The 57671-nt window shown below is 38.8% G+C and carries 50 protein-coding genes and 2 tRNA genes (2 of these 52 cut by a window edge); 14 read left to right on the plus strand and 38 right to left on the minus strand.

From position 1 onward, the window contains the following. The 11 genes from der to MM214_RS05280 form a co-directional block, all read right to left on the minus strand. Positions 1-63, minus strand: partial view of a ribosome biogenesis GTPase Der gene (der, locus tag MM214_RS05230; protein WP_241292823.1) — the beginning only. Its footprint begins 1251 nt before the window's first position; only the first 63 of its 1314 coding nucleotides appear in the window; the start codon lies at positions 61-63; the stop codon falls past the left edge of the window. A 12-nt stretch (positions 64-75) separates the two neighbouring features. Then, positions 76-966, minus strand: a complete 891-nt coding sequence (gene era, locus MM214_RS05235; RefSeq protein WP_241292825.1) for a GTPase Era — start codon at positions 964-966, stop codon at positions 76-78. 157 nt (positions 967-1123) lie between these two features. Continuing rightward, entirely contained in the window at positions 1124-1951 is an 828-nt protein-coding gene (locus MM214_RS05240) for a Cof-type HAD-IIB family hydrolase (protein WP_241292827.1), read from the minus strand. After that, complete coding sequence (locus tag MM214_RS05245) at positions 1951-2229, minus strand: hypothetical protein (RefSeq protein ID WP_241292829.1); 279 nt, start codon at positions 2227-2229, stop codon at positions 1951-1953. The genes MM214_RS05240 and MM214_RS05245 overlap by 1 nt, the downstream gene beginning before the upstream one ends. Before the next feature lie 79 nt (positions 2230-2308). After that, positions 2309-2818, minus strand: coding sequence for a RidA family protein (locus MM214_RS05250; protein ID WP_241292831.1), 510 nt, complete (start codon positions 2816-2818; stop codon positions 2309-2311). Between the two features lie 6 nt (positions 2819-2824). Then, entirely contained in the window at positions 2825-4036 is a 1212-nt protein-coding gene (locus tag MM214_RS05255) for a glycoside hydrolase family 57 protein (protein ID WP_241292833.1), read from the minus strand. Between the two features lie 2 nt (positions 4037-4038). After that, on the minus strand, positions 4039-5319 hold the full coding sequence (locus tag MM214_RS05260; RefSeq protein ID WP_241292835.1) for a glycosyltransferase family 4 protein: 1281 nt from the start codon (positions 5317-5319) through the stop codon (positions 4039-4041). Positions 5320-5329: 10 nt separating this feature from the next. Further along, positions 5330-7246 (minus strand): amylo-alpha-1,6-glucosidase, encoded by a 1917-nt coding sequence (locus MM214_RS05265; RefSeq protein ID WP_241292837.1) that lies wholly within the window; start codon positions 7244-7246, stop codon positions 5330-5332. Between the two features lie 112 nt (positions 7247-7358). Continuing rightward, positions 7359-7499: a hypothetical protein gene (locus MM214_RS05270; protein WP_241292839.1), complete on the minus strand. Its 141-nt coding sequence runs from the start codon at positions 7497-7499 to the stop codon at positions 7359-7361. Positions 7500-7610: 111 nt separating this feature from the next. Then, a tRNA-His gene (locus MM214_RS05275) sits at positions 7611-7686 on the minus strand. A gap of 75 nt (positions 7687-7761) precedes the next feature. After that, a complete protein-coding gene (locus MM214_RS05280; protein WP_241292841.1) occupies positions 7762-9111 on the minus strand; it encodes a dihydroorotase in 1350 nt (449 codons plus the stop codon). Between the two features lie 145 nt (positions 9112-9256). Between MM214_RS05280 and MM214_RS05285 the strand changes: the two genes are divergently transcribed. Further along, positions 9257-10621 carry a DEAD/DEAH box helicase gene (locus MM214_RS05285; protein ID WP_241292843.1) on the plus strand — a complete coding sequence of 455 codons (1365 nt, stop codon included), beginning with the start codon at positions 9257-9259 and terminating at the stop codon, positions 10619-10621. Here MM214_RS05285 and MM214_RS05290 read toward each other — a convergent pair. Continuing rightward, entirely contained in the window at positions 10618-13029 is a 2412-nt protein-coding gene (locus MM214_RS05290; protein ID WP_241292845.1) for a heavy metal translocating P-type ATPase, read from the minus strand. The genes MM214_RS05285 and MM214_RS05290 overlap by 4 nt on opposite strands. Before the next feature lie 93 nt (positions 13030-13122). After that, positions 13123-13635, minus strand: coding sequence for an FKBP-type peptidyl-prolyl cis-trans isomerase (locus MM214_RS05295; RefSeq protein WP_241292847.1), 513 nt, complete (start codon positions 13633-13635; stop codon positions 13123-13125). 544 nt (positions 13636-14179) lie between these two features. Here MM214_RS05295 and uvrA point away from each other — a divergent pair. Both uvrA and prfA read left to right on the plus strand, forming a co-directional pair. Continuing rightward, the gene (gene uvrA / locus MM214_RS05300) at positions 14180-17002 is read left to right on the plus strand and encodes an excinuclease ABC subunit UvrA (RefSeq protein WP_241292849.1); all 2823 of its coding nucleotides are present in this window, start codon (positions 14180-14182) and stop codon (positions 17000-17002) included. Between the two features lie 95 nt (positions 17003-17097). Then, positions 17098-18174: a peptide chain release factor 1 gene (gene prfA, locus MM214_RS05305; RefSeq protein WP_241292851.1), complete on the plus strand. Its 1077-nt coding sequence runs from the start codon at positions 17098-17100 to the stop codon at positions 18172-18174. 213 nt (positions 18175-18387) lie between these two features. Here prfA and MM214_RS05310 read toward each other — a convergent pair whose 3' ends face one another. From MM214_RS05310 to MM214_RS05325, 4 genes are all read right to left on the minus strand, one after another. Further along, complete coding sequence (locus MM214_RS05310; protein ID WP_241292853.1) at positions 18388-18819, minus strand: hypothetical protein; 432 nt, start codon at positions 18817-18819, stop codon at positions 18388-18390. 132 nt (positions 18820-18951) lie between these two features. Further along, a tRNA-Ala gene (locus tag MM214_RS05315) sits at positions 18952-19025 on the minus strand. Between the two features lie 352 nt (positions 19026-19377). Further along, positions 19378-19998, minus strand: coding sequence for a recombination mediator RecR (gene recR, locus MM214_RS05320; protein WP_241292855.1), 621 nt, complete (start codon positions 19996-19998; stop codon positions 19378-19380). Positions 19999-20011: 13 nt separating this feature from the next. Further along, positions 20012-20305: an ATP-dependent Clp protease adaptor ClpS gene (locus MM214_RS05325; RefSeq protein WP_241292857.1), complete on the minus strand. Its 294-nt coding sequence runs from the start codon at positions 20303-20305 to the stop codon at positions 20012-20014. Positions 20306-20358: 53 nt separating this feature from the next. Here MM214_RS05325 and MM214_RS05330 point away from each other — a divergent pair, with 53 nt between their 5' ends. Further along, positions 20359-21801, plus strand: coding sequence for a sodium:solute symporter (locus MM214_RS05330; RefSeq protein ID WP_241292859.1), 1443 nt, complete (start codon positions 20359-20361; stop codon positions 21799-21801). Here MM214_RS05330 and MM214_RS05335 read toward each other — a convergent pair whose 3' ends face one another. Both MM214_RS05335 and MM214_RS05340 read right to left on the minus strand, forming a co-directional pair. Further along, positions 21802-22167, minus strand: coding sequence for a helix-turn-helix domain-containing protein (locus MM214_RS05335; protein WP_241292861.1), 366 nt, complete (start codon positions 22165-22167; stop codon positions 21802-21804). It abuts the gene before it with no gap. 121 nt (positions 22168-22288) lie between these two features. Beyond that, a complete protein-coding gene (locus MM214_RS05340; RefSeq protein ID WP_241292863.1) occupies positions 22289-22624 on the minus strand; it encodes an MGMT family protein in 336 nt (111 codons plus the stop codon). Between the two features lie 83 nt (positions 22625-22707). Here MM214_RS05340 and MM214_RS05345 point away from each other — a divergent pair, with 83 nt between their 5' ends. From MM214_RS05345 to MM214_RS05355, 3 genes are read left to right on the plus strand one after another with little or no spacing between them, the layout of a single operon-like run. Beyond that, entirely contained in the window at positions 22708-23385 is a 678-nt protein-coding gene (locus MM214_RS05345; RefSeq protein WP_241292865.1) for an SDR family NAD(P)-dependent oxidoreductase, read from the plus strand. Between the two features lie 13 nt (positions 23386-23398). Continuing rightward, positions 23399-24085 (plus strand): head GIN domain-containing protein, encoded by a 687-nt coding sequence (locus tag MM214_RS05350; RefSeq protein WP_241292867.1) that lies wholly within the window; start codon positions 23399-23401, stop codon positions 24083-24085. After that, positions 24082-24537 carry a nuclear transport factor 2 family protein gene (locus MM214_RS05355; protein ID WP_241292869.1) on the plus strand — a complete coding sequence of 152 codons (456 nt, stop codon included), beginning with the start codon at positions 24082-24084 and terminating at the stop codon, positions 24535-24537. The genes MM214_RS05350 and MM214_RS05355 overlap by 4 nt, the downstream gene beginning before the upstream one ends. A 68-nt stretch (positions 24538-24605) precedes the next feature. Here the strand turns inward: MM214_RS05355 and MM214_RS05360 are convergent, their stop codons facing one another. After that, positions 24606-25025, minus strand: coding sequence for an META domain-containing protein (locus MM214_RS05360; RefSeq protein ID WP_241292871.1), 420 nt, complete (start codon positions 25023-25025; stop codon positions 24606-24608). Between the two features lie 753 nt (positions 25026-25778). On the opposite strand from MM214_RS05360, the gene thrA reads away from it, so the two are divergent. From thrA to thrC, 3 genes are read left to right on the plus strand one after another with little or no spacing between them, the layout of a single operon-like run. Beyond that, positions 25779-28235, plus strand: coding sequence for a bifunctional aspartate kinase/homoserine dehydrogenase I (thrA, locus tag MM214_RS05365; protein ID WP_241292877.1), 2457 nt, complete (start codon positions 25779-25781; stop codon positions 28233-28235). After that, positions 28232-29161 carry a homoserine kinase gene (locus tag MM214_RS05370; RefSeq protein WP_241292879.1) on the plus strand — a complete coding sequence of 310 codons (930 nt, stop codon included), beginning with the start codon at positions 28232-28234 and terminating at the stop codon, positions 29159-29161. Before thrA ends, MM214_RS05370 begins: the two co-directional genes overlap by 4 nt. A 24-nt stretch (positions 29162-29185) precedes the next feature. Next, on the plus strand, positions 29186-30484 hold the full coding sequence (gene thrC / locus MM214_RS05375) for a threonine synthase (RefSeq protein WP_241292881.1): 1299 nt from the start codon (positions 29186-29188) through the stop codon (positions 30482-30484). 123 nt (positions 30485-30607) lie between these two features. Here the strand turns inward: thrC and MM214_RS05380 are convergent, their stop codons facing one another. From MM214_RS05380 to MM214_RS05400, 5 genes are all read right to left on the minus strand, one after another. Continuing rightward, positions 30608-30934: a helix-turn-helix domain-containing protein gene (locus MM214_RS05380; protein WP_241292883.1), complete on the minus strand. Its 327-nt coding sequence runs from the start codon at positions 30932-30934 to the stop codon at positions 30608-30610. A 4-nt stretch (positions 30935-30938) separates the two neighbouring features. Beyond that, positions 30939-31280: a type II toxin-antitoxin system RelE/ParE family toxin gene (locus MM214_RS05385; protein ID WP_262916587.1), complete on the minus strand. Its 342-nt coding sequence runs from the start codon at positions 31278-31280 to the stop codon at positions 30939-30941. Between the two features lie 113 nt (positions 31281-31393). Continuing rightward, a complete protein-coding gene (locus MM214_RS05390; RefSeq protein ID WP_241292887.1) occupies positions 31394-32716 on the minus strand; it encodes a PepSY-associated TM helix domain-containing protein in 1323 nt (440 codons plus the stop codon). A 141-nt stretch (positions 32717-32857) separates the two neighbouring features. Beyond that, positions 32858-34366: a SusD/RagB family nutrient-binding outer membrane lipoprotein gene (locus tag MM214_RS05395; RefSeq protein WP_241292888.1), complete on the minus strand. Its 1509-nt coding sequence runs from the start codon at positions 34364-34366 to the stop codon at positions 32858-32860. Between the two features lie 111 nt (positions 34367-34477). Next, positions 34478-37570, minus strand: coding sequence for a SusC/RagA family TonB-linked outer membrane protein (locus tag MM214_RS05400; protein ID WP_241292890.1), 3093 nt, complete (start codon positions 37568-37570; stop codon positions 34478-34480). Positions 37571-37718: 148 nt separating this feature from the next. On the opposite strand from MM214_RS05400, the gene MM214_RS05405 reads away from it, so the two are divergent. Then, positions 37719-38666: a helix-turn-helix transcriptional regulator gene (locus MM214_RS05405; RefSeq protein WP_241292892.1), complete on the plus strand. Its 948-nt coding sequence runs from the start codon at positions 37719-37721 to the stop codon at positions 38664-38666. 146 nt (positions 38667-38812) lie between these two features. On the opposite strand, the gene MM214_RS05410 is transcribed toward MM214_RS05405, so the two are convergent. Then, positions 38813-39865, minus strand: coding sequence for a DUF4221 family protein (locus MM214_RS05410; protein WP_241292896.1), 1053 nt, complete (start codon positions 39863-39865; stop codon positions 38813-38815). Between the two features lie 345 nt (positions 39866-40210). On the opposite strand from MM214_RS05410, the gene MM214_RS05415 reads away from it, so the two are divergent. The 3 genes from MM214_RS05415 to MM214_RS19120 all read left to right on the plus strand — a co-directional run bounded on the left by MM214_RS05415 (position 40211) and on the right by MM214_RS19120 (position 42439). Continuing rightward, positions 40211-41248: a BF3164 family lipoprotein gene (locus tag MM214_RS05415; RefSeq protein ID WP_241292898.1), complete on the plus strand. Its 1038-nt coding sequence runs from the start codon at positions 40211-40213 to the stop codon at positions 41246-41248. A 658-nt stretch (positions 41249-41906) separates the two neighbouring features. Next, on the plus strand, positions 41907-42158 hold the full coding sequence (locus MM214_RS05420) for a hypothetical protein (protein WP_241292900.1): 252 nt from the start codon (positions 41907-41909) through the stop codon (positions 42156-42158). Then, entirely contained in the window at positions 42155-42439 is a 285-nt protein-coding gene (locus tag MM214_RS19120) for a type II toxin-antitoxin system YafQ family toxin (RefSeq protein WP_353959774.1), read from the plus strand. Before MM214_RS05420 ends, MM214_RS19120 begins: the two co-directional genes overlap by 4 nt. Before the next feature lie 457 nt (positions 42440-42896). Here MM214_RS19120 and MM214_RS05425 read toward each other — a convergent pair whose 3' ends face one another. The 12 genes from MM214_RS05425 to MM214_RS05480 form a co-directional block, all read right to left on the minus strand. Next, positions 42897-43091 carry a hypothetical protein gene (locus MM214_RS05425; protein ID WP_241292902.1) on the minus strand — a complete coding sequence of 65 codons (195 nt, stop codon included), beginning with the start codon at positions 43089-43091 and terminating at the stop codon, positions 42897-42899. A gap of 65 nt (positions 43092-43156) precedes the next feature. Further along, positions 43157-43786, minus strand: coding sequence for a CPBP family glutamic-type intramembrane protease (locus tag MM214_RS05430; protein ID WP_241292912.1), 630 nt, complete (start codon positions 43784-43786; stop codon positions 43157-43159). A gap of 40 nt (positions 43787-43826) precedes the next feature. Further along, positions 43827-44453 (minus strand): CPBP family glutamic-type intramembrane protease, encoded by a 627-nt coding sequence (locus MM214_RS05435; RefSeq protein ID WP_241292914.1) that lies wholly within the window; start codon positions 44451-44453, stop codon positions 43827-43829. A gap of 56 nt (positions 44454-44509) precedes the next feature. Continuing rightward, positions 44510-44689: a hypothetical protein gene (locus MM214_RS05440; RefSeq protein ID WP_241292916.1), complete on the minus strand. Its 180-nt coding sequence runs from the start codon at positions 44687-44689 to the stop codon at positions 44510-44512. 287 nt (positions 44690-44976) lie between these two features. Next, complete coding sequence (locus MM214_RS05445) at positions 44977-45312, minus strand: DNA-binding protein (RefSeq protein WP_241292917.1); 336 nt, start codon at positions 45310-45312, stop codon at positions 44977-44979. Between the two features lie 67 nt (positions 45313-45379). After that, on the minus strand, positions 45380-47530 hold the full coding sequence (locus MM214_RS05450) for a peptidase domain-containing ABC transporter (RefSeq protein ID WP_241292919.1): 2151 nt from the start codon (positions 47528-47530) through the stop codon (positions 45380-45382). A 12-nt stretch (positions 47531-47542) separates the two neighbouring features. Continuing rightward, positions 47543-48718: an HlyD family secretion protein gene (locus tag MM214_RS05455; protein ID WP_241292921.1), complete on the minus strand. Its 1176-nt coding sequence runs from the start codon at positions 48716-48718 to the stop codon at positions 47543-47545. A 990-nt stretch (positions 48719-49708) separates the two neighbouring features. Then, entirely contained in the window at positions 49709-51106 is a 1398-nt protein-coding gene (lpdA, locus tag MM214_RS05460) for a dihydrolipoyl dehydrogenase (RefSeq protein ID WP_241292923.1), read from the minus strand. A 121-nt stretch (positions 51107-51227) separates the two neighbouring features. Beyond that, a complete protein-coding gene (odhB, locus tag MM214_RS05465) occupies positions 51228-52781 on the minus strand; it encodes a 2-oxoglutarate dehydrogenase complex dihydrolipoyllysine-residue succinyltransferase (RefSeq protein WP_241292925.1) in 1554 nt (517 codons plus the stop codon). Positions 52782-52891: 110 nt separating this feature from the next. Next, a complete protein-coding gene (locus MM214_RS05470; RefSeq protein ID WP_241292927.1) occupies positions 52892-55681 on the minus strand; it encodes a 2-oxoglutarate dehydrogenase E1 component in 2790 nt (929 codons plus the stop codon). Between the two features lie 302 nt (positions 55682-55983). Next, on the minus strand, positions 55984-57345 hold the full coding sequence (locus MM214_RS05475; protein WP_241292929.1) for a RagB/SusD family nutrient uptake outer membrane protein: 1362 nt from the start codon (positions 57343-57345) through the stop codon (positions 55984-55986). A gap of 5 nt (positions 57346-57350) precedes the next feature. Continuing rightward, positions 57351-57671 carry the 3' portion of a SusC/RagA family TonB-linked outer membrane protein gene (locus MM214_RS05480; protein WP_241292931.1) on the minus strand. Its footprint extends 2766 nt past the window's final position, so 321 of the gene's 3087 nt are visible here — the last part of the coding sequence; its start codon lies beyond the right edge, outside the window; the stop codon is at positions 57351-57353.

The raw sequence follows: 57671 nt of genomic DNA on the forward strand, positions 1-57671 counted from the left end.
TCGGTTGAAGAAGGTCGATTTACCTACATTAGGTCGCCCTACAATTGCTACTATATTTGCCATTTTTTTTATTACTTATTGGTCGTAACCAAATTTCTTCAACTTATTTTTATTCTTTCTCCAATCCTCTTCTACCTTCACGTAGGTTTCTAGGAAGATTTTTTTACCAAAGAATTTTTCCATTTCTTCTCTGGCTTGTATTCCGATTCTTTTGAGTGCTTTGCCGCCTTCACCTATGATAATTCCCTTCTGACTGGATCGCTCTACATAGATTATAGCCCTGATGCGAATGATTTTATCTTCTTCATAAAAATCCTCAATCGCTACTTCGGTGCTATAAGGAATTTCTTTTTTGTAATTGAGGAAGATTTTTTCTCTGATGATTTCAGAAGCAAAGAAACGCTCCGGCTTATCTGTGAGTTCCTCCTTGTCGTAGAAAGGTGGATGATAAGGCAGTCTATCTAGAATTTCTTGAAGAATACGCTCGGTGTTGAAGCTTTCGGTCGCAGAGATCGGTATGATCGTTTCTGCCTTGATGCGTTGAGTCCAATAAGCTGTCACTTCATTCAATTGATCTTCTTTGCTAAGATCGATTTTGTTGATGACAAGTAGCACGGGTACACCCGATTGGTTGATCTTTTCTATTACGTCTTCTATTTCTTCTTCTGTTTCGAATAGATCGGTTACGAAAAGGATCACATCTGCATCCTCCAGAGACATATGCACAAAACTCATCATGTTTTTGTGAAGCTCATACTTTGGCTTCAGCATACCTGGTGTATCTGAGAAGACAATCTGATAGCTGTCGTCATTGATGATACCCATGATGCGGTGACGCGTGGTCTGTGCTTTGGAGGAGATGATCGAAAGTCTTTCACCGATAAGCACATTCATCAAGGTAGACTTGCCAACGTTTGGTTTTCCAATGATATTGACAAAGCCTGCTTTGTGTGTTTGTTCGGTCATGACAATAATTTTTTGACAAAGTTAGCTGAAATTTTTCATTGAAGCTGTATCTCTTTGTGAATTAACAAGTACAATAGATGTAATGCCTATTGACTAGAAGGCATAGGCAAACAGAATTATATACTGATTTTAACTTAAAGATCTTACCAAAATCAATTTAGATCCAATTATTTTGTTGCAAAATTTCTTCAATCAATATAGCCACACCATCTTCTTTGTGGTCTAATGTAATTCGATCTGCAATCGCTTTGACTTCAGGTCTTGCATTACCTACAGCTACACCTACACCCACTGCCTTGAGCATATCAATGTCATTATAATTGTCCCCAAATGCCATGACCTCTTCCAACTTTATGTCATGATTCTTTTTAAGCAACAATGCTAATGCAGAAGCTTTAGAGATTGCTTTTGGCGCTATCTCAATGTAGGTGTCCTTGGATCTATACAGGTGAAGCATATCACCCATTGCATCTTGCGCAAGTTGGAAGTACCTATCTATCTCCTCTGCTGGACCCATGCACATAACTTTGTGAGCACCAGAATCAGATGACTTCCATCTATTTAAGACATCTGAGGGCTTAAGCAAGAGTGGATTCACTTTGGTATTCGTTTGCTCTCTCATGGCCCAATAATCCAATTCTGGTTCAAACCAATCTTCACCCTGATACAGACTGATGTGAACTTGAGTACCAGAAGCCATTTGTACCAAGGATTCACATTGGGATAGGGCTATCTTCACATCATCCAATACTTCTTGCGTTTGATCATGTATGACGTAGCCTCCATTGTAGCATATCAATGGTTCGCCTAAGCGGTTCATATCTTTTTGAAGGTGTCTCATTGCGGCGGGCATGCGTGATGAGGCTAAGATTACTGGAAAATCTTTCGGTAATTTATTTATTGCGGCTATTAGTCTTGGAGATAGTCCTCTGTTTTTATCTAATAATGTACCGTCAATATCAGTACAAATGGCTTTGATATTCATTAGGTCATGTCGAATTGATCAAGATCAAAATTATCAAAAAATCCAGAAATCGCTCCAAAACCTATCAAAAAGAACAATAACATGAATATTCCTATGGCTATTGCCATCCAGATTAGCTTTGCCTTTGCCCAGTTAGCTTTGCTTGGATTGCCATTTTTGTCTAATGACCAAACAATCAGCATGATAAAGCCAATTATGGGTATATTTGCAATGAAAACAGTTAAAAACCAATCAGAAGTATTGACTGGTGGGTGTTGAAAGTCTTGATTGTAATTCATAGTTGCTAGGATTAGGTGTTTTTTCAATACAATATGTGATAATGTATTGAAAAAAGCAAACTTAGGGATTGAAAATCAATTACTTAAAAGCAACTGCCTCTATCTCTATGAGCAGATCAGGATTGGCAAGTGCATATACTGCAACTGTACTCCTTGCGACCTTATTGGGGTTGTTTTCGGTTTGAAAATATTCTCCATAAGCATCAAACCATGCTTGCCAATCAATATTCCCATCTCTGTCTGGTGCGAGATATACCCTGAGAAAAACTACATCTTGCATTTCGAAATGAGCTTCTGAAAGTATTTTTTCAATCTTGCTTAGTATGCTAATACTTTGCTGATAAGTATTGCCATATCTGAGATTATCACCTACGCTTGCTTTTTGGTCGATCAGATCAGCAACTATCCCAGAAGTAAAAAAGGAGTCTTTGCCCTTAGGGACAAAAACTCCTTTTAAAATACTTGCATCCGATCTATCAATTCTTTCAATTTCGTTACTTATCACTTCAGAACTAGACTGTCCTACCTTGACATGACAAGAAGAAATGATCAATCCAAGGCAGATGATTATAACGTACTTTGTATTCATAAAACGCTATGAAGATTTGAGTTGCTCTTTATGCTTTTTTTCTAATCTCAAAATAAAGTCACTTAGAACATTCATATAGTTAATGAAAGCATCATAAGGCGAATCATAGGGACTAAAATAGGCATGTATATCTCCATCGGAGAAGAACTTGGTGCACATGTAATAGAAGTGATCAGAGGTCTGAAGATATGCCCAATCTCTTTTGATTTCTTCATCTTCCACCTGGTTTACAAGGCTTTCCATTTGATAAAGTTTTTCAAATGCTTCATCCTGCAGGTCGTTACCAAGCCAAGCAGTAAGATCTCTCTCCTCGTCAGCCCATGAGATTGGCGTAGGTACATGTATGGGTGCAATTACTTTGGCGCTGTCCAGTACCTCACTCGGTGTAGAAAAACCAAAATCACTACCTTCGAATACTGCTCCAGGTAATGCTTTCATGAATTCAAAAATTCCAGATTCTGCCCATTGGTGCTCCCCAAATGTTTCATAGTCCATGAATAAGTTGAGTGTTTCCTCTGTTTTTGGGATGGCATTGATCCAATTCACAAATTTAGGCGTAGTCAATGGATAGTCAGCCCATGTTTTATTACTAAACCTGAAAGCAATGTCATCGCTCAACTGAAAATTCTTGAGCAACACCTTAAGATCAGGTTTGATTGCATTGTGATATACATAATTGGGGCTTTTCCATCCTAATATGTGCTTGGCTCCCTCAGTAAGAATACCTTTGAAGCCCAAGTCAGCCACCATGGCTCCTATCTGATCAGAGTAGATTAACTCTGTATTTCTGAATACTTTTGGTTCGTATCCATTGAAATGCTTCTTGATCTTCTCACGGTGAACATTGATCATTTTGGTGAATTCAGCTTTGCTTTTCAAAGAGCAAAGTGCATGAGCATCAGTCTCGCTCAATAGTTCCACATATCCAGTATCTACAAGCTTCCTGAAGCTGTCCAAAACATCAGGGGCATAGAGTTCAAACTGGTCTAAACACACCCCAGAAATTGAAAAACTCACTTTGAAAGCTCCTTTATATTGATGTATGAGATCAAGGAGTAATGCGTTCATTGGAAGGTAACACTTTTGTGCTACTTTTCGCATGATAGTTTTATTGCTATAATCATCCCAGTAGTAATGGTCATCTCCTATATCAAAAAACCTATATGGCTTAATCCTCAATGGTTGATGGACTTGAAAGTAAAAACAAATGGTTCTCATGATTATTCTTTAGTTATTTTATCATAAACAGTTACAAGCTTGGCAGCAACATGCTCCCATTTGAGGTTCTTCAGTTCCTCACTCCCCAGTTCTTTGAACATCTTGGAGATACTCTGATAATGTAATAAGGCGAATATGGCATCAGCCATGGCATCTACATCCCAAAAATCAATCTTAATGGCATTTTGTAAAACCTCAGCTACTCCCGATTGCTTGGAGATAATCACAGGTGTATTGTGTCTGACAGCTTCTAGTGGGGCAATCCCAAATGGCTCAGATACAGAAGGCATTACGTACACATCTGACATAGCATACATATCGTCTACATCTTGACCTTTGAGAAATCCAGTAAAGTGGAATTTGGTACCCATTTTCAACTCTGCGACTCGCTGGATCATTTTATTGAGCAGATCACCACTTCCTGCCATGACAAATCTTACATTTGGATCCCTTTCGAGAACCTTTTTTGCTGCCTCTACAAAGTATTCAGGGCCTTTTTGAAAGGTAATTCTACCCAAGAATGTGACAATTTTTTCTGGTACTTTTTTCTTCACCTTACTTTCTATGATACTTGCATCCAAGACAGCATTGTGAAGTACGCTAACCTTATCTGGATGTACACCATATTTATTGATGACTATATTTCTGGTAAGGTGACTTACAGCTACCACATGATCAGCTGCATGTAGACCTGCATATTCTATCTCATATACTGGACCACCAGCTGATTCTCCAGACCTGTCAAATTCAGTGGCATGAATATGAGCTACGAGGGGCTTACCACTGATTTGTTTTGCAGCAATACCAGCAGGATAAGCCAACCAATCATGAGCATGTATGACATCATGTTCTTTTGATTTGGCTATCTGTGCCGCAACTAAAGCATAACGGGACACTTCTTGTAGCAAGTCTTTCCCATATTTGCCGCTAAATTCAAATTTGTTGCTGAAAATACTTTCATCTACATCAACTCTATCGTGAATTGCGTAGTCAGTGTATTTCTTAAACTCTTCTGGGCTGAGGTACGGCACCAAAAAACTACTTACCTCTAAGTAGGTCAGGCTTTTCCATATTTGCTTAAATTTCCGCTCTCTGTAGTCGACAGTTACATCACTGGCATTGACAAAGTCTGCAAGAGGTTCTTCATCTCCCCACAATTTTGGGACGACAAAAATGATATCCTGCTTGTGGTGTACCAGGCCTTTTACCAAGCCATAGCAAGCTGTGCCTAATCCTCCGGAAATATGAGGTGGAAACTCCCACCCAAACATTAAAACTTTCATAAAAATTAATTTAAACTTGCTTGACTAAATACATCATCCTTAATAATTCACCCACACTCCATGCTTGAGAGATAGAGCCTTTTGGTCTGTGAGGAGGATCTCCATCATAAATTTCGGCCACTGTTCCGACGCCATACTGAGTCATCACTGAATCAAACTCTTTAATGATTTTTTCTATAAAATGCTTCCCTGACTTGCCATGAAGCTTCAAATAACCTTCTGCAAAGCTACCGAGCAGCCAAGGCCATACGGTACCATTATGATAAGCCCTATCCCTTACATATTGATCCCCAAAATAATATCCTTTGTATCCTGGATCTTCAGGAGACAGTGTCCTCAACCCTCTCGGAGTAAGTAGTTTTGATTTTATAATCTCCAAAATACTATCCATTTGACTTTCTTCCAATGGGGAATAAGGAAGAGAAACTGCAAAAAGCATATTGGGCCTTATTGACCAATCTTTGTAATCTCCTTGTACCACATCTGCTAAATACCCTTTCTTTTTGTCCCAGAAAGTCTGATTAAATGCATCTTTGACTTTCTCTGCTAAGTGCTTCACCTCCTCATCTCCAGTAAGCTCAAAATAAAAGGAAAGGGCATTATACCAAAGTGCATTGATTTCTACGGCACAACCAATCCTAGGAGTGACTGGGCCATCGGAGTTTACCGCATCCATCCATGTGAGGGCGACACCTTCTACACCCCCATAGATAAGACCATTGTCTTGCATGTGTATGTTGTTATCAGTGCCTTGCTTGAAACCACTGATGATTGCTTCTAACTTTGGAAGGTATTTCTTCTTGACTGTCTTGATATTTCCTGAGAACTTGATGTACTGCTGTAGCGACCAAAAGAACCAAAGCGGTGCATCTATGGAGTTCATATTTCGCATTACCCCACTTCCAACGTTTGGAAAAAGCGGCCCATGTAAGTCGGAGGCCATAGTGTCCATAATTTCCAGGAAAGTATCATAATCTCCTTGAGGTAAAGTCAGACCTGGGCTCGCAATGAAAGTATCCCTTCCCCACCATCCAAACCATGGATATCCAGCGATCACATGTGTTTTACCATCTCTTTTTTGGATAAATTGACCTGCTGAGTTCAAAAGACAATTTTCAAAATTGCTTCTTGGAATTCTTCTAGCTAATTCTTTCTCAAAAGCTCTTTGTCTAGTCGATGGATCTGCTTCCGTCAGGCCCGCTGAAAAAATTACAGACTCTCCCTTTTCAATGTCAAACTCAAAATATCCTGGCACAAAAAGGTCTTCTTGATAATCATAACCACGCTCTCGCTCCTGAATGTATTCTATGTTGTAATACCAATTAGGATCTGCATGAAAAGTATTCTTTTTTGACAATTGAAGATACAATGGAGTGTATTCGGGGTAAAGCTGAAAAACAGCTCCATTGGGAGCTTTTGTGAAATTCTTGTTTATCCTATCATTTGCTTTTGAAAGGTCGTGATAGCCTCGAAAAGCAAGAAATGGACTGATTTTAATTTTTGTTGGAGAATGAGCCTCAAGTAAAGTGTACTTGATCATCACCCGATCTCTATTGGTATCAAGTATGAGTTCCTTTTGTAACACAACCCCTCCTACTCTGTATGTAAGCTTCGGTATCGGCTCAGTGTCGAAGTCCTCAAGGTATTTATGCCCTCTAGGGGAATAATTACCAGGGTATTTGCTAATGCCAAGATTAAAGCTAGCACCTCTTTGTATGACCGTCTCATGTACAGATGACAAAAGCACGTGTAGTTGACTGTCTATTTCAGGCTGTGGAGAAACTAAAAGTCCATGATACTTTCTGGTATTACAGCCAATGATGGTCGTACTTGTGTAAGATCCTCCTCTATTTGTCCTGATGATTTCTCTATCAAGAGAGTAATTTAAATTAACTAATTGTGACTTGTCAAAATGTATGTAACTCATTTGGTTAAAAGTTTGGAGATTTGCATAAAAATAACTTTTCCAAACGGAAAGAAAAATAAATAAGTAAAAAATAAAGGCTATGTTTCCATAACCTTTATATTATCTTCACTAATTAGGTGCCGATGCCTTCTTTTTGAACTTCCTCAAAGTTCCGAAGTGACTCTTCAAACTTTTCAAAATACCTCTGAATGAATTTGACATTCACTGGTTGTATTTTAGGGAATTTTGGCGAAGCTTTGAATAATGTAAACATTGCCGAATAACTTTAATTTTAAATGATGCTTGGAGTTTGACAAATTTTATGCCATTCAAGTTCCAGTTTTTATGCTGAAAAAAGAAAACCCCTCTAAAAGAGGGGTTTATTGGGTGGAAGACCGGGTTCGAACCGGCGACCTCTGGTGCCACAAACCAGCGCTCTAACCAGCTGAGCTACAACCACCATTTTAGCTTTAGAACCAAGCCATCTGCTTGATTGGACTGCAAAGGTAATATTCCGTTTTTTTCAAAACAATAGGCTAGTCAATATTTTTTCGAGAAAATGTTAATCTTTTACCTTTTCGTTCTTCATTGAATTCTCCATTGTCGAACGCTAAGTGTCCAGAAACGATCGTATGCGTTACTTTTGACTTGAATGTATGCCCTTCGAATGGTGACCATCCGCACTTGGATAAAATATTTTCATTACTCACTGTCCATGGATCATTCAGGTCTACAATCACCAAATCTGCATGATAGCCAGGCCTGATATAACCTCTTTGCTCTATTTCAAAGAGAATGGCTACATTATGACACATTTTTTCTGCAATTTGGTCAAGTCTGATTTTTCCATCGTGGTATAAGTCAAGCATTGCTACAAGGCTATGCTGTACTAGAGGGCCACCCGATGGGGCTTTAAGGTATTTCTCTTTCTTTTCATCCAAAGTATGGGGAGCATGGTCTGTAGCAATCACATCAATATTCCCTTTGATCACACCTTGTAGTATCCTATCTCGATCCTCAACGGTTTTGACTGCTGGATTCCATTTGATAAAATTCCCCTTTTCTTCATAATCTTCATCCGAAAACCATAAGTGATGAATACATGCTTCTGCCGTGATTCTCTTTTCTTCAAGCGGTAATGTTTCATCAAACAATTCTACCTCTTTGCCTGTACTGATATGAAGCACATGCAGTTTGGTCCCATATTTTCTCGCCAAGTCGACAACTCTTTTTGAAGCATCATAACAAGCTTCCTCAGACCTGATTTTTGGATGATAGCTAGTCGGGATATCTTCACCAAACTCCATTTTGTACTTCTCAAGATTTTCTTTAATGATGTTGTCATTTTCGCTGTGAGTAGCGATGAGAAGCTTACATTCAGCAAAAATTCTTTCTAAACTCTCTTGATTGTCCACTAGCATGTCCCCTGTAGAAGACCCTTGAAACACTTTGATCCCGCAGACATTTGCAGGATCGACTTTAAGTATTTCTTCAATATTGTCATTGGTAGCTCCAAAGTAAAAAGAATAATTTGCAAGAGACTTCTCTGAGGCGATTTTGTATTTTTCTTCGAGTAATTCAAGTGTGGTCGATTGCGGTACAGTATTTGGCATTTCCATGTAGGAGGTGATTCCACCTGCCACTGCGGCTCTGCTTTCTGTATAGATATCCGCTTTGTGGGTGAGTCCAGGTTCTCTAAAATGTACTTGGTCATCTATAATGCCAGGAAAAATATGCTTTCCTTTGCCATCAATTTTGATATCGGCATCAAATTCTGAAAGATCACTACCTACGTTATAGATCAATCCATCTTGGATCAAAATATCCATCGGGGTAATCTTGCCTTCATTTACTATATTTGCACCGGTGATCAATATGCTTTTCATGTATCCTTATGGTTTAAGAGTGAAAGTTAAGCGAATCATACTTCTTCATAGTTGGGAAATAAATATTAGATATGCTACTTAATAAAAAAGCTCAAGTAGTATGTACCTACATTTTTTTCCCCTCATTCTGTAAAAATAAACAATCATGTCTGATAGCAACCTATCTTTTGAAAATTTTAAACTGAATAAGCAGCTGCTGGAAGCTGTAGCCGAAGCTGGGTATAGTATACCTACACCTATCCAAGCAAAAGCCGTTCCATTAGCACTTGCTGGACATGATGTATTGGGAATAGCTCAGACAGGCACTGGCAAAACCGCTGCCTACGTGCTCCCATTACTTTACAAGGTGAAGTATGCACAAGGTCAACATCCTAGAGCTTTGATTTTGGCACCGACTCGGGAGCTGTGTATGCAGATCGAGGAAGCCGTCATGCAGCTAGGCAAGTACACTGATCTTCGCTATGTCTGTTTATATGGTGGTATTGGACCAAAAACACAGATTGAGAAAATACAAGCAGGAGTTGATATCATCATATCTACACCTGGAAGGTTTATGGACATCTATCGTAAGGGCGAGATTCATGTTAGAGAACTGAAAACTTTGGTGATGGATGAAGCAGATAAGATGCTAGATATGGGATTTATGCCACAGATTCGGGCAATTCTCGAAGTGATTCCTACCAAAAGACAAAACCTACTTTTTTCTGCTACATTTAGTAGTAGAGTTGAAAATCTTTCTACTGAGTTTTTGGAATTCCCCGAAAAGATCGAAATCTCTGCACAAGCTACTACAGCTGAGACGATCAAGCAGACGAAGTTTATGGTACCAAATATCAAAACCAAAATAAATCTTCTGGAGCATATCTTGATCGACGAGGCAGTGAAACGGGTAATCGTATTTACCAAATCTAGGAAAAATGCCGAGTCAGTGTTCAACTACCTAGAGCGTAAGCAGCTGGGCGAAATTCGTGTCATTCATGCCAACAAGGGGCAGAATACTAGGATCAATTCCATGGAGGATTTCAAATCAGGGAATGTTAGAATCCTAGTGGCCACAGATGTAGCGGCAAGAGGACTTGATATATCCATGGTCAGCCATGTGATTAACTTTGATGTGCCACTTATCTATGAGGACTATGTACACAGAATAGGTAGAACAGGAAGGGCTGAAAATGAGGGGCACGCCATCACTTTTGTCAATCCAGCAGAAATATGGCATTTTGAAAAGATCGAAGAAATCATAAGAATGACAGTAGAGGAGAAGTCTATTCCTGATGAAGTTAGTGTGACCAATACGCCATTCATCGAAAAACAAGGCTATGAGAGAGAGATTGACAATCAGAAGCGCAAAGACAATCCAGATTTCAAAGGTGGGTTTCATGAGAAAAAAGCTAGACCAAGTGTGAACCCAAACAAAATCAAAGAAAAAAGGGGGAATAAAAACTCTAAAGCCAAAAGAAATCGTAATCAGCTAAAAACCCAAGGTAAGTGGAAGAAAAAGGGCGGTTAAACCCTGTACTTCAGCCTTAAACTATTGCTAACAACACTTACACTACTCAAAGCCATCGCTCCTCCAGCAATCATAGGGTCAAGCAAGAATCCATTGATTGGATATAGAACACCAGCAGCTATTGGGATACCAATTGCGTTGTAGACAAATGCCCAAAATAAGTTTTGCCTGATCGTATGTACAGTATCTTTAGATAGTCGTATAGCCTCTGGGATTTTTGAAAGGGACGAAGAAATGATGGTCATCTTAGCGACATCTATAGCTATATCACTACCCCGACCCATTGCGATACTCACATCTGCTAGGGCAAGTGCTGAGCTGTCATTGATTCCGTCCCCTACCATACCTACGATCTTTCCCTTGGATTGGAGTTGTTTTATATAATGCGCCTTTTGGTCTGGCAATACACCAGCCTTGTAAAAGGTAATTCCTACTTCTTTGGCTACTGCTCTTGCAGTACTTTCTTGATCTCCTGTGAGCATATGTATGTCTATGCCTTCTTGCTGAAGCTGTTTGATGGCAGAAATTGAGCTGGATTTGATTTGATCTGAAATTGCCAATATAGCAAGGACCCTAAACCTATCAGCAAACCAAACTACAGTTTTGGATTCTTGGCTCCATTTATCAGCTTTGGATAAAGTCGCTTGATCAATCACTATATCCAAATCCTCTAAAAGCTGGAGATTTCCAATGTGGTACTTCTGAGCATTGAATTCTGCTCTTGCACCTTGCCCTGTGATACTCTCAAAATGTGTAACCTTTACAGTTTTTTCTTGAGACAAATGTGTTACAATTGCCTCAGCAAGTGGGTGTTCTGATAGATTTTCAATACTATAAAGAATTTGCTTTGCCTCTTGGCTAGGTTCTATCCACCACTCATTCACCACTTTTGGTTTTCCTTCTGTGATTGTACCTGTTTTGTCTAGTACAATGGTGTTTACTTTTTTCGCAAGTTCTAGACTTTCTGCGTCTTTGATTAGGATTCCTTTTATAGCACCCCTTCCTACACCTACCATAATTGCAGTGGGAGTAGCAAGTCCAAGAGCACATGGGCATGCGATCACCAAAACTGTGACCATGGCCATAAGTCCTTGAGTAAACGCATTTTCTCCGCCAAACAGGTTCCAGATAAGGAAAGAAACCACGGAGATTACTATAACAGTGGGGACAAAAATACTAGCAATTTTGTCTACTAATTTTTGAACAGGTGCCTTGCTTCCCTGCGCATCTTGCACCATTTTGATAATCTGTGCGAGTAGGGTGTCACCTGCCACTTTTTCAGCAATGAATTCGAAGCTGCCTTTTTGATTGATGGTGCCTGCATAGACTTTGTCATGTACCTTCTTCTGTACAGCCAGTGGCTCACCTGTGAGCATACTCTCATCTACATAAGAGGCTCCACTGAGAACTGACCCGTCTACAGCAATTTTATCTCCTGGTTTGACTAAGATAGTATCCCCTATTTTTAATGAGGCTATCGGAACACTTATTTGTTTTTTGTTCTCATCAATGACAGTGACAGTTTTGGGTTGAAGTCCTATCAATTTTTTGATAGCATTCGAAGTATTGCTTTTTGCTTTTTCTTCCAAAAGCTTCCCCAAAAGTATAAATGCGACAATTACGGCAGCAGCTTCAAAATAAACATGCGCATGAAGTCCCTTGCTTTCCCAAAATTGTGGAAAGATCGTATTGAAAACACTAAAGGAATATGCAGTACCTGTACTCAATGCGACTAAGGTGTCCATATTGGTAGACTTGAGTCTAGCTTGCTTCCAAGCGTGAATGAAGAAATCCCTCCCTAACCAAAGAACAACAGGAGTACTGAACAGCCACATGAGTTCATTGGCATAGGACATGTTCATAAAAAACATGCCTATCACAACGACTGGCAATGACAATATCAAAGCCCAGGCAGTCTTGATCTTTAGCTTTTTAAGTTTTATTTGCTGGATATTTTCGACCGTTTGGCTGCTAGTGGTGCTATCGTCTATAAGAAGATCATAGCCAGCTGCTTGAACCTTTGCTTTGAGGATTTGGCTGAACTTGATTCCGGGTATAAATTCTAGGCTTACCTTTTCATTGGCATAATTGACCCTAGCGTCAATCACGCCCAAGGTAGCTTTGAGGGTGCTTTCTACACTTCCTGCACAAGCAGCACAAGACATTTCAAGAACGGGATACGTTCTCTTTTCAGTAGGAACGCCATAGCCCAAGTCTCTCACAGTATCGATCACATTGGATAGTGATTCCTGATCGGAGACTTGGATTACGGCGCGCTGGTTGTTACTTTCCACTCGGTGTGCAAAAACACCATTTATCTTTCCAATTGCCTTATCTATGATCAAGGCACAGTGGTCACTTGCGATTCCTTCAAGAGGTATGATTATTTCTTCAAAAGGCCTATTCATAATTCGATTTGTAGGGAATTAGGATTTACAAATCTTGAAATAAATGAATAAGGTTTGTTACAATATTTTTGAAATGGCTTATACGATGCTGAATCAATGCTGATGACCTCCTGGTCCATGTACATGCCCATGTTCGATCTCCTCCTGTTCTGCTTCTCTAATATTTATGATTTCTCCTTTGAAATACAAATCATAACCAGCCAAAGGTGAGTTGAAGTCCATGTGGACACCCTTATAATCAATCTTGATGATTTCTCCTCTAAGTTGATTCCCTTGATCATCCTGCATGGGAATTACCCTACCGACTTTGAGGATTTCAGGATTCTTTTTACCATTTTCTTTAAAATTCGCCTTAGGTATGATAGCCTTTTTGCTCTCATCATAATCTCCATAGGCATTTTCAAAATCAATAAAAACTTCAAATGTATCACCTATAGACTTGCCCTCCAGGGATTTCTCCAAAGCTGGTATAGTATTGCCAGCACCAAATAGGAAATGGTGAGGATGGTCTTTTCCTACTTTTTCAAAAAAAGTCTTTCCTTGCTCACCATCATCTACATGCAATTCGTAGCTTACGGAGACTACTTTATTTTTCTCTACTTTCATTTTATTAATTGGTTGACGTATCAAATCTAAATGTATATCCGCAAAGATACCAGTAACCAAGTTATATTTGGGGGTTTCAAAATCCAGATATTAATTATTACTGGATCCGCCAAAGCGGACAAGTTATTAGTAAAAACTATTCTCGAAGAAATCTATTATTTCAAAAAAAATATTTCTTCGGGGAAAAAACGGATTTGCATGATATTACAAAGCAAACAATTTTGTATCTGATTATTTGCTTTTTTGCTAGCAACTTCAATTCATTGGCTCAACAGGTTGTTAATGGTCAATATCCATAAGTATCCAATATCAATTTATATCGGAAGTTAGATAAATCGGAATTTTGAAATGTTATTGGCAAAGTTCCGCATATCCATAATATTCTATTAAGAAAATTCTTGAACCTAGTCAATTTCTTGATGGGATTTTAAAACTTCACACCTGAACCCAACTATTGTTCATAGCTACCAAGATTTAAAGCGTATGACCATTTATTTTTCAACAAATTACCATTTCAGCTGTTGATTGGGTAACTTTGCACCTTATGAATGTAAGCACACCTATTGGGTCAGACACTCTTGACCAACTTGATCCTAAGGAATATATAATCATCAAAAATGCTCGGGTAAATAACCTCAAAGCCTTGAGTGTAGCCATACCCCGAAACAAGCTCGTGGTAGTGACCGGCTTGTCAGGATCTGGAAAATCCTCTTTGGCTTTTGATACGTTGTTTGCAGAAGGACAGCGCATGTATGTCGAAAGTCTTAGCTCCTATGCAAGGCAATTTTTAGGCAGAATGGAAAAACCTGATGTAGAGTATATCAAAGGTGTGTCACCTGCGATAGCTATACAACAAAAAGTAAGCACCAAAAACCCAAGATCTACTGTAGGGACGACTACTGAGATTTATGATTATTTGAAATTGCTATTCAGTAGGATTGGTAGAACCTATTCGCCTATCAGCGGGGAAGAAGTGAAGCATCATACTGTGACTGATGTAGTAGATTTTGTACACTCATTTGAAGAGGGTGATAGGGTGATGATTTCATGCCCTCTCCAAGTGCTTCAAGACCGAAGCAAAGCTCAAGAGCTAGAACTACTTTTACAAAAAGGATTTACAAGAGTGTTGATCAATGGAGAAGCCTATTTTGTAGAAGATCTTATTGCTGAAAAAAAATTACCAAAAGGCACATATGAAATCCTCATCGATAGAGCGACTGTTCAAAAAGAGGATGAAGATAATCACTTTAGGATTGCAGATTCTATACAAACAGCTTTCTATGAGGGACATGGGGAATGTACTATTCTGATCCCAGAGAAAACTAAACGTACATTTTCTGATAAGTTTGAGCTTGATGGAATTAATTTTGAGATACCATCTGTAAACTTTTTTTCTTTCAACAATCCTTATGGCGCATGCAAAACCTGTGAAGGATTTGGTTCTGTGTTGGGATTAGATCCAGACTTAATTATTCCAGACAAGACCATGTCCGTATATGAAGGCGCCATAGCACCTTGGAGGGGAGAGTCTACAGGTAAGTGGCTAGAGCCTTTGGTCAAGAAGGGTATATATTTTGATTTTCCCATTCACAGGGCTTATGAAGACTTAACTCCTGCTGAGCAAGAGTTGATTTGGACGGGTAATTCCTACTTCAAAGGGCTCAATGATTTTTTCCAAGACTTGGAAAGTAAGACTCACAAGATACAATATAGGGTAATGCTCTCCAGGTTCAGAGGAAGGACGACCTGCCCTGATTGTAGAGGGACTAGACTGAGAAAAGATGCGTCTTATGTCAAGATCGCAAATCACTCTATCACAGATGTGGTTTTGATGCCAATTGAGAATGCTTTGCATTTTTTCCAAACTTTAGAACTATCAGCTCAAGATCAAAAGGTAGCTTCAAGATTGCTCAAGGAGATCTTAAATAGACTAGAATACATAAACAAGGTGGGGCTCGGCTACCTGACCTTGAACAGGTTGACATCGACCCTTTCTGGTGGTGAGTACCAGCGAATCAAGCTTGCGACATCCTTAGGATCGGCGCTTGTGGGATCTATGTATATCCTTGATGAGCCTAGCATTGGGCTTCACCCACGCGATACAGATAGGCTGATTGAAGTACTGAAAAGTCTTAGAGACCTTGGCAATACGGTGATAGTCGTGGAGCATGAGGAGAAAATCATGAAAGCTGCTGATGAAATCATAGATATCGGCCCTGATGCAGGTGTCAAAGGTGGAGAGTTGATGTTTCAAGGCAATCTTGATGAATTGGTGAAATCTTCTTCTACTTACACGGCTAAGTATTTGAAGGGAGAAGAAAAAATCAACATCAAAGAAAAGAATAGAAAATGGAAAGATAGCATCATTGTAAAAGGTGCAAGAGAGAATAACCTGAAGAACTTGACGGTAAAATTTCCTTTGAAAACACTGACAGTAGTCACAGGGGTAAGTGGTTCAGGAAAATCCACACTGATCAAAAAAGTGCTGTATCCCGCACTAGGTAAGATGATGGGGACAGTGATAGACGAGTCAGGGAAATTTGAAAAGATTGAAGGGGACTACCGTGATATTACTCAGATTGAATTTGTCGATCAGAACCCTATAGGGAAATCCTCAAGATCTAATCCTGTGACCTATGTGAAAGCCTATGATGCCATCCGAGCACTCTACGCCGACCTCCCCACCTCCAAGCAAAGAGGATATAAGCCAGCATTTTTCTCATTCAATGTAGATGGTGGGCGATGCGAGGCTTGTCAAGGAGAAGGTACAGTGACCGTTGAGATGCAGTTCATGGCTGATATTCACTTGACCTGTGAGTCTTGTAAGGGAAAAAGGTTCAAAGCTGAAATTCTCGATGCAAAATATAAAGACAAAGATATCTCTGATGTCTTGGATATGACCATAGACGAAGCTATTGACTTTTTTGAAGGAAAAAATCAAATAGTGAACAAGCTGCTACCTCTGCAAGAAGTTGGATTAGGCTATATTGGTATGGGACAATCTTCCAATACACTTTCGGGGGGTGAAGCACAAAGGGTGAAGTTAGCTTCATTTTTGGGTAAGGGAGGAACAAAGACTGGAGATCATATCTTATTTATCTTTGATGAGCCTACGACTGGTCTTCACTTTCATGACATCAAAAAACTCCTCCATGCTATCAATGCACTCATCGATCAAGGTCACTCCGTGATAGTCATAGAGCACAATACTGAAGTGATCAAATCAGCCGACTGGGTGATAGACCTAGGTCCAGAAGGAGGAGAAAAAGGTGGACATTTGACCTATGAAGGCACTCCCGAAGATATGGTAGGCTTACAGGGGAATCATACAGCCAGATACCTTAGAGAATCATTTGAAGGGCTTTAAGTATAGAATTCATCACCTTGGTTGGGTATTTTATATAAATTTTCATCCTATGGGTAGAGATATTATCTTTGCACCACTAAAAAAAGAAAGAAAATATGCTTGACAAATTACAAGCGCTCAAAGATAGATTTATCGAAGTAGGTCAGCTCATCATCCAGCCAGATGCCATGTCTGATATGGGTAAATACACTAAGTTAACCAAAGAATATAAGGAACTGGAGAAGATAGTAGAGCTTCTCGATGAATACACTTTGGTATTAGATAATATCAAAAGTTCTAAGGAAATCTTGGAAAACGAAAAAGATCCTGATTTCAGAGAAATGGCGAAAATGGAGCTGGACGAACTGAGGGCTAAGGAAATCAAGCTTGAGGAAGATCTCAAGCAGCAGTTGATCCCGAAGGATCCAAATGATTCTAAGGATAGCATTTTGGAGATCCGAAGTGGTACTGGAGGAGATGAAGCGGCGATTTTTGCAGGGGATCTTTTCAGGATGTATCAGAGATTCTGTGACAAGCAAGGCTGGAAACTCACCGTATTGGATTTGACTTTCGGTTCATCTGGTGGATACAAAGAGATCATCAGCACCATCACTGGAGCAGATGTATATGGAATGATGAAGTATGAGTCTGGTGTACACAGGGTACAGAGAGTTCCCGCTACGGAAACACAAGGCCGTGTGCATACCTCTGCCGCTACAGTAGCTGTCTTGCCAGAGATGGATGATGTAGAAGTGAATATCAACATGAATGAAGTACGTAAAGATACCTACTGCTCTTCTGGCCCTGGAGGTCAGTCAGTAAATACTACCTACTCCGCCGTGAGGTTGACACACCTTCCATCTGGATTGGTAGTGACTTGCCAAGATGAAAAATCTCAAATCAAGAATTTTGAAAAAGCTTTGAAAGTCCTTCGTTCCAGATTATATGAAATCGAACTAGCTAAGCACAATGAGGCCGTAGGTGCACAACGTAAATCCATGGTAGGTAGTGGAGATAGATCTGACAAAATCAGAACATACAACTATCCACAAAGCCGAGTGACCGATCATCGAATCAATAAAACGGTATATAACTTACCAGATGTAATGGAAGGAAATATCGAGGAATTTATCTCTGCACTCCGTTTTGCTGAGAACGTGGAAAAAATGAAGTCTTCTGGTATGGAAGATTGATAGGGTAATATTTAGAGCAGAATGAGGCGAGATAGAAGCGAGAGATTAGGAGTGAGAGACAACAAGAGACTAGAATCAAGAGTGGGAGAGAATCAAAAGGAGATTGTCAAGTAAGAATCAAGAGTCTTTAATGAAATATACTCGAGCGAAATAATGTTGAAATATGCCTCTATCTATGGGTAGACAGGTGCGGCGAAATAGACTCTCTCTATGCTAGTAGGTCTTAGGTCTAAAATTAAGCGTCCTATCAAATCCAGTTAAATTAAAGATATATTCAAGAATCAACAGATCATTTACTTTTCTAAAGATCGTAACGGTATCGATGTGCGATGATATGTCATCCCGAATGATTGGCATGTAAAACCAAGACGAATTGTTTGGATGTGTTAGTATCCTAGGAATTGGATGGATAATTGTGAAATTAGACTGAAAGCCATAAATAGGCTTTTGCCAGTTTTGAATCTCAAGGGTCTGGGGCTCGAATGAACTTATCAAAACCTGATGAGGCCGTTCACTTGTACCCATGATTGTATCTTGAACATCGAGAAGAGTATCCTCACACTTAAAAAAGAAGATAGGATGCCCGGGTAGTTTGTCACTAATCGATCGGTATGTTCTTTCAAGGTTATAGGGAATTACGTTCATCTTATGCCAATCTGCCACTAAGATAACATCTCCCTTTTCATCCAAGCATCTACAGCTGTTATAGAAGTGTCACCACCTTAAAAATAAAACCCGCTAGATTTTGCTTATCTAGCGGGTTATAATTACAAGTTGTGGAGAATACCGGATTCGAACCGGTGGCCTCTACACTGCCAGTGTAGCGCTCTAGCCAACTGAGCTAATCCCCCAATAATTATCTTAATTCAAATATCATTTCAATAAGGTTGAGCACTCTTGCCATCCCGATAGCTATCGGGATAATCCCCCAATAATTATCTTAATTCAAATATCATTTCAATAAGGTTGAGCGATCTTGCCATCCCGATAACTATCGGGATAATCCCCCAATAATTATCTTAATTCAAATATCATTTCAATAAGGTTGAGCGCTCTTGCCATCCCGATAGCTATCGGGATAATCCTGCATTTATAACTTCTACAATTAGAATAAATTCTTTTGGAAAAGTTCTAAATATTCTAGTCAATCCTTCAATTGGAGTGCAAATATAGAAAACACTTTTTATTCCCCAAAAGAAAATTTTACTCTGGTGAGTAATTTACTCGAGTAAGTATACTCCTGCCCAAAGTTACCTCATCAGTGAATTCCAACTCGCCGCCTATGGGAATCCCTCTAGCGATAGTACTTACTTTTATTCCTTTAGCAGCTAGCATTCTTGTGATATAAAAAGCCGTAGTATCACCTTCCATGGTTGCTGGCAGTGCTAAAATCACCTCACTTACTTTAGAATTTTCTGAGGACTCTTCCACACGTTTCATAAGGGAAGCTATTTTCAACTCATCAGGCCCTACCCCATGCATAGGTGAGATCACACCACCGAGGACATGATACAATCCATTATATTGAGCTGTATTTTCGATAGCCAAGACATCTGGAATCTCTTCCACTACACAAATGATTGAACGGTCTCTTTTGTTGCTTGCGCATATGCCACAGATATCTGCATCAGAAATATTGTGACAAATCGTGCAATACTTTACTTCTGTACGCATTTTCAGAATAGCCTGCGACAAGGATTCTGACACAGACTCTTTCTGCTTGAGAAGGTGTAAGGCAAGTCTGAGTGCTGTTTTTTTACCAATCCCGGGGAGGCGACTGATCTCATTGACAGCATCTTCTATGAGTTTGGATGGGAAATTCACTAGAAAGCTGGGTTTACACTATAGCTGCTTGGATACCTGCGTCAAGGATAGCTTGACACATTGGCTTCAGCTTAGTCTCACTCCCTTTCTTGACAGCACATTTCCCTTTGTAATGAATGATGAGTGTACACTGCTCAGCTTGCTCTTGAGAGTGATTGCAGACTTTGATTAGAACTTTGGTAACATGTTCGAATGTATTGACATCATCATTGAAAACTACAAGATCATGCGCTTCCTTATCTATCAACTCTTCAAGAAGAACTTCAATTTCTTCCAACTCCGGTAGTGCGTGTGTTTCTTGATTCATTTTGCAAATTTAATTATTATGAACAATTTAGCGTGCTAATTGCCAAACCAATTATGGATTCAAATTTAGCCCTTATCAGTATAATATCATACTTTGCCTTATTGTTTTTGATTTCTTATCTGACAAGTCGCAAAGTAACATCCGACACCTTTTTCACAGGTGATAGGCAGTCCCCTTGGTTTTTGGTTGCTTTTGGAATGATAGGGGCGTCCCTATCTGGAGTTACTTTCATCTCGGTACCTGGAGAAGTTGGTAATAGCAACTTTTATTACTTTCAAGTAGTAATGGGCTATACCCTTGGGTATTTTGTGATTGCCAAAGTCTTACTTCCTTTGTATTACAAGTTAAATTTAGTCTCTATATATAGTTTTCTTCAGCAAAGGTTTGGGTTTTGGTCATACAAAACAGGCGCTTTCTTTTTTATCTTATCGAGGACACTTGGATCTTCTATCAGGGTTTTTCTAGTCGCAGGTGTGCTACAACTTATCCTTTTTGATCATTGGGGTATTCCTTTCTGGGTTTCTGTTTTGATTACCGTCGGATTGATTTGGCTATACACCTATAGAGGTGGTATCAAAACTGTCGTGTGGACCGACACCTTGCAAACACTTTTTATGCTGTTAGCTGTTTTGAGTAGTATTTATTTAATAGGCAAAGATTTAGGAATAATACGGATTGGTGATTTTTTGAGCACAGTAGCAAATGATTCTAGGTCTGAAATTTTCAACTGGGATTGGAGATCTGGACAAAACTTTTTTAAACAATTTATATCTGGTGCATTTATCACCATTGTAATGACTGGCTTGGATCAAGATATGATGCAAAAAAACCTAACGTGTAGAAGTTTAGGTGATGCACAGAAGAATATGTTTTGGTTTACCATCATTTTGGTGATTGTCAACCTGTTATTCTTATCACTTGGAGTGCTACTCTATCTATATGCAGAAACTAATGGTGTATCTATCCCTACTAAATCTGACGATCTTTATCCATTTCTAGCCACCACGGAATTTACTGCGATAGTAGGAATAATTTTCGTCTTAGGCATCACCGCAGCAGCCTATTCAAGTGCGGACTCCACGCTTACAGCCTTGACTACATCATTTTGTTTTGATTTCTTAGAAATAGAAAAAAACTATTCGAAAGAGAAACAAGTCCAGGTACGAAAAGCTGTCCACCTTGCATTTACAGGATTGATGTTTTTGGTAATTTTGATGTTCAAATGGATCAATGACCAAAGCATCATCAATGCAGTATTCATTATAGCTGGATACACGTATGGTCCGCTACTAGGGCTATTTGCATTTGGTTTGTTCACCAAATTTAATGTTAAAGATAAATTGGTGCCGTACCTGGCTATTGCTGCTCCTCTGATTACTTTCTTAATCAGTAAAAACTCAGAAAAATTGCTTGCCGGCTATAAATTCGGATTCGAAGCATTAATTCTGAATGGACTCTTGATGTTTATGGGTCTATACCTGATTAGGAAGCGATGATTAAATTTCTTGCTTAGAAAGCAATTCATTAATCCTTTTCAACCTTTGGATGTTAGCATCCAGTGTGCTGTTTGATCCATCAAGGTCTACAAGAATAGATATCATTCCTTTTACCTTTTTACCTGATTCAGCTGTTGCTGTCACAGAAGGTGAAACAGATATTAATTCTTGGACATCTACATCATAAAGAGTTGCTAGTTTGATAGCATCTTCCATTTTTAGGTTAGATCTACCTTGCTCGTACCTAGAGTATGCAGTATAATCTCTTTTGCCAAGATATTCTGCGATATACTCTTGTGTGTAACCCCTGAGCACTCTGTGCTTTCTGAGGTTCTCCGCAATGTGACTTTTCAATTCTGTATCCATACTTTTTTAATCTATTTGTAGGTGTTAATACAAAAAGCATACACAATTAGAAAATTTAATTAATTATTGTTGAATTTTGTTTTATTTAGTCAAAAAAATCCTTACAAAAAGATTAATTCACCTATAATAAGGCTCTACTGGGATCCCAAAATAAATGATCAAAATCAAGAACTTGATCATTTTCTATAGTAACCCCCTCATTTTCAAGCAAATTTTGCATCATTTCTGGTGAAGAAAAATGATGCTTTCCAGTGAGCACGCCTTGTCTATTTACCACTCTATGCGCTGGTACCTCGGGCAATCCATGCGCTGCATTCATGGCATAGCCTACCATTCGAGCACCACTTTTTAAGCCCAAATAATTAGCTATTGCACCATAAGTACATACTCTTCCTGTTGGGATCAATTTGACCACCTCATACACCAAATCAAAATAATTTTCACTACTACGCTTCATGCCTTTTAAATTGAATTTCAATGAAATTTAGGCTTTGGACAAATTTAAGCTTAATTTTAGTGGAGAAAAAATTAAAAATAGACATGGAAAGAAATATAATTATCACAGGCGCAGCAGGAAATCTCGGAAAGGCAGTTGTAGAGAAATTCAAAAGGGAAGGTTACAATATAATAGCAACCATAGAGCCTGAGTCAGGAGATGAAGTGGATGGAGCGGATGATCTATATGAAGTAAATGTCACTGATGATCAGGCTGCTCATGATTTTGCCAAAGAGTATCAAATGCAATATGGTGATGTAGATGCAGTAATCTTACTAGTAGGAGGATTCTCCATGGGAACAATTGAAGACACCAATTCTGAAGACATCCAGAAAATGATCAAATTAAATTTTTCTTCTGCTTATAATATGGTAAAAAACTTCCTACCTATGATGAAGAAGAATAATCATGGTAGTTTTTTATTTGTAGGAGCTAGACCTGCACTTCAGCCTGAAGATGGAAAAGAAGTTGTGGCATACGCTTTGAGTAAAAGTCTTGTGGTCAGCTTAGCAGATTTGGTAGCAGAAGAAACCAAAGCTTTGAAGATTCGGTCGCATATATTTGTACCAAGCGTAATCGATACCCCTCAGAACAGAGAATCTATGCCAGATGCAGACTTCTCGCTGTGGGTTCATCCAGATGAAATCGCCGAAGCTATGCACTATGCGCTCAATAATCCAGACCTAAGAAACATGACCTTTAAACTGTATGGTGGGATTTAATTTAAAACAAACTATGAAAAAAGTAACCAACGTTATTGCCCTTCTGATCCTCCTTATCGGACAGCAGGTATTTGCCCAAACTCAAAAAGAAACGAGAGATTTGAGGAACTTCTCAAGTTTAAAAGTGAATAGTGCAATTGAAGCGGAATTGGTCAAAGGCGAGAAAAATTCGATCGCTATCGTGGCCTCTGGAGTAGACCTTGACAAAGTAGAGACCAATGTATCAGACGGAACACTTGAGGTCAAGTTAGGAAGAGGTAATTTCAGATCAAGCTCCGTGAAAGTAACCATTACCTATGTGGACATTGATGAGATTCAAGCAAGTAGCAGCTCTAAAGTTTTTGTAAACAGCACACTAGAGGCCGACAATGTATATCTTTTTGCAGCTTCCAATGCCTACATTGAAGCCACAGTGAACACAAGCAACCTATTTATAGAGGGAAATACAAATGCCAAGCTTGCAGTAGACGGAAATGCAAAAAATCTTGAACTTAAACTATATACAAAAGCTGAGCTCGATGGTAAAAAACTGACCATAGGAGCTGCGGAAGTAACTGCAAACACCGCGGCAAAAGGTGAGTTCAAAGTCACTGAATCAATCAAAGGTTCTGCTGCTACAGCTGCCGTCATCAACTACACTGGAGATCCTAAGCTGATAGATGTAAAAACTAATACTGGTGGTGACATCAAAAAGAAATGAAAAAATTATTCTTAATACTTTTGACTCTAAGTCTTGGAACCTTAGGTATCAATGCCCAAACTGATGATGAAGCTATTAAAGCGACCATTAGCTCACTTTTTGAAGGAATGAAAACCAAAGATCAAGCTTTGATTGAGTCGGCATTTCATCCCCAAGCAGTGATGCATACTGCATCACAAAATGAGTCAGGTACCATGCTTGGTAGCAATTCAGTAAATGATTTCATCAATAGAATAGCCACTACACCAGTAGAAACCATCATAGATGAGCGAATTCTTCAATATGAAATCAACATAGATGATAAAATCGCACAAGCATGGACACCTTATGAGTTTTACGTAAATGATAATTTCAGTCACTGTGGAGTGAATGCCTTCTCATTGATAAAGACATCCGAAGGCTGGAAGATCACCTATGTGATAGATACGAGACGAAAAGAAAACTGCAAATAAAAAATCCTCCTAAACTGCTGTATTAAGGTTTAGGAGGATTTTCTTTTTAAATTCTATAATTTTTATACCTATTGCTGCGGCACAAAGCTCATCAATTCTTTGGCTCCATCCAGAAGCGTTAGTTTATTTTTGGCTACCTTAACATTCTTCGCCTGATTCAATAGGGAGAGGAACTGATCTTCACCTCCACCTTGACATGCTTTTTTCGTCATTGCGCCAGGATCTAAGCTCAAGGATGTTCCATCTAGTTGAAAATTTCCATTAAAGTTATTACAACCTGCAAATCCAGCTAATTTTCCACCATCCATAAAGTTTAAAAATGGAATCCCTGAGGTAAATTTACTTGCATCTAACCCTCCTCCCAAAATAGAAGATAGCACCCAGTTATTCCCCGTCAATAAACTCAATGGATTGAAGTTGTTGATAGAACTGCATGAAGAGAAACTCAAAAACACGAGTAGAAACAAAGCATTTGCTAATTTTTTCATAAAATATTAGTTTAAAATGTATTTAATTAAGGTCTGAAATTAAAAAAATATACGGATTAATCTAAATGCTAAAAACTTTTTTAAGCATAAACGCACAGACAGCAGTAGGCAAGCCAATCAAAATGTTCTTTGGATTTTGAAAAAAGTAAGTTACTAGTAATTTTCCGTATATGCCTATTCGTATAATCTTTTCCAAATTTCAAAAAACTAAACTTACAGCATGATATAAACAACTTCATATTAATTGGAAAAACGACTAGCAAAAAAGCATTTGATCGCCAAGATAATTTTATAAATTACTAAAAGGAGATGGATATGGGTATAATTTGTTTTTTTTAAAACTTACAAGCTAAAAATGGAATTAAATCAATATTTACAGGAGACAAACAGAATTATCAATTGTAATTAGTTTAGATTTTTAAATAAAAACCACATCAAATATTATCATTATACCAATTTACATGGTCAAACCTTATAAATTCTGCAATAAAATTTTTTGAGTTTTGAAAAATTGTAATTAGAATTGTAAATCAATTACAAATCATGCAAAGGACACAGTCACATTCTTTCAATCAGAAAGCTCCTATCGTAAGGAAAGGGGAGTGCATTTTTATAAGCATGACTACCACTACAACATTCACTACCATCACGGGGTAATCCCGTGCTGACTATCTCATATTGCCCCATTAAAAGTGGTTTGTCTTACTCAAACCCGATAATCGCTATATTCAAATCAGGAAGAATCATATTTTTATGAAAATATTAAAATTTGGAGGCTCATCGGTAGCCAATCAAGAAAACATCAAAAAAGTCTTTGAAATTATCAAAGAGGCGAAATCTCATTCAGACATTGCCATCGTATTTTCTGCCTTTGGTGGCGTGACGGAAGTACTCCTCAATAGTGCATCCAATGCCAAGCATGGAGACAAATCTTTTGTAGAAGCTATCAAAAAACTAGAAGACAGACATATTGAAATAGTTCGTCAACTTATTCCAATAAGTCTACAATCTCCCGTTCTGACCTTTGTCAAAGTCAGGTTCAACGAACTAGAGGATCTCTTCCATGGTATCTACTTGATCAAAGAATGCTCTCCAAGGACACTAGACTATGTAGCAAGTTTTGGAGAAAGACTTTCTGCATTCATATTAGCTGAGGCACTTAAAGCAAGTGGTTTTGATGCCAAATACCTTGATGCTAGAGAAATCATCAGGACAAACGACCGATTTGGGAACGCCAAAGTAGATTTTTCAATAACAAATGATCTGATCCAAGACTATTTTCATCAACATCAAGGCATGCAAGTGATCACAGGTTTTGTGTCCTCCACAGCCAAAGGAGAGACTACCACGCTAGGCCGAAGTGGTTCTGACTATACAGCGGCGATTGTTGCTTCGGCACTGAATGCCGACAGCTTGGAGATTTGGACAGATGTGTCTGGTGTATTGACATCAGATCCAAGGCTGGTATATTCTGCTTTTACTATTCCGCAGCTAAGCTACTATGAAGCGATGGAGCTTTCTCACTTTGGAGCCAAAGTGATATTCCCATCCACCATGCAGCCGGCGATGAAGAAAGGTATTCCAATATTCATCAAAAACACCTTCGAACCTAGCAATGCGGGCACTTTGATCAATGGTGATGCCCCATCAGGCAAACTGATTAAAGGTATCTCTTCCATGTCTGACATTTCATTGCTAAACATCCAAGGGGCAGGTATCCTTGACGTGATCGATGTAAATAGAAGGATATTTGGAGCCTTATCAAGTGCCAATGTCAATGTGATCTTGATATCTCAAGCATCCTCAGAGCAAATCACATGCTTAGCAATCAAAACAGCCGATGTATCTGCTGCAAAAGAGTCCGTGGAGCGGGAGTTTTTTCATGAAATCAGAAATGGTGAAATCGATGTAGTACATGTGATCTCAGATCTAGCTGTAGTCGCTGTAGTAGGGGAAAATATGAAGCAAAACCCAGGTGCTAGTGGAAGGATGTTCCAAGCTTTGGGTCAAAACAATGTCAATGTCTACGCCATAGCTCAGGGTAGTTCGGAGCTAAATATCTCTGCTGTAGTTTCTAAGGCTGATTTGCAGAAAGCCTTGAATGCGCTTCACGAAGCATTTTTCCTATCAGATAATAAAGTGCTTCACGTATTCTTGGTGGGTGTAGGACTGATAGGCCAAGCCTTGATCAAAATGATCGCCAATCAACAATTCAAACTCCAAAAGGAAAACTTACTAGACATTCAAATACATGGTATAGCAAATTCAAGATATATGGCATTTCATGAGGATGGATTTGATTTGAAAAATTGTCCTCTACCAGAAGATGCACCAAAAGCCTCACAGATGGATTTGGAAAAATTCATTGCTCAGATGGAGTCTATGAACTTCTCCAATTCTGTATTCGTAGATTGTACAGCTAGCCAAGATGTAGCCGATTTCTATGAAAGAATTCTAGAAGCCAAGGTCGGCATCGTCACACCAAATAAAAAAGCGAACTCTGGATCTTTGGAAAAGTACAAAAATCTTAAAAAACTCGCTGGAAAACGTGGTGTGAAATTCCTATATGAGACCAATGTAGCTGCTGGTTTACCCGTGATCAATACCCTTCAAGATTTGATGCTGAGTGGCGATAAGGTGTTGAAAATTGAGGCAGTACTCAGTGGTTCTATGAATTATATTTTCAGTGAGTTGGAAAATGGAGCTCCTTTCTCTGAAGTAGTGAAAAAAGCAAAGGAATTAGGGTACACTGAGCCAGATCCAAGGGATGATTTGAGTGGAATGGATGTCGCGAGAAAAATACTGATTCTAGGGCGTGAAGCTGAGCAAGACTTACACTTTGAAGACATCAGCATACAGAGCATGGTTCCAGAGGACTGTGTTATAACGAAAGATGTCTCAGATTTTTTTGAAAAACTCAAAGGTCATGATGCAGCATTTTCTAAGCTACTTACTGATGCGGCTGACAAAGGAGAGAAGTTGAGGTTCATGGCAACTTTAGAAAATGGAAAAGCCAAAGTGGGACTACAATCCTTGGCTCAAAGTCACCCATTCTCTACCCTGAGAGGCAGTGATAACATGATCCTGTTCACTACAGAACGCTATCATGATTTCCCAATGATCATCAGAGGACCTGGGGCAGGAGCAGATGTAACGGCTGCGGGCGTATTTGCAGATGTAATTAGAATCGGTAACTACTCAAGATCATGAAAAAATCCATCAGGGCTTTTGCACCGGCTACTGTAGCTAATGTATCGTGTGGATTTGATATCCTAGGATTTGCTATCGATGAGCTAGGTGACCAAGTGGAAGTCACACTAAGTGATGAGCCTGGCCTTCGGGTAGTATTGATAGAGGGTGATGGTGGAAGGCTTCCTTATGAAGCTGAAAAAAACACCTGTACAGTTGCCATACAAGCTATGCTAGATCAGCATGGCTTTGATGGAGGGATGGAAATATCTCTTTACAAAGGGCTTCCACTTGGCTCAGGCATGGGATCCTCAGCTGCAAGTGCAGCTGCTGCTTTGATTGCCGCAAATGCTTTACTTGGTGAACCTTATGATAAAAAAGAATTGGTAAACTTTGCCGTAGAGGCAGAAAGGATAGCTTGTGGAGCTGCTCATGCTGACAATGTTGCGCCTTCTCTATTGGGCGGATTTGTCTTGATTAGAGATTACCATCCACTAGATGTTATCAAATTACCAGTTCCAAAAGGTTTATTCTGCACTTTACTACACCCTCATTTGGAGTTAAACACATCGGATTCAAGGTCTGTTTTGAAAAAACAATTATCGCTAAAAGACGCCACGATACAATCTGGGAATATAGCTGGCCTGATTTCTGGTCTATATCAATCTGATTTTAACTTGATAAGCAGGTCTCTTAAAGATGTCATCGCAGAACCAACACGTGCACTACTGATACCAGGATTTTACGAGCTAAGGCTAGCCATCCAACGTATTGGCGCATTGGGCTCTGGAATATCAGGATCCGGGCCTACGATCTTTGTACTCTCACCATCTAGAAAAGTAGCAGAAGAGGTTGCTACCGTAGGTCAAGAAGTATTTGCACAGATTGGACTTGAAGTAGATGCCTTTATATCCGAAGTGAATGATAAAGGTGCATATGTAATCTAATGAAAATGCTTGAAAACAAAGAACATGAACTTCTACAGTACAAATAATCCAGAACACCAAGTATCACTAAAAGAAGCTGTGATCAAGGGGCTAGCACCAGATCAGGGTCTATATATGCCAGTTGCTATACCAATGCTTTCTCCAAGTATCATTGACAATCTCCACAAGATGAGCTTTCAGGAGATAGGCTATGAAGTCCTAGGTGCACTATTTGAAGATCAACTTGAGCCTGATCAGATCAAAACATTAGTGGATCATACCTTGGTATTTGATGCCCCACTTGTGGCATTGGAAGAAGGTGTCTATAGTTTGGAGCTTTTTCATGGACCTACATTGGCGTTCAAAGACTTCGGTGCAAGATTCTGCTCTAAGCTTATGTCTATCCTGATGGAAGACGAAAGTCAGCAAGTCAAAGTGTTGGTAGCTACATCTGGTGACACAGGAAGTGCTGTAGCCAATGGATTTTATAAAGTACCTGGCGTGGAGGTAATCATCCTCTACCCAAAAGGGAAAGTAAGTGACTTACAAGAGAAGCAATTCACCACCTTAGGTGAAAACATCACGGCATTAGAAATCGATGGAGTATTTGATGATTGCCAAAAACTAGTCAAAGAAGCATTTCTTGATGAAGAGTTGAACAGCAAGTTGATCTTGACGTCGGCCAATTCGATCAATGTCGCTAGGTGGATTCCACAATGTCTTTACTATTTTTACGCTTATTCCAAATTGGAAAAAACAGGTAAAAAATTGGCTATATCTGTTCCAAGTGGGAATTTCGGGAACTTAGGTGCCGGAATATTAGCAGAAAGAATGGGGCTTCCTATTGATACATTTATTGCCTCTACCAATGTCAATCGTGTGGTTCCAGCCTTTCTAGAAGGTGGAAGATTTGAGTCACAAGCATCGATCCCGACTATCAGCAATAGCATGGACGTGGGAAACCCAAGCAATTTCTACAGGTTGCTTGCATTGTACGACAATGATGAAAGTCTATTTAGAGAAAAAGTAAAGGGTTTCTACTTTGATGATCATCACACCAGAGATGCCATGATCACAGTGTATCATCAAAGCAAATACATAATGGATCCTCATGGTGCTGTTGGCTACCTTGGCTTGAGAAATTTCCGAAAGCAATTTCCAGATGAATATGTAGGTATATTTTTGGAAACAGCTCACCCAGGGAAATTCAGAGAAACAGTGGAACATGCTTTGAATCTAACAATAGAACTACCTGAAAGACTAGCGGCTTTCTTGGACGGTGAAAAACAAGCACTGCCTATGGAAAATGATTTTGAAGCATTCAAATCATACTTATTAAAGTAACCAATACCAAGACACTCTACTATGGCTATTGTAGAGTGTCTTGGTTATCTTAAGCACATGCTTAATTTAAGCGAATATTTTTCAACACATTGACTAAAAAATAATATATCTCTTTTTCTTTTATCAAAATAGCTTAACAAAGTTTTCCTCTAGCTTTACATTAAAATTGACTTCAGCTTTTAATGCTCTAAAAACTTTTAAAATAGTATCAATGGTCGCACTATTAGCGCTGCTTTCAAGTTTAGAAATTTGAGACTTCTGAACTCCCACAAGTCTGCCAAGCTCTTCTTGGGTCAAATTCCTTTCCTGTCTTGCAGCCTTAATCATTTTCCCTAATACATCCATGCGAAGCTCATATTCATATTCGTCCCGTTCTAAAGTACCAACTTTACCGATATACTTATCTTTCATTTCGGCAAGTGAGTAGGTCTTAATTTCCTTGTGTGCCATATATTCACTTTTTGCTTTTGTTATTGAAATATTCGATTTTCAATCTTACAGCCCTTTTAATTTCATTTGCAGGAACTTTATCAACTTTTTTAATGAAACCATGAGTTGCAATAACCAAGGTCTTTTTTCTATCCGTTTTGTCCCAAAACGCTAATAGTCTAATTTGACTCCCTAGAAATTTTGTTCGAAACTCCCAAATATCATTCTGAAGTTTCTTAAATAGTTTTGGATCATTCGTTTGCTCAGCAACATCGATATTGTAAAAGATTTTCTTAATTACCTTCATATCTTGCTTTGAAATGAACTCATTAGCTTCTTCTAAAAATTTTGTTTCAAAAAATCTCATTTACAATAACGTATTTAACATGATAAAGCTATGAAAAGTTTCTAAATTTAGAAACATTTCATAGCTTTATTTTAAACTACTTGATTGAATATCAACCCCAAATGATTAATAAATCAACTCACACTTTCAGTCATTTTTGGAGTAGCACGCTTATTTAAGCTTGATTTCTTTTTACCCTTTTTCATCTTGTTGATCCAGATCAATGTACCTGTCACTGGTAGGCTTGTGGCAATCAAGCAAGCTATAAAGTAAAGTAACTTTGAAAATTGACCATACACATCACCTACGTGAAGTGCTTTGACAGATCTTGAGACACGTTCATTGAAAGGTTTGTCTCTGAAAATCTCTACTTCTTTGACCGCCTTAGACACTGGGTCGAGATTCACCCTGTCACCAGCTGCTGGAGCAAAGAATCCTACTCTAGACTTTTGAACAGAAATATCATCTCCCGCTTTTTGCGGAATATTGACCCTATAATTTCCTTGATATGGCAAAGTTTCATCAACCACAAGGAGCAACTCTTCTATAGATGCTGCAAAAGTATAGGGAATTTCTTCTGCTACTTCTCCATTCCTTTGCTGCTGTCCTCTCTCTCTTTCGCCACCATTTCCACCTCGGCCTCCACCATTTGGGGGACCTTGACCAGCGGGTCTTTCAGCTGGAGGAGCTTGGTAGGTACCTAATGTTTTTTGTAATCCTTCTCTGTACCAAGGGAAAGACCAAAATGGCCCAGTCACGCCCATCAAAAACAAAATAATAATAGCATAAAAAGCCAAGGTATTGTGAAGATCATGATTGGTACGTTTCCAGCTTTTCCCAAATTTCACTTTAAGACCCTGCCTCCAACTTTTGATACGCTGTGGAAACCATATCACCATACCAGTAATCACCCCTATGGTAAACAAGATGGTGGCTGCCCCAGAGATATAGCTCCCCAAAGTCCTATTGGGCAATTCTCCTATCAACGGCTCCTCAATTTTATCAAGAAGCAACCATCGATGCAAGCTAAACATATAGCCCATAAAATCAGCAGCTTTGTTCGGCTCAGCACTATTACCGAGAATCTCACCTGTGTAAGGATTGACAAAATAAGTAATACCAAACCTTCCTCCAGTATTCCCCTCTGGACGGACTGAGATCTGATAAGGCCTGTTTGACTTTTGCTCTAAAGTGATCCCAGTGATTGCTCCATTTGCCTCAGCTTTTACAGCAGCTATTGCTTCTTGGGCTGAGATCTTCTTCGCACCCTTTGGGACTTCTATGTGATAAAGGTGAGGTGCTCCCCACTCCCTGATCTCCGTATTGTACACATAAATGGTTCCTGTCAGACAAACCGCCAACAATACAATCCCAGATGCAAGACCTACCCACAAGTGGATATCGTTGAAAAATTTCCTGATTTTTGGCCATAAGCCTAATGCCTTTTTTTCTTTCATGGTCATCAATGTTTGAGGTATACTTTCTAAATATTGTTTTTTTCTTGGTCGCAAATCAGTCATTTAAACAAGTTAAACTGCATACGATCTGAGGACAAAATCCCCAAATCGCATGCAGTCATCTTTAAATGTGTTCTTATATTAAGGCATCCACCATACTTTATCTTGAAGCATTCGGTCAGAACCCTGAGCTTCTACTTGCTCGAGGTTAGTCCCACGCTCGGTTTCAGGATACATAAGTCTGAGGGGTCTTCCAGTTATGCCTGAGGCTGCCGTGGCAGGATAATTTGGCATGCCGAGCCTTCTGAAATCATTCCAAGCTTCTATGCTACTAATGCTGTTCAAAGCCAGCCACTTTTGTTCGATAATGCGTTCCAAAGGATTTTGCGCATCAGCCAAGGCTACAGCTGATTGAGCTAAATATCCCGAGAGACTTGCCTCAGGTACTTTTGTATAGTCAAAAGACCTCGCAATTGCCTGCTGATAAAGTTGACTAACATCCCCTGCTATCCAACCTCGATGTACGGCTTCTGCTTGAAGGAAAAGACTCTCAAAATCAGACAGAATTACACTCGACTGATTCCAATTGTGAAAAATCCCAGTTGCTTGATTGCTGTTTTCACGTGGTCCACGAAAAGCTGAAGTGGCATTTCTCTCAAAGATAGGATTACCTGCTTCGGAATTTCCAAAAATTACACCTCGATATGATCCTTCCACGGGTACATAAAGTCGCTCCAGCCTTGGGTCATTTTTGCTTTGATATTGCTCAAGGAGATAGATTGTCGGTCTGATACTTTGGTAGTTTGCAGTGGTATTGCCTTGTACATCTCTGTAATATGCTGCCCAAAAAGGATTCATTTTACCATTGGTATTCAGGTATCCTGGGTTGACAGCAGCAAGCTCACCAGCCATTAAGAATCCACTACCTTCTGTTATGATCTTTTGAATTTCTGCATTTACATATTGCGTTTCATTCTTTTCACTTTGTCTTATGAGTGCTCTCAATTTTAGGGTATTGCCAAATTTTGCCCAAAGTGATTTATTGCCTTGGAAGAGCACATCTCCATGATTAGAAGGAATGGTACCTGAGGCTTTGACATCCTCGATTCCCTCTGAAATCAAACTCACAGCTTTCTGATAGACCACTTGACCAGGTTCATACGCAGGATTGATCACTTCGCTACCTTTGGCAGCATCATCAAAAGGAATATTGTTATACATGTCTACCAACCTGAGGAACATCATCCCTTGCATGATTTTGGAAGTTCCTGCATAGAAAAGTTGACCTGTAGACTCTGCCTCATTTTGAATGAGTCGAAAGTAAAGGATATTGTTGTACCCATTTTCCCAAACAGGAATTCCCTCTCTCTGACTTCTGATATTTTGACCATTGTAAGTTTTTAGGTCAAAGAACTGATTGATACCTTCATTGTTGGTTCCCCAATAGCCTCCCCAGAATGCACCGATTTGATTGAGTTGAAGAACCTCTTGATTGGTAATAGACACCAAAGCTCCTGGCAACTTAGCACTCAAGGGCAGGTTATCGCCAATTGGGCTATTTGGATTACTATTCACATCCAAAAACTCATCGCAAGCCATAAAGCAAGAGGCGAGTAGGACAAAAAGCAGTTTTATATTAATTTTTTTCATCTGTATTTTTTATCTTTTCATTGGTCAGATGGAATCTTCGCAATACACTTATAATTAATTATGTCTGTTCAACTTGCTTGATTTCATCATGTTAAAATTGAAATTCTAGTCTTAGAATGAAGCATTTACGGTGAATCCAACTGTTCTCATTGGAGGAACCTGTCTGAAGCTATAGTAGCCGTCAGTATTGTTGTACAAGTATTCTGGATCTCCAATATTATTGCTCGAATGGGTGATTACAAATAGGTTGGTCGCCACTACTCCGACAGTTGCGGATCGCACTAGTTTTTGACCTTCAAGAAGCTTGTTTGGCAAAGTATAGCTCAGGTTCAGTTCTCTCAATTTGAAGAAGTCTGCCTTGGCTGCTGTATTACTTTGCACCGCACCTTGTCTCGTCCAAAATTCTTTACCACCACCAGATGTCAATATGTCTGTATTGTCCACATATACTCCAGGGGATGTTTCTATCACTGAATTAGGCCATACGAAAGCTTCTCTACCGTATGCAGCAGTGATCGGGTGAGTTCCAAACTCATACATCGGTGGTATGGTCTCAGAGTAGAACCAGCCTCCCATTCTCCCATCAAATTGAGCGATAAGGGAAAAACCCTTGTACTCCAATCTAGAGGTAACACCTAACATATAAGGAGGCACCATCGGTCCAAGCTTTACATTGTCAGGGGCGACTATAGGGTCACCTGTTTCGGCATCCACCACAACTCTTCCATCTGGAGCCCTTTGATAATCACTTACCCAAAGCATAGGAAACTGGTCCCCTACAAATGCATAAGACTGTCTAAAGTTCTGTCTAAAGTCTGCACCACCGTACAATTCTCTCACGACATTGTTGGTGTGGGTGAAATTGAAGCCCAAATTCCAATTCCAATCCATGGTCCTGATCACATCTCCACTTACTGTCAATTCTATGATGTTGTTGGTCATTCTACCTGAGTTGACAAGCATGGCATTGTAGCCTGTAGCTCTTGAAATATTGGCATTGGAAATCTGACCATCAGCATCTGAATAGACATAAGCACCTTCAAGGTACAAACGGTGGTTGAATAGTCCCATTTGAAATCCTACCTCATAAGAAGTTACAAATTCAGGCATAATATTCGGGTTTGGATTCGTCAGCCCAGGTAGGAACCCGATGTTGTTTCCGAAAGGAAAACCATTGCTTTGTGTATAGGCATTGTTCAACTGATAAGGTGTCAATGTCACATTCCCTGTTTTGTTCCAAGAAGTGTAGAGTTTTGCATAAGACAACTTTCTCATCTGTCTCAATGCTGGTATCGCATCCGAAGCTACAAAAGAAGCACTCACGCCAGGATAGAAATAAGACCTGTTTTCTCTACTCAAAGTAGATATCCAATCATTTCTACCCGTAAATGTCACGAACAAAAGGTCCTTGTATCCTGCCACATATTCACCATACACTGCTAGGGAGCGCTGCTCTGTGATTGCCGATCCTCCAGCTAGTTCCCCTTGTCTACTGCTTTGGTTGATGATATCAGTATATAGTAAGTTGGAAGCAGACACATTTTGTGTCTTCCTATAGTCCGTTCTGATATTCTGTCCAATCAGGAGCCTGTTGCTAAAGTCACCGAAATCTTTCTTCAAGCTAATGATCAAATCACTGTTCAATCTTCTATAGAAAATACTCTGATCATTCACTGACCCTGGGGTATTTCTAGTTCCTTCGGCTTCGTACTTATTTGTGAAGCTTCTGATTTCATCTGAAGAAGAATACATACCCACCCTGTACAACACATCCATCCATGGAGCAACATTATAGTTCAATTCAATCTTACCATTGAGGATCTGCTGATTACTTTGATCCCTGATATTATCGATCAAAAAGTATGGATTACGCAACCAGCTTCCATTTGGTATAAAATAGTTGTTCGGATTACCGGGTGAATTCAAATCCTCCCAATCCCTGATCATTCCATAATCAAAGTTGGCTGGCATTCTGTAAGAACCAATCCAAGGCCCATCAGGTGTGACATCTTTTCTATTGTTGATAAAATTGAAATTATAAGAAGTCTTCAACTTTTTAAAATCTCTCGATCCATTGAATCTAAGGTTTACCCTATCATTTTGATCTTTAGGAATGATACCAGATTGGGTTACATACTGAGCGGAAAGGAAATAAGTGCTTACATCATCACCACCTGAAAAGGATACGTCATTTTGAACATTGACCCCAGTCTGGAACAAATCAAGCCTATTGTCTCTTGCCGGAGCTGCATAAATCAACATTGGCTGTGTGCCGTCAGGGAGTGGAGAACCAAATGGTCTAGATGAGCCATCAAAAGCCGGTCCCCAAGATTCGAATGTGGTTGGGCTGTAGACACCATTGTTTCCTTGGCCATAAGTAGTCTGAGCTTCTGGTAGGAAATAGACATTTGAAAAAGTCGTCGTATTACTTATCCTTACTATTCCTTCACCTTTTCTCCCCTTTTTTGTCGTGATCATCAAGGCACCATTTACACCTTCAGATCCATAAAGAGCTGCTGCATTTGCTCCTTTCAGTACTGTAATACTTTCGATATCGTTGGGATTTAGTCTACTGATATTTGGAATCGGCACCCCATCTACTACATAGATCGGCTCATTTGGATTGCGTCCATCGATCCCAGAGCTACGCTGTAGAGATCGGTTACCTCTCAATACCACTTGAGCAGCTGGATCTACTTTGCTATCATACATGTTGATCCTCAATCCTGCCACCTTACTCGATAAGCCGAAAAGTGGATTGACCGTTTTGCCTTGGTTCAATTCATCTGCATCTACGATCTGTGCTGAGCTACCTAGCTCTTTGGCTGATCTGCTGAACCCAAGCGCCGCAGTGACTTGCACTTCTGATAGCTCTGTGAGGTTTTCTTTCAAGTAAATAGACACTTGCTGCTCATCTTCAGTCGCCTCGATCTCCTGCTCTACAAATCCTATGTACCTTACCAAAAGAATATCCCCGATCTCGGCATACATTCTAAATTTACCATCAGCATCAGCCACGGAAGTCGCTGCACTACCCTTGACCTGAATCGTAGCTCCAGGGAGGCTTTGTCTTGAATAACTATCAAATACTTGTCCATTGACATGTATTCGCTGCGCAAAGGTATGGGAGCTTATCAATAGCGTAGCAAGGGAAAGAAGGGTGATCAAGCTGCCTGCTTTTGATTTAAGTATAATTTTCTTCATCGATTTATTTAGATTTAGTCTAAAAAAGGATTAATTTTATGCCGCAAATATACGTGGAGGCCATTGACAAAGAGTGACTCTAAAAGGAATAAGAATGACGATAAAGGGAGAAACTAAGCCCAAACACTTTGGAGGTATTTTTGAAAAAATGATCTCAAAAGACCAGCAATCGGATGTGTTGTGGGATTTGACGATAGAAAATGGCTCAAATGTTAATTCATTGGTAGGGTCTGAAGTCAATGCTGTACGCTTGATAGAGTTTATATCTGACAAGATCTATTATTGTCATGCCAAAACCGAAGAAATTGGCACTAAGTCGGTGACTGTAAAACCAAGGAAGGATTGCTTACAAATTAATTTCTGCTTGGCTGGGAGTCTGACCTATGAGAATTCGAGCAGAGAAGTGATCTATCAAGCAAATGAAAATGAAGCCAACCTCCTCTACTACAATTGTGAGGAAGTATCGATTCAATCCTCCCTTCCATTTGAAGGGCTGATATTCAATATCCACCTAGGGCATATTGAGCATACTTTTCCAGATTTGTTTCAAAAAATCCAAGGGCTCATTGCCAACACCAAAAAGGCATCTGTTGGTGTTTTTTCGAAAAGACCTGTTCCATTATCACCTAGTTTGAGAGCGATGTTACAGGATTTTGTGTCAAGAAAGTATCAAGGCTGCTTTATGAAACATTATGTAGAGCTGAAAACTCTCGAATTTTTGATCGCCTTGATCGATGACTCAGAAAACATGGATCAAGCTCCCGCAATGAAATTATCTCCTGAAGATTTGCAAAAAATGGAGGAAGCTAAATCCATCCTATTGGATAGGATGAGTAATCCACCCTCTATCAAAGAGCTAGCACAGCTGGTGGGCACCAATGAGTTTGACTTGAAAAGAAAATTCAAGCAGGCTTTCGGAAATACTGTCTTTGGATATTTGCAAGCGCACAGAATGCAAGTAGCAAAGCAACTTCTTGAGCAAAGTGACAAACTCATATCAGAAATCGCCGAACACCTCGGTTACGTCCATGCAACTCACTTCACATCTGCATTCAAAAAAGCTTTTGGTATATTGCCAAAGGAGCTGCGAAAGTAGTGGTTTTGAGGATGATTAGTTTTTTGTAAGATCTGTGGGGACACAGACCAGATTGGGGTTTTGGTTGTTCTGTGGGGACACAGACTAAGGGGGTTGGAGTTTTGGTTGGTCTGTTGGGACACAGACCAAGGGGGGAGATTTTATCTTTATTTTCCTACCTCTTCAAAATCAATTCGCTTATAAACTAAGAAGTTTTCATCAAAATTATAATGATTTTGATTATTCACTGACACATACAGTCCCTCTTTACCTACGAAAATTTCATTTTGATCAGCCTCGTAATTTTTAAACAACGCTTCTCCAACATATTCAAAATTTGAGTCCAAAACTACGAGTTTGAAATCTGGTCTGCTTGAATACAATTCCAACAAGCTCATTGAATGTTGCTCTGGATCAATGCGAAGCTCAAGAATAACAATAAATCGCTCTCTGTATTTATCAAAAATAAAACCTTTAATTACCTCCGTGCCTAGCTCCTTCAAAATTCCCTCATTCCCAGCTGGTCTTCTTTTAAATCTCGCAAAACTGATATCACCAGGTATCTTAAGTTCTTTTACATCAATAATTTTATTTTTGGACTTTGAGAAAACATTCAATTTTAAGTCTCTTGAAAACAAGGTAATTATTGAGTCTCCCTTTGATACCAAGCTGAATTCTGGTGAGAATATACCTTGATCCCAAAATCCTTCTGGTAAAGCATAATCAAGCCATCTAATCTTAGAGCTATTTAAATCATATTCAAACAAATGCTGAAATTTTGAAATATCTTTGGGTGGCGTTTCCCAGTGTTGTGTAACAAAAGGATAAGCACCATAAATTTTTTGATTCTCAATTACCAAGGGACGGTAATTTTTTGAGGAAATTGATTGAATATACTGACTAGAACCATCAATCCTTACATCTCTTAATTTATTTCCAGCGAAGTCAAGTAAAGATATCTGTGCAGCGATAGAGGTTATAAAAATAGAGTCTTTACTTTGAACATGAAATCCATTTGTAACCCCTACTTTATTAATTCCATCAGCTGAAAGCTCTAAATGATGAATTTTGGTCTTTAAATCCAAATTATAAAAATTGATCCCAAATGGTGTCCTAGCCATAGTAGCTAAAAGATTTCCTGAGTCAGTCTCTATTAACTGAACACGATAATTGATTGGGTTAGTGATGCTATCCAGTTCAATTTTAATTATTTCCTCCACAGTATAATTTAACTGTTTTTGACCTTCATCTTTTGAAATAGTACATCCAAAAACTGAAAAAAGTAGGACAAAAATTAATATATTTGACTTAAAACTTTTTAGAATACTTTTCAAAACTTAGATATTTTATTTAGAGATAAAAAGATTTAATGGAACAACTTGGGATCAACCTATCTTTCACAACTAATATATATATTTAAAACAACAAAACTTAAGAGAAGTGTAAATTGTAAAAAAACAAGGCTACGTCAGCAAAGTGTTTCCATATGTATTGAATAAAATTTGCATAATGACTCAGTCTCTCTCGCAATAACCATTAGTTAATAGATACAATTTTAAACCGACATGAAGTATACTCTAGTCTTTTTGGTAATTTCTTCTTACCTATTTTCTTGTAACTCAGACATAGAAAAGGTTCTTGAAGTAGACTTAATCTCTACAAAGACTAACTATCCAAAAATTGTCAATCCAGATAAAATTAGGATAAATTCAGCATACCTATTTGTTTTAGAAAGTCCATCCATAGACAGCTCAAATCCTCCTATTCACCTGCTTGATCGCTCTAAATTGTCGTATATCAAATCAATTGGTTCGATAGGATTTGGTCCAGGTGAAGTCACAGATACATCAGAATTGTGGCTTGATGAAGGTTCTGACTCGTTTTTCGTTTATAGTGCCATAGACAAAAAGATCAGCAAATTCTCTGTCTTATCCGAACTATTCGCTGAGGATCAACTCAAGCAGAAAGGTGAATTTTTCAAAGCCTATTCATTATTACAATATACAGACGCTTCCTTTTTGGCTTTGACAGTAGATGCTTCTTCTAGGTTGGTTGAGTTTGACACCAAGGGTGACTCTATTGCTGGATATGGTGCTTTAGAGAATTTTTCCAAAAATAAGGCACTAGACAACTACAACCTATCTCAAATTAACATGGGCTGGTTGGGAACAAACCCATCTAAATCTCACTATGTGGTAGCCAATATGTTTACCAATAGAATTGACATACTTACAAGGAAAAGTGGTGATGTCAAATCAATCTATTTGAACCCAAAAGAACATACTGCTTTCGAACTTATATCAGAGCCCTCAGGTCTCTCTGCTCATTGGGATTTGTCAAGCCCCTATCATTTCAGAGATGTTGCGGTTACAAATACACATATTTTCGCATTGTATGGAGGCATCAGTGAAAACAAAATCAAATCTACTGGCGAGGTCGCAAAAACCGTTTATGTGTTTTCATTGGATGGTCAACTGATAGCCAAATTAAATCTAGACACCTCCATCAGAAGCCTCGCAGTCACCGAAGATTTAAAACAACTGTATGGAATAACTACAGACGCAGAGCCTGGGATTGCGTTGTTTGAAGTTCCAGCATTTTAGGTAGATTATCTTGAAGTGTGAGATAGTTTGAATTGGGCTGTGGGTACTTGAACTTGAAAGAATTGATTGGTCTGTGGGGACGCAGACCGGGAAAGAGGAGTAATTGGTAAGTGTTCTGTGGGGACACAGAACACGGGGAATGAGAACAATGGGTTATGGTTTGTCTGTGGGGACACAGACCAAGGAAGTGAGTTCATCAAACCATATCGCTCGTTCCTACAAGACTTCTTGGAATCATCACAATCTCCATGTAATCGATTTCAATCCATTACATGGATCTCGGTCGCTCCTACAGAGCTATTAGCAAATCCCCCTTCCAGTCAACATTCCTACTTTTCAGTACCAGCGGCCCGTCCGACCGGGCATCCGGGCAGGCACGACAAACATCTTAACGACGGGTTTCAACCCACGGAGAACTATAAAACTAGCGAATCGGCTAAAGTCCCGTAGGGATGGACGATGTTACAGGCTCAAACTTCATAAAAATATACCGCTGGGATGATTAAGATAGCATTGTACACCCCATGGAAATATTGCCCAGTTAATCCCGTAATTAAGCCTGATATAACTCAGAACCAAACCAATCAAAAACTCCATTGTTTAATGAACTGAAAAGCTTAAATTTATGTATTACAAATAATATATAAGTGATATCATTATGAATACAAAATCAGAAAGAAAATCAAGGTCAGTAAGAATCAAAACGACTTTAGATAAGCATTTAGAGGCATTGGCAAAAGAAGAAAATAGGAGTGTGAATAACCTGATCGAAACATTGCTGGCAAAAGCTTCTGGATTCAGAGAACCAAATGAAGAAACAAAAAAATCCATTGAAGAAGCCCAGAAAGAAAGAGCTAATCTGAAAGGGTATACAGATATGAACAAATTGTTCGAAGATCTAGCAAAATGAGCAGATATAAGGTTTACCCATCAAGTAAGTTCAAAAAAGATTACAAAAAATTTATGCATCGAAAAAAACACTTGGAAGCAATTCAGCGGACAATAATAGAATTATCTGATAACGGACATGAATCTATCCCCCAAAAGAAACGACCACACAAACTAATTGGAGATTATGTGAATTGTTGGGAATGTCACGCCTTGCCCGATTTACTGATTATTTGGGAACAAGATGATGATCTCATGGAAATTGTATTAGTCAGGGTCGGCTCCCATTCCGAGTTATTTTAAATCAATTTAATTGATCATTGCCCCTCACTCAATAAGCACTTTCTTAAGTTGTTCTTTTTAATGTTCTGAAATCTAAATAAATTTTCATTTTTCCCCAACCTTTCCTGGGCATCGGGCTTTCCCAAATCTCACTCTTGTAAATCAGGGGAGCGAGATAAATTAAAGCCTTTGCACTATGAGGAAAATTTTGCTTTGGAGGGATGGATTTTAGATTTGATTGGTCTGTGAGGACGCAGACCAAATAAGAAAATTGAAAAAAATTTCTCTTAGTTTTACCAATGAGTGGATTTTTGATTATTTCCACCATTAGTCGATTGCCTATAATTTTTTATTACAACCAACCCAATTTCTACAATAGGTTGATCTTTAGAAAAAACCTTCCAGATTTCATTCATTCGTTTCTAACAAACATTGTATATAAGTAAAATCTGGAAGGTTTGTGGTTTTAAGTTACAATTTAAACAAAAGAACATTCATTACATAACTCATTTGGTATTTGTGGTATAGAGTCTGGCCCTCCACTAAAGAAATCTCTAACTGAACAATACCATTCTTTCGCTTTGGCTCCCCACTCTCTTACCCCACCTCCAGAAATAGTTTTGATTTCTTCGAAAGTAAGTGTTTCCAAAAGATAATTGTTTGAATTTTCCATTTTTATTTCATTTAGAAGTTAAGTTTTTAATACATCACTAAATAAATGTATCAACGTCTAAATTTTTAGATTTCAATAAATTTCATAATAAAAATTAGCACTATCAACAAAATAAAATTCCAAATGGCATGAAACGAAAACGAGTAAAAAAGACCATACTTTATTCTAACATAACAGAGCAAAAGTCCTCCAACAAGTTGAGGAAAAACGGCAAGCAATATTTTCAACCCATCTAGAAAATTCAAAGATTCTAAATTATAGTTAAAAACATGTGCAACTGAAAAAAATAAAGATGAACCAAAAACCGCAATTTTTAGATTCATTTTAATATTACTGAAAGCAAAGAATAAATACAAAATATACAAAAGATACATGGAATAAAAAATAATTTTAGCCATGAAGCCTTCTTCTACAGCAAAAAAAATATTCACGCATGAAAAAAGTATAGGGAATATAAATGTCCCTCTTTTGTTCGATAAATAAAATCTAAAAAGAATTTCCTCGTATAATGGGAATAATATTGCCCCGCCAAATAAAATGATAAATATATCTTTTTTGAACAAGTTATAGTCAAAATCTTCATCTTCGAAATCTAAGGAGAACACTTCAATAAATACAATAAAAAAACATAATATTGAAATTTTAAATAATAATAATTTAAAATAATCATATTTACAAAACTTATCTCTTTCCAAAGAAGGGGATTTTAGAAAAGAAAAAAATCTACTTAAAGTATTAGGCATTAACCAGTATTAAATATTCTTCAATTATTAGTATAGAATTATATGCAATATGGTAAATAAGTGAGTATTTAAACCCATATTTGGTTGCTAAATAAAAAGCAATAATCCCCAACACAAATTGAGGCAGGATCAATGCAGGAATACAATAATAATAGTTAATCAGATCATTTACCTGATAATTTTCCAAATGAATTCCAGCAAACAATAAAGCATGAAAAATTAAAACTAGATTTTGAATTATCTTATTTTCACCAAAATACTTCCAAACCAAAACATGCCCCACAAAAAAACAAACTGTCAATGAAATTATAACATAATTACTCGAAGTTATTAATGAATAGGCTAGCAATATGACTGTAGATGTTAATACAAATTTAAAACTTCTATTTATCCATAATCTAAATGATATTTCCTCTATTGTAGGTATTAATATCCCAAAAAATAAAAATATGAAGAAAATGTCGTTTACAATGTCATTTTCATCAATTGAAACAGGGAAAAGCTCATCAATATCCACAATTTGACTAACAAAATACCCAGATAATCTATTAATTGCAAAATGTACTAAAAAGATAAAAATTAACAGTTTCAATTTTTTTGCCAGCTCCTTGTTTTTCATAAGTATTTAAAAACTGGAAACTTAAAATACTTTAAGTTTCCAGAAAATATAAATTATTATTGATCACACCCACATTCTACTGAATCCCAACCTTCTTTAAATTCACTATAGAGTTCATAAGCACCTATAACCTCTAGTCCTGTTCTTACATATTTAATTGCTTTTGTAAGCCAATGGCCTCCTTGAATATCAACTAATTCTTTTAAACTTAATTCTGTTAGATTTGACTTTACCATCTTTTTTTGTTTAAGAGTTATAAATTTAATTATTCCTATAAAATAGGCTAAGGTAAAATTATAGCTTAATAGTCTAAAATATTAGATTCTTTAAAGTTTTAACTTAAACACCTAAAACCACTCTTAATTGAAATTGCATTTTACTGAATCCTAGATTTCTTCAAAACATTAACTACAACATTAAAATACCCTTGCTTTTTAACTCACAGTTACTTCGCAAAAGTATAACAGTCTTGAGTTTGAATAAATGATTATAATCTTTCAAAATATGATAAATTAGAATTTGTTTAGTTTTTCTGAATATAGTAAAACACATAGTTGATTCCAAAAACATTAAATGGTTGGATTTTGCCAAATCCTCCATCCAAATTCTGTAATTCTTCATCAGTAACAATTTCCCATGAAAATTTAAAAGTAATTTCCCCACTTTTAAAACAAAATGATCTTACTTTTTTACAAAACCCAATCTCAACACCTTCATCTCTTAATTCTTCTAGTACTAAGTATAACTTAGCTCTACTCATCCCCAATCGCTGTGCAAATTGATCAGGACTCCCTGTACGCTGCTCCTTGACTAATTTTATCAGCAACTCTAATCTCTCAATTTTTCTTATTAATTCCATGGTATTGTTAGTTTAGGTATTGGTTAGAAAGGTTAATTGTTAAGCGTTAAGCGTTAAGCTTTCATCGCTACAGCAACACCAATTGCTTCCGGATCATGTCGTAGTACTTGCCTTCTTTGGCAAGCAACTCTGTATGTGTTCCTTCTTCTATTAGTTTTCCTTTGTCCAAAACATACAATCTGTCAAAATCCTGCACTGCCGCAAGCCTGTGGGTAATGAAGATAATGGTCTTGCCTTCTGTAGCAAGCATTCGGATAGTCTGCTGTACAAACTGCTCTGATCCAGGGTCGAGTGAAGCAGTGGCTTCATCTAAAATCAAAATTTCGGGATCTCTATAAAGTGCCCTAGCTATGGCTATACGCTGCTTTTGACCTCCAGAAAGCGATGCTCCATTTTCCCCCAGGTATGTCCCAAAGCCATTGGGAAGGTTTTCTATAAAATCCATCATACCTAACTTCTGGCAGATTCCTATTATCTTCTGCATATCAGGTTGGTAATCCCCCAAAGCAATGTTTTCTAGCACATTACCTGCAAAGAGATCTATGCGCTGTGGAACCACGGAGACGATTTGCCTCAAACTGGAATTATTAATAAACTTGATGTCATGCTCCCCAATATGGATATTGCCTGATTGGAGTGGGTAAATATTTTGGAGCAGGGATACAAGTGTACTCTTACCCGAGCCACTCTCCCCTACTACACCCGAGATTTTTCCTTTCTGAAAAGTAAGGTTAAGGTCTTCAAATACATTGGCTCGTGAACCATACCTAAATTTAACATTCTTGAACATAATGTCGCTTACATTCTCCTTTTTGATTGGGAAGGTATCGGCTGAACTCTCCACCTCCAAGTCCATAATCTCAAAAAGCCTATCTGCTGCAATTAAGGCATTCTGAATGGTTCTGTTCATGCCGATCAAGCTGGAAACAGGACCAGTCAGGTATCCTGTCAGGGCATAGAAAGACATCAGTTCTCCAGGTGTGATTTCATTTTTCAACACATAACCTGCACCAACCCAAAGCAAAATGATGGTAAAGAGTCTTGAAATTACTTCCGAAGAGGTTCCAGAGAAAATATTGTTTAATCCAGACTGGTAAACTATTCTAAGTAAGGAAACAAACCTGATTTCTGTTTTGATGTTTGCGTGTTCTTCAGCTCCAAATCTCTTGATCGTACCAGCCGAAGTGATGGATTCTACCAATTGAGACTCTAACTCTGCCGACTCTTCCATTAGCCTTCGCTCAATTTTTTTGTTTAACCTGTTAGTAATCCAATATATTATCGTGTAGAGTGGTATCACCAATAACATCACCAAAGCCAATTTCCAATAAAAAGTAAACATCAAGGCAAATGAAAACAGGACAATAAAGATATTCACTAGAAATCCTATCGACACATCATTGATAAAAGCCCTGATTTTCACGGCATCATTGACCCTAGAGATGATTTCTCCCACACGCATGGTGTCGAAAAATCGCTGCGGTAATGTAAGTAGATGTTTATAATATCCTAGAATCAATCGTCCATCAATCCGCTGTCCTACTTTGATAATGAATAGTGTCTTGTACACGCCAATCACCACTTGCAACAAAAGCAAGATGATCATTACGACGGACAATAAATTCAACAAGTTGGTATTTCTACCTATAAATACATGGTCAATTATCTTTTGGACATAGATGGATGTCGACAAACCCAATATTGTATAGATTACCGCTCCAACCAAGGACTGTATCATCACTCCTTTATGTGGTCTGACTAAGTACCAAAACCTACTCCAGGTGCTTACTTTTTCGCTGATGGCTTTGAACTCATCATTGGGCATCAACAGCACCAATACTCCAGTCCACATTTCTTTGAAAGCATCTGGATCGACCTTATGCATCTGTCCGTCTCCAGGGTCCATATACTCTACAGTCTTATCATTTACTTGGTAAAGGACTACAAAATGATGCAATACTTTCTTCACGATCACATGGGCAATCACAGGCATGGGCACATCTTTCAATGCATCAAAATCACCTCTGACCCCTTTCGCGGAAAATCCCATTTTGGTCGCCGCCTCTATAAGCCCTAAAATATTGGTACCTTTTTGATCAGTTGATGCCATTTGTCGGATTTTGGCCACAGGCATTTCCAAGTTGTAATGTGAGGCTACCGAGGCCAAACATGCCGCCCCGCAATCTGTAATATCCCTTTGTTTAATTTTTATTCCCATTGTTGCAAAAAATTAATTTAAACTTTGAACTTGTGGATTGATCCAATTGTCGACCTTATCATACAAGAGCTGAAACAACGATCTACGAGCAACCACAAATCTGGCATTGTAGGTCATTCCCTTTTTTACTTGACCTTCATGCCCATTGGGCAAAGTCAAGAAAGGAGAATCCAATAGGCAGGTAACTAAAAACCCAGCCTCCCTTTCATTAAATAAAGATAAGTCATCAGCTACTTCAACTACCTTTCCTGTAGCTATTCCCCACTGATTGTAATTGTATGCATCAATCTGAAAAGTCACCTCCTGACCAATTTCAATAAATGCAATATCCATAGGTGAGATATATGAAACAGCCAATAGAGTAGTGTCAGGAGAGATTTCTGCTATTTTTTGTTGAGGCTGGACAAAGTCTCCTTCATTTAAATTCAACACATTGATCAATGTCCCATTGGTACCTGCGATAATTCTATATTGATCCATTTGTTCAGAAAAAACACTTTTTTGATTGGTAAGGCGAATTTTTTCATTTTGATAGTTGACAAGATCCTGCTCCCATAAATTCCTTTGCTGTTTCCTGATTAGATCAAGCTGTGATTTAGCTTGCTTGTATTGTACATCAGCTATGTCATAATCAGCGAAAGCCAATGCTTTTGCATCAAAAAGTGTTTGTGCCCTTTCGAAATCTCTCTCCAGTTTTTGGACTGCTGCGTCTTGATTTTGGAATTTAGTTTGGTATTCGAGTATTGAGGCTTGATAGAATTTTGACCTCAGGGCTACTGGCTCCATGTTGTAATTCGAAAGGTCCAATTGCAGAAGCTTATGTAGATCAGAGATAAATTCGTCCAAAACAGTCAATCTTTCCTCCACTCCCTGCATCTCCAAATTCAAAACCTCCCCCCTGACCAAGGCTAAGACTTCTCCCTTTTTGACCTTTTGGTTTTCTTTCAGGTTCCAGAAATCTATCCTTCCTCCAACTGAGCTATTTAAAGAATTCCTTTGCAAGGCTGATTGCATAGTACCTCTAGCCTGCACAGCCACATCGACATAGATCAATGGCAATGCAATCAATGCTGTGAACAAAATACCTAAGACTAAAAGATATATAGTCTTCGAACTCACACTAATCCGTGCATCATAAACTTCTAATGATTGTTGAATAATGGCTTGAGGAAAAATGTCCCTTTTCATATAAATAAAATTAAAATGTTAACCTTCTTGGATTTTCTCTAACCCTAGTGGAATCTGGAAAATAATATTATCTCCAATATGAATTTTCACTCAGCTTGACAAGTAGCTTAATATGTCAGGTTTCAACACCCTCTGATTCTTGTTGATAAATTTCAAACTTATCTTGCAGGCATCTCAATTAGAGATAAACAAAAACTAATTTCAATAATAAACTCATTCCTAAAACTTCGCATAACTTACCATTTAAATAATGAATAGATCGATTAAAAATAAAAAGCATTGTAGAGCAAGTATAGATTTGAAATTTCATAATTCCAAAAAGCTATATGGTAGTAAGCTACAGTTTTAAAACCAATTAAACATTTTCAAGATTTAAAAACGAAATAATATTTCACCTAATTATTTCCCCTCTCCCACAATTAAAAATTTAATTTTACATCTATTATGAAGATCAGAATATTCTATTTTTTTGGTATCGATGAATAAAAATTCAATGGATATATGATTATTCGGTAATTCTGGAGGGGAAATAGATGCGGGTTTAATTTAGTGGTTTGTGAAGAGGCTAATCACGGGGGAGTAATTGCTAAGTGTTCTGTGGTGACACAGGCCATGGGGGAGGGTGGTTCCATATTATGATCTGTGAGACACAGACCATGGGATGGGTAGTTCCATATTATGGCCTGTGAGGAAACAAACCATGGGAAAAAGGATTACTTGGCAAGTGTTCTGTGGGGACACAGAACACGGGGAGGAAGTGATGGTCTGTGAGACACAGACCATGGGGTGGGTGCCATAAAAAAAGCTGTCCCAATTTATGAGACAGCCTTTTATTTATATATTCGAACCCTTTTTTTAGGGATTGGGAAAGATCTTTTACTTTAACCGATTTCGTAACCTAAAAACGCCAACATAGCTGACAAATTATTGAATACTAATCTATCTAGCGTCCTCTGCTCCTCAGCGCTCTTTGCGAGATGCTACCCACTGTTAAATATGCAGTGCCCTGTTGTCCGTAGCTGCCAAACATGCTTCTTTAAAAGCTTCAGTGTAGGTCGGGTGGGCATGGGACATTCTAGAGATGTCTTCTGCCGATGCCCTGAACTCCATCGCTACCACAGCTTCTGCAATCATGTCAGCTACTCTAGGTCCTATCATGTGTACACCCAAGATTTCATCCGTCTCTGCGTCAGCGAGTACTTTGACCAAGCCATCTGTGTCCATAGAAGCCCTAGCTCTTCCTGAAGCCATAAATGGGAATTTTCCAGCCTTGAACTTGATACCTTTCTCCTTCAGCTGCTCCTCTGTGTAGCCTACGGCTGCCACTTCCGGCCAGGTATACACTACTCCAGGGATCAAGTTGTAATTGATGTGTGGCTTTTGTCCCGCTATCACTTCCGCTACAAATGTCCCTTCTTCCTCAGCTTTATGTGCAAGCATTGCGCCTTTCACCACATCACCTATGGCGTAGATATTAGATACATTGGTTCGCAAGTGATCATCCACCTCTACTTGCCCTTTGTCATTTACCTTGATGCCAGCTGCTTCAGCATTCAAGCCATCGGTATATGGCCTTCTTCCAATAGATACCAAAACATAATCTGCCTTAAGCTCTACAGTTTCACCCTTTGCATTTTCGGCTTTGACGATGACTTCTTTGCCTTTGTTTTCTACTTCTACTACTTTGTGCTTCAGGTAAAAGTCAAAACCAAGCTTCTTCAATGACTTCTGCAATTCCTTGCCCATGGTCTTGTCCATAGTCGGGATCAAAGAATCCATGTACTCTACCACAGACACTTTAGCACCCATTCTTCCATAGACTGACCCAAGCTCCATACCTATCACACCTCCACCGATTACGATAAGGTTTTTAGGGATTTCTTTAAGATTCAATGCTTCTGTAGAAGTAATGACTCTCTTTTTGTCCAATTTGATAAAAGGTAGGGTAGAGGGCTTTGAACCTGTGGCGATGATGATGTTTTTGCCCTGTATTTGCTCTGAAGAACCATCATCCTTAGTCACTTTCACAGTAGACTTGTCTACGAAAGATCCTAATCCTTGATGCACATCGATTTTGTTCTTCTTCATAAGGTATTGGATACCTTCTACATTTTGCTTGACCACATCGTCCTTTCTGGAGATCATTTGCTTCAAGTCTACCTTAAGGCTGCTAAGGTTGATCCCGTGTGTTTTGAAAGTATGGGCAGCATTGTGATAATGCTCAGATGAATCAAGTAGCGCTTTGGAAGGAATACAACCTACGTTGAGGCAAGTACCTCCCAGTGTAGGGTATTTCTCCACAATCGCTGTTTTCATGCCCAACTGTGCTGCTCTGATAGCTGCCACATATCCTCCCGGGCCGGAGCCAATTACGATTACGTCGTACATTTTTTTAGATATTAGATGCGAGATACAAGAAGCAAGACCTCAAGCTCGCCAATTTAAAACTTGATTTTATAGAAAAAGGTAAAGGGTTATTCATCCCTCTACCTTCAAAATTCATCCTTTTTTATACTCCAAACAACAATCTTGTCGGGTCTTCAAGGAGTTGTTTTACCCTTACCAGGAAGCTTACGGATTCTCTGCCGTCGATGATTCTGTGATCATATGACAGTGCTAGGTACATCATTGGAAGGATTTTCACTTCTCCATTGACTGCCATTGGTCTTTCGACGATATTGTGCATCCCTAGGATAGCGGACTGCGGGGCATTGATGATCGGTGTAGACATCATGGAGCCAAAGATTCCACCATTGGTCAATGTAAATGTACCACCGGTCATTTCTTCAATAGACAACTTGTTATCTCTAGCTTTGGTTGCCAGTCTTACCACTTCTTTTTCGATCTGCTCGAAACTCATCGCTTCTGCATTTCTGATCACTGGTACAACCAATCCTTTTGGTGCAGATACAGCGATAGAAATATCACAGAAATCATTGTAAACGATCTCGTTGCCATCTATTTGTGCATTGACTGCTGGCCACTCTTGTAGGGCTACACATACCGCTTTGGTAAAGAATGACATGAATCCTAGGTTGACACCATGTTTCTCTTTGAACTGGTCTTTGAATTTCTTTCTTAGCTCCATGATTGGGCCCATGTTCACCTCATTGAATGTGGTAAGCATGGCTGTCTCATTTTTCACAGCTACCAATCTTCTGGAAACAGTTTTTCTAAGAGAGGTCATTTTCTCTCTTCTGCTATCTCTTGATCCAGCCACTTTAGGAGCGGATTCAGACTTCTCTTCTTTTTTGCTTTCAGCAGGTTTAGCAGCTGGCTTTGGAGCAGGTTTCTCCGCCTTTTCAGCATCTTCTTTGGTGATTCTTCCATCCTTACCTGTTCCTTTGACATCCTTTGGATCTAAACCTTTTTCTGCCAAAATCTTTGCTGCCGCTGGAGATGCATGTCCAGTAGCGTAAGTATCTTTATCAGATGAGCTGCTACTTTCATTTTTTGTCGAGGAAGCGGAATCAGACGAACTTTCAGAAGAAGCAGGCGCTCCTCCTTCGGTTACTTCGATTTTGCATATCAAGCCACCGATTTCTAAAGTATCTCCTTCTTGAGCTACATGTCTCAAGATACCATTTGCCTCAGCAGGAAGCTCAAATGTCGCTTTGTCAGAATCCACCTCAGCGATGATCTCATCTAGCTCTACATAATCGCCATCTGCCTTTAGCCAATTGGCCAAAGTCACTTCAGTAATAGACTCTCCTACTGTAGGTACAATCATCTCTTTTACCTCTCCAGTAGCTCCACCACCCTTACTTTTGCTTTCTTTTGGCTTATCACTGCCAGCGTCTGACTTTTCGATCTCAGCACCAGCTTGACCATCTGTATTGATCTCACATATCACAGCACCGATTTCCAATGTGTCGCCTTCTCCAGCCTTGGTAGTCAATACACCCGCAGCTTCAGCTGTCAATTCAAAAGTAGCTTTATCTGATTCTAGTTCACAGATGACTTCGTCCATCTCGACATAGTCACCATCTTTTTTGAACCACTGACCAATTGTAACTTCAGTGATAGATTCTCCCACCGCTGGGACTTTAATTTCTAGGCTCATTGTTTTCTAATTTTTTCCCCCAAATCGACCCTTGTCCGACTTAAGGTTAATTTAACATGAATTATTTTAAATTAAACCTAAGTCCCAAAATAATATTGGGACTAGGGGATTTATGATATTTTTAATGCTTTCTTGATGATGTTATTTTGCTCTTCTACGTGGACTTTGTTGTATCCTGTAGCTGGAGATGCACTCATCTTTCTGGCGATCACGTCCATAGGTAGCTCTTTCCAAAGCATCCTCAACATGAAGTTCCAATACCCCATGTTCTCTGGCTCTTCTTGTACCCACACCACTTCTGCATTTTTGTAAGCTTTTAGGGCTTCGAGAATTTGTGTTTTAGGCAATGGATGTATTTGTTCTACCCTGATGATCGCTACATCTTTCACCTTTTCCTTCTCTCTCACTTCATCCAAATCATAATAAATCTTGCCAGAACACAAGATGACTCTCTTCACATCTTTAGCTTTCACAGTAGTATCAAGTATGATTTCTCTGAATCTGCCTGAAGTAAATTCCTCAATAGGAGACACCACTTTAGGATGACGTAGGAGTGATTTTGGAGACATGACGATGCATGGTTTTCTAAACTCCCATGTCAGCTGTCTTCTAAGCATGTGGAAAAAGTTAGAAGGCTCCGTGATATTGGCTACTACCATATTGTATTCGGCAGAAAGCTGCAGGAATCTCTCTGGTCGAGCATTGGAGTGCTCTGGACCTTGACCTTCATAACCATGTGGCAGAAGCATCACAAGACCATTCATTTTTTGCCATTTGGACTCACCAGAGGAGATAAACTGATCAATCATGGTCTGAGCACCATTTGCAAAATCTCCAAACTGTGCTTCCCAGATCGTCAAAGCATGAGGATTGGCCATGGCATAACCATACTCAAAACCCAATACGGCGTATTCTGAAAGCAGTGAGTTATATATACTAAACTTGCCTTTGCTTTCCTTCATTTCATAAAGGAAATTGTAAGGCTTATTTGTAGTAGAATCGTGTACTACAGCATGTCTGTGAGAAAAAGTACCTCGTTGTACATCTTGCCCAGTGATCCTTACTGTCTTACCTTCTAGTAGCAATGAGCCATAAGCAAGAAGCTCCGCAGATGCCCAGTTCAAAGACTTGGTGTTGAAAAACATGTCCTTTCTCTGCTTCAACTGTATGTCTATTTGCTTGATAGGCTTAAATCCTTTAGGAACTTTGGTGATAGCCTCTGCTACGATTTCGATTTGTTCAGTAGAGATAAAGGTTTCAGGAGACTGCTCAAAGTCTTCTGGATTAGACCTTCTCATGGATTGCCACTCTTGCTCAAACTTAGTAAACTGGTAAGGAAGTGGTTTTTCCTTGACCATGTTCAGTCTGTCCTGAAGCAACTGTCTGAATTCTGCATCCATCTGCTTGGCAATCTTGGCATCGATATCTCCTCTTTCTGTCAATTTTTTGACATAGATTTCTCTTGGATTAGGATGTTTGGAGATGATATTATAAAGCTCAGGTTGGGTGAACTTTGGCTCATCAGACTCATTGTGTCCGTGTCTTCTGTAGCAGACCATATCGACAAAAATATCTCTTTGGAATTTTTGTCTGAATTCAGCTGCAAGATTGGCAGCAAAAACAACAGCCTCAGCATTGTCACCATTGACGTGAATCACTGGAGCATCAATGATTTTGGCCACATCTGTACAATAGATAGAAGACCTGGCGTCGTCAAAGTCGGTGGTAAAACCAACTTGATTGTTGATTACAAAGTGGATCGTACCACCTGTATTGTACCCTTTTAGTCCAGCCATTTGAGTGACTTCATACACTATACCCTGGCCAGCAACGGCTGCATCACCGTGGATCAGAATAGGTAAAGCCTTATTTGAGTCTCCTTTATGTTGTGAGTCAATTTTGGCCCTGATAAATCCTTCTACTACTGGATCTACCGCTTCAAGGTGTGAAGGGTTTGGAGCCAATTTCAAATTCACCTTTTTATCATCTGGAGTGACGATATCGCTAGAATATCCCATGTGGTACTTTACATCACCATCACCCATGGTCAAGTCTGGCTTGGCAGTACCTTCAAATTCAGAAAAAATCTGCTCGTAAGTTTTGCCCATGATGTTGGCAAGGACATTTAACCTTCCCCTATGAGCCATCCCGATCATCACTTCCTCTACTCCCAAAGATGCACCTTTGTTGATCACAGCATCAAGAAAAGGGATAGTACTTTCACCACCTTCGAGTGAAAATCTTTTCTGTCCAAGATATTTGGTATGCAAGAAATTTTCAAAAACTACAGCTTCATTCAGTTTAGAAAGGATTCTTTTCTTTTCCTCTGTGGCAGGATTAAAGGCAAGCGCCTCTTTCTCGATTTTGGTTTTCAACCAATCGAGCATTTCCGGATCACGGATGTATAAGTATTCGAATCCCATCGGTCCTTCATAGATAGTTTTGAGGGATTCTATGATTTTTGAAAGTTTGGCAGTGCCGATGCCTATTTCACTTCCAGCTTGAAATTCGGTATTCAGATCATTTTGATCCAAGCCGAAGTCTTCCAAGTCGATCAGTGCTTTTCTATCTCTTCTTTCTCTTACTGGGTTGGTTTTAGATCTCAAGTGTGCTCTCGATCTGTGCGCATGAATGAGCGCTCTTACCTTGATCTCTTTAGGCAACTGCTCCATGTCCATAATGGTACCTCTGGTAGCGAGTGCTCCATTGGCGGCAGGCTTAACTTGAGGTGGAGCAGAAACTCCATCTTGGTCTTCACCATATTGAGCGATTGCGAATTCGAACCCATCAAAAAAAGTCTTCCAGCTTGGGTCAATAGATTCTGGATTGTTTTTGTAATCAGCATATAGCTCATCGATGTAAGCTACATGTGCATTGGCGATATAGGAATATTTATCCATGGTTGAGTTTTTGCTAATGAGACAAAGGTATCGACTTCAAAAGTTTTATGAAAACCGTATATTCGTTTATACAAATATTATTGATAATCTTTAAGATAAAATTCAATGACAGAAATCCGAATAAATCTGAAAAAGGTCAGCAATGAAAGGAAAGGCTTGGAATTTTATACTGTCAAAAGGGGATTTTCAAATGAAAATAAGGACACAACTGCGTATAAATGAGTGACGTTGTCCTAGATAAAAATTTAAAAATAAAAAAGAGGCTCAAGATGAGCCTCTTATTATATAAGGGTTACAGCTGATTAGTAGCCTGGGTTTTGGGTAAGATTTTGATTTACCTCAATCTCTTGGAAAGGTATTGGCCAAATCACTCTAAATTGCTCATTGGCTGGGAAAAGAGTCCCTACGATACCAAAGCGTTGCATATCAGTATATCTATGCCCTTCAAAAGCAAATTCCAGCCTTCTTTGTGCCAAAATCTCTGTCAGAGCAGCTTGATTGGTTGGTAAGTCTAGTAACAAAAGACTTGAAAGTCCAGCTCTATTTCTAATGGTATTGATGTCATCAATGATTTGTGTATTAGTCAGCACACCATTACCAGCTATTCTTGCATTTGCTTCTGCCCTGATCATATGCATTTCAGCTAGTCTGATCAAAGGCACATTGTCATCATTGGTAGCAGATCTGAAATACTTTACAACTCTCAGTCTAGATCCAGCTTGCAACACCGAAGCGGCAAATCTTACGTCACCATTGTTTCCAGAAGCTTGAAAAAGATCAAAGAATCCTTGTCTAAGGTAAAACTTTTGACCTCCAGTAGCTGGATCAGATGAAATAGCTAACTGACTTTGGTCACCATCTACATTGGTGAAGTTCAGCTCAAGAATCATCTCATTGTTACCTTTGATTCTAAAGATATCTGCATAAACTGACTGTAGTGTATATACACCTGAATCTATTACCTCAGAGGCTTTTTGAGCAGCAGCGGTATTGTTACCACTTTGAAGGTGAACTCTAGCAAGTAAGGCTGTAGCAGCAAGTCTTCTTGCTCTGAATGGCGCATTGGCAGTGTTGCCTAAATTTCCCTCTGCAAAAGTAAGATCATTCACAATAAAGGTATACAACTGATCCAAAGGTACCCTTGGTGACAGGTCTAAATCATCCGTATTATCTATGAAATCTTCCACTATAGGAACTGCACCAAATACTCTAGACAAATCAAAATATACGTAAGCTCTTATAAACCTAGCTTCTGCAATAATTGCTGATCTCTGAGCTTCTGATATGTTTTCGATATTAGGAGCCGAAGCAATCACGAAATTAGCATTTCTGATCACAGCATACATACTTTGCCAAGTGTTTCTCAATTGTAGATTAGAAGGATTAATTCTTCTAAAACTTACTTCTTGATCTGTAGTAAATGTACCCGAGTGAGCTAGATTATCAGTGTAAACATCTTGATAATATAGGTACCTCAATCCATAATAGTTTGTAGATTGCATAGCATGGTACATCCCCGTTAATGCCCTTTGAGCATTCTGATTTGTGGTAATAGCACCATCTACCTCAATCTGATTGACGGGTTCTTGATCCAAAGTGGCACATGATACTCCTGCAAGAAGCACTAGTACCACTAGATAGTTATATAAATTAAATCTTTTCATAACGATTAAAATCCTATGTTAACACCAAATGTATAAGTCCTAGGCTGAGGGAATGTATAGAAATCAACTCCGATGGTAGTATTCGAAGTACCAGCGAAATTCACTTCTGGATCAAAGCCTGAGTAATTGGTAAAAGTCAAAAGATTCTGAGCTTGCGCATAGAGCCTTACGCTTCTAAGTTTGATTCTATCAAGAGTTGCTTGAGGAAGTCTATACCCAATTACCAAGTTTTTCACTCTAAGATAAGAGCCATCTTCTATAAATCTACTTGTATTTGAATCATTATTCCTGTTTGCAGATACATCATAAGCTGCTCTAGGCATCAA

It is taken from the genome of Belliella kenyensis, assembly GCF_022549675.1.
GTDB classification, from domain to species: Bacteria; Bacteroidota; Bacteroidia; order Cytophagales; family Cyclobacteriaceae; genus Belliella; species Belliella kenyensis.

Excerpts from the sequence above, each read along its gene's own strand:
- MM214_RS05355 (WP_241292869.1), top strand. The coding sequence starts at position 24,082 with ATGAAAAAATTATTCTTAATACTTTTGACTCTAAGTCTTGGAACCTTA.
- MM214_RS05420 (WP_241292900.1), top strand. The coding sequence starts at position 41,907 with ATGAATACAAAATCAGAAAGAAAATCAAGGTCAGTAAGAATCAAAACG.
- thrC (WP_241292881.1), top strand. The coding sequence starts at position 29,186 with ATGAACTTCTACAGTACAAATAATCCAGAACACCAAGTATCACTAAAA.
- MM214_RS05455 (WP_241292921.1), bottom strand. The coding sequence starts at position 48,718 with ATGAAAAGGGACATTTTTCCTCAAGCCATTATTCAACAATCATTAGAA.
- MM214_RS05280 (WP_241292841.1), bottom strand. The coding sequence starts at position 9,111 with ATGAAAAGCATATTGATCACCGGTGCAAATATAGTAAATGAAGGCAAG.
- MM214_RS05345 (WP_241292865.1), top strand. The coding sequence starts at position 22,708 with ATGGAAAGAAATATAATTATCACAGGCGCAGCAGGAAATCTCGGAAAG.
- MM214_RS05340 (WP_241292863.1), bottom strand. The coding sequence starts at position 22,624 with ATGAAGCGTAGTAGTGAAAATTATTTTGATTTGGTGTATGAGGTGGTC.
- MM214_RS05415 (WP_241292898.1), top strand. The coding sequence starts at position 40,211 with ATGAAGTATACTCTAGTCTTTTTGGTAATTTCTTCTTACCTATTTTCT.
- MM214_RS05285 (WP_241292843.1), top strand. The coding sequence starts at position 9,257 with ATGTCTGATAGCAACCTATCTTTTGAAAATTTTAAACTGAATAAGCAG.
- MM214_RS05405 (WP_241292892.1), top strand. The coding sequence starts at position 37,719 with ATGATCTCAAAAGACCAGCAATCGGATGTGTTGTGGGATTTGACGATA.
- MM214_RS05255 (WP_241292833.1), bottom strand. The coding sequence starts at position 4,036 with ATGAGAACCATTTGTTTTTACTTTCAAGTCCATCAACCATTGAGGATT.
- MM214_RS05370 (WP_241292879.1), top strand. The coding sequence starts at position 28,232 with ATGAAAAAATCCATCAGGGCTTTTGCACCGGCTACTGTAGCTAATGTA.
- MM214_RS05335 (WP_241292861.1), bottom strand. The coding sequence starts at position 22,167 with ATGGATACAGAATTGAAAAGTCACATTGCGGAGAACCTCAGAAAGCAC.
- MM214_RS05470 (WP_241292927.1), bottom strand. The coding sequence starts at position 55,681 with ATGGATAAATATTCCTATATCGCCAATGCACATGTAGCTTACATCGAT.
- prfA (WP_241292851.1), top strand. The coding sequence starts at position 17,098 with ATGCTTGACAAATTACAAGCGCTCAAAGATAGATTTATCGAAGTAGGT.
- MM214_RS05295 (WP_241292847.1), bottom strand. The coding sequence starts at position 13,635 with ATGAAAGTAGAGAAAAATAAAGTAGTCTCCGTAAGCTACGAATTGCAT.
- MM214_RS05395 (WP_241292888.1), bottom strand. The coding sequence starts at position 34,366 with ATGAAAAAAATTAATATAAAACTGCTTTTTGTCCTACTCGCCTCTTGC.
- MM214_RS05245 (WP_241292829.1), bottom strand. The coding sequence starts at position 2,229 with ATGAATTACAATCAAGACTTTCAACACCCACCAGTCAATACTTCTGAT.
- MM214_RS05350 (WP_241292867.1), top strand. The coding sequence starts at position 23,399 with ATGAAAAAAGTAACCAACGTTATTGCCCTTCTGATCCTCCTTATCGGA.
- MM214_RS05435 (WP_241292914.1), bottom strand. The coding sequence starts at position 44,453 with ATGAAAAACAAGGAGCTGGCAAAAAAATTGAAACTGTTAATTTTTATC.
- MM214_RS05325 (WP_241292857.1), bottom strand. The coding sequence starts at position 20,305 with ATGAATCAAGAAACACACGCACTACCGGAGTTGGAAGAAATTGAAGTT.
- MM214_RS05290 (WP_241292845.1), bottom strand. The coding sequence starts at position 13,029 with ATGAATAGGCCTTTTGAAGAAATAATCATACCTCTTGAAGGAATCGCA.
- thrA (WP_241292877.1), top strand. The coding sequence starts at position 25,779 with ATGAAAATATTAAAATTTGGAGGCTCATCGGTAGCCAATCAAGAAAAC.
- era (WP_241292825.1), bottom strand. The coding sequence starts at position 966 with ATGACCGAACAAACACACAAAGCAGGCTTTGTCAATATCATTGGAAAA.
- uvrA (WP_241292849.1), top strand. The coding sequence starts at position 14,180 with ATGAATGTAAGCACACCTATTGGGTCAGACACTCTTGACCAACTTGAT.
- MM214_RS05260 (WP_241292835.1), bottom strand. The coding sequence starts at position 5,319 with ATGAAAGTTTTAATGTTTGGGTGGGAGTTTCCACCTCATATTTCCGGA.
- MM214_RS05250 (WP_241292831.1), bottom strand. The coding sequence starts at position 2,818 with ATGAATACAAAGTACGTTATAATCATCTGCCTTGGATTGATCATTTCT.
- MM214_RS05425 (WP_241292902.1), bottom strand. The coding sequence starts at position 43,091 with ATGGAAAATTCAAACAATTATCTTTTGGAAACACTTACTTTCGAAGAA.
- MM214_RS05270 (WP_241292839.1), bottom strand. The coding sequence starts at position 7,499 with ATGTTTACATTATTCAAAGCTTCGCCAAAATTCCCTAAAATACAACCA.
- MM214_RS19120 (WP_353959774.1), top strand. The coding sequence starts at position 42,155 with ATGAGCAGATATAAGGTTTACCCATCAAGTAAGTTCAAAAAAGATTAC.
- MM214_RS05265 (WP_241292837.1), bottom strand. The coding sequence starts at position 7,246 with ATGAGTTACATACATTTTGACAAGTCACAATTAGTTAATTTAAATTAC.
- MM214_RS05450 (WP_241292919.1), bottom strand. The coding sequence starts at position 47,530 with ATGGGAATAAAAATTAAACAAAGGGATATTACAGATTGCGGGGCGGCA.
- odhB (WP_241292925.1), bottom strand. The coding sequence starts at position 52,781 with ATGAGCCTAGAAATTAAAGTCCCAGCGGTGGGAGAATCTATCACTGAA.
- MM214_RS05390 (WP_241292887.1), bottom strand. The coding sequence starts at position 32,716 with ATGAAAGAAAAAAAGGCATTAGGCTTATGGCCAAAAATCAGGAAATTT.
- MM214_RS05445 (WP_241292917.1), bottom strand. The coding sequence starts at position 45,312 with ATGGAATTAATAAGAAAAATTGAGAGATTAGAGTTGCTGATAAAATTA.
- MM214_RS05475 (WP_241292929.1), bottom strand. The coding sequence starts at position 57,345 with ATGAAAAGATTTAATTTATATAACTATCTAGTGGTACTAGTGCTTCTT.
- MM214_RS05360 (WP_241292871.1), bottom strand. The coding sequence starts at position 25,025 with ATGAAAAAATTAGCAAATGCTTTGTTTCTACTCGTGTTTTTGAGTTTC.
- MM214_RS05385 (WP_262916587.1), bottom strand. The coding sequence starts at position 31,280 with ATGAGATTTTTTGAAACAAAATTTTTAGAAGAAGCTAATGAGTTCATT.
- MM214_RS05380 (WP_241292883.1), bottom strand. The coding sequence starts at position 30,934 with ATGGCACACAAGGAAATTAAGACCTACTCACTTGCCGAAATGAAAGAT.
- MM214_RS05240 (WP_241292827.1), bottom strand. The coding sequence starts at position 1,951 with ATGAATATCAAAGCCATTTGTACTGATATTGACGGTACATTATTAGAT.
- lpdA (WP_241292923.1), bottom strand. The coding sequence starts at position 51,106 with ATGTACGACGTAATCGTAATTGGCTCCGGCCCGGGAGGATATGTGGCA.
- MM214_RS05310 (WP_241292853.1), bottom strand. The coding sequence starts at position 18,819 with ATGAACGTAATTCCCTATAACCTTGAAAGAACATACCGATCGATTAGT.
- MM214_RS05400 (WP_241292890.1), bottom strand. The coding sequence starts at position 37,570 with ATGAAGAAAATTATACTTAAATCAAAAGCAGGCAGCTTGATCACCCTT.
- MM214_RS05440 (WP_241292916.1), bottom strand. The coding sequence starts at position 44,689 with ATGGTAAAGTCAAATCTAACAGAATTAAGTTTAAAAGAATTAGTTGAT.
- MM214_RS05330 (WP_241292859.1), top strand. The coding sequence starts at position 20,359 with ATGGATTCAAATTTAGCCCTTATCAGTATAATATCATACTTTGCCTTA.